The 54,759-nt window shown below is 73.2% G+C and carries 54 protein-coding genes and 2 pseudogenes (2 of these 56 running past the window's edge); 28 read left to right on the top strand and 28 right to left on the bottom strand.

Annotation, left to right across the window (positions count from 1 at the left end):
- A protein-coding gene (locus ABT095_RS01775; protein WP_350527274.1) for a Gfo/Idh/MocA family protein crosses the window boundary here: on the top strand, positions 1–34 show its final stretch. Its footprint begins 866 nt before the window's first position; only the last 34 of its 900 coding nucleotides appear in the window; the start codon falls outside the window, past its left edge; its stop codon occupies positions 32–34.
- Positions 35–41: 7 nt separating this feature from the next.
- Here the strand turns inward: ABT095_RS01775 and ABT095_RS01770 are convergent, their stop codons facing one another.
- Complete coding sequence (locus tag ABT095_RS01770) at positions 42–1,037, bottom strand: ArsR/SmtB family transcription factor (protein ID WP_350527239.1); 996 nt, start codon at positions 1,035–1,037, stop codon at positions 42–44.
- Between the two features lie 195 nt (positions 1,038–1,232).
- Between ABT095_RS01770 and ABT095_RS01765 the strand changes: the two genes are divergently transcribed.
- Positions 1,233–2,597, top strand: a complete 1,365-nt coding sequence (locus tag ABT095_RS01765) for an alpha/beta fold hydrolase (protein WP_350527238.1) — start codon at positions 1,233–1,235, stop codon at positions 2,595–2,597.
- A gap of 22 nt (positions 2,598–2,619) precedes the next feature.
- Here the strand turns inward: ABT095_RS01765 and ABT095_RS01760 are convergent, their stop codons facing one another.
- On the bottom strand, positions 2,620–3,564 hold the full coding sequence (locus ABT095_RS01760; RefSeq protein WP_350527237.1) for a phosphatase PAP2 family protein: 945 nt from the start codon (positions 3,562–3,564) through the stop codon (positions 2,620–2,622).
- 279 nt (positions 3,565–3,843) lie between these two features.
- On the bottom strand, positions 3,844–4,095 hold the full coding sequence (locus tag ABT095_RS01755) for a chaplin (protein ID WP_350527236.1): 252 nt from the start codon (positions 4,093–4,095) through the stop codon (positions 3,844–3,846).
- Between the two features lie 298 nt (positions 4,096–4,393).
- On the opposite strand from ABT095_RS01755, the gene ABT095_RS01750 reads away from it, so the two are divergent.
- Positions 4,394–5,956: an APC family permease gene (locus tag ABT095_RS01750; protein WP_350527235.1), complete on the top strand. Its 1,563-nt coding sequence runs from the start codon at positions 4,394–4,396 to the stop codon at positions 5,954–5,956.
- Positions 5,957–5,963: 7 nt separating this feature from the next.
- Here ABT095_RS01750 and ABT095_RS01745 read toward each other — a convergent pair whose 3' ends face one another.
- A complete protein-coding gene (locus ABT095_RS01745) occupies positions 5,964–6,560 on the bottom strand; it encodes a TetR/AcrR family transcriptional regulator (RefSeq protein WP_350527234.1) in 597 nt (198 codons plus the stop codon).
- 82 nt (positions 6,561–6,642) lie between these two features.
- Here ABT095_RS01745 and ABT095_RS01740 point away from each other — a divergent pair, with 82 nt between their 5' ends.
- Positions 6,643–7,563, top strand: coding sequence for an oxidoreductase (locus tag ABT095_RS01740; protein WP_350527233.1), 921 nt, complete (start codon positions 6,643–6,645; stop codon positions 7,561–7,563).
- A gap of 181 nt (positions 7,564–7,744) precedes the next feature.
- Positions 7,745–8,524, top strand: a complete 780-nt coding sequence (locus ABT095_RS01735) for a class I SAM-dependent methyltransferase (RefSeq protein WP_350527232.1) — start codon at positions 7,745–7,747, stop codon at positions 8,522–8,524.
- 32 nt (positions 8,525–8,556) lie between these two features.
- On the opposite strand, the gene ABT095_RS01730 is transcribed toward ABT095_RS01735, so the two are convergent.
- On the bottom strand, positions 8,557–9,231 hold the full coding sequence (locus tag ABT095_RS01730) for a Type 1 glutamine amidotransferase-like domain-containing protein (protein WP_350527231.1): 675 nt from the start codon (positions 9,229–9,231) through the stop codon (positions 8,557–8,559).
- A 219-nt stretch (positions 9,232–9,450) separates the two neighbouring features.
- On the opposite strand from ABT095_RS01730, the gene ABT095_RS01725 reads away from it, so the two are divergent.
- Positions 9,451–9,678 carry a hypothetical protein gene (locus ABT095_RS01725; RefSeq protein ID WP_350527230.1) on the top strand — a complete coding sequence of 76 codons (228 nt, stop codon included), beginning with the start codon at positions 9,451–9,453 and terminating at the stop codon, positions 9,676–9,678.
- A 2-nt stretch (positions 9,679–9,680) separates the two neighbouring features.
- On the top strand, positions 9,681–9,956 hold the full coding sequence (locus ABT095_RS01720) for a hypothetical protein (RefSeq protein ID WP_350527229.1): 276 nt from the start codon (positions 9,681–9,683) through the stop codon (positions 9,954–9,956).
- Between the two features lie 138 nt (positions 9,957–10,094).
- Here ABT095_RS01720 and ABT095_RS01715 read toward each other — a convergent pair whose 3' ends face one another.
- The gene (locus ABT095_RS01715; protein WP_350527228.1) at positions 10,095–10,940 is read right to left on the bottom strand and encodes an SDR family NAD(P)-dependent oxidoreductase; all 846 of its coding nucleotides are present in this window, start codon (positions 10,938–10,940) and stop codon (positions 10,095–10,097) included.
- A 103-nt stretch (positions 10,941–11,043) separates the two neighbouring features.
- On the opposite strand from ABT095_RS01715, the gene ABT095_RS01710 reads away from it, so the two are divergent.
- The 8 genes from ABT095_RS01710 (at position 11,044) to ABT095_RS01675 (ending at position 23,153) form a co-directional block, all read left to right on the top strand.
- The gene (locus ABT095_RS01710; protein ID WP_350527227.1) at positions 11,044–11,643 is read left to right on the top strand and encodes a CGNR zinc finger domain-containing protein; all 600 of its coding nucleotides are present in this window, start codon (positions 11,044–11,046) and stop codon (positions 11,641–11,643) included.
- A gap of 82 nt (positions 11,644–11,725) precedes the next feature.
- A complete protein-coding gene (locus ABT095_RS01705; protein WP_502884789.1) occupies positions 11,726–13,495 on the top strand; it encodes an acyclic terpene utilization AtuA family protein in 1,770 nt (589 codons plus the stop codon).
- A complete protein-coding gene (locus ABT095_RS01700) occupies positions 13,492–15,087 on the top strand; it encodes an acyl-CoA carboxylase subunit beta (RefSeq protein WP_350527225.1) in 1,596 nt (531 codons plus the stop codon). Before ABT095_RS01705 ends, ABT095_RS01700 begins: the two co-directional genes overlap by 4 nt.
- Positions 15,088–15,104: 17 nt before the next feature.
- Positions 15,105–17,021: an acetyl/propionyl/methylcrotonyl-CoA carboxylase subunit alpha gene (locus tag ABT095_RS01695; RefSeq protein ID WP_350527224.1), complete on the top strand. Its 1,917-nt coding sequence runs from the start codon at positions 15,105–15,107 to the stop codon at positions 17,019–17,021.
- A gap of 40 nt (positions 17,022–17,061) precedes the next feature.
- Positions 17,062–18,228, top strand: a complete 1,167-nt coding sequence (locus ABT095_RS01690; RefSeq protein WP_350527223.1) for an acyl-CoA dehydrogenase family protein — start codon at positions 17,062–17,064, stop codon at positions 18,226–18,228.
- Between the two features lie 84 nt (positions 18,229–18,312).
- Entirely contained in the window at positions 18,313–19,917 is a 1,605-nt protein-coding gene (locus ABT095_RS01685; RefSeq protein WP_350527222.1) for an AMP-binding protein, read from the top strand.
- A 28-nt stretch (positions 19,918–19,945) separates the two neighbouring features.
- Positions 19,946–20,572: a TetR/AcrR family transcriptional regulator gene (locus ABT095_RS01680; RefSeq protein WP_350527221.1), complete on the top strand. Its 627-nt coding sequence runs from the start codon at positions 19,946–19,948 to the stop codon at positions 20,570–20,572.
- A 115-nt stretch (positions 20,573–20,687) separates the two neighbouring features.
- On the top strand, positions 20,688–23,153 hold the full coding sequence (locus tag ABT095_RS01675; protein ID WP_350527220.1) for a SpoIIE family protein phosphatase: 2,466 nt from the start codon (positions 20,688–20,690) through the stop codon (positions 23,151–23,153).
- Positions 23,154–23,305: 152 nt separating this feature from the next.
- Here ABT095_RS01675 and ABT095_RS01670 read toward each other — a convergent pair whose 3' ends face one another.
- The 6 genes from ABT095_RS01670 to ABT095_RS01645 all read right to left on the bottom strand — a co-directional run bounded on the left by ABT095_RS01670 (position 23,306) and on the right by ABT095_RS01645 (position 28,618).
- Positions 23,306–24,823, bottom strand: coding sequence for an MFS transporter (locus tag ABT095_RS01670; protein WP_350527219.1), 1,518 nt, complete (start codon positions 24,821–24,823; stop codon positions 23,306–23,308).
- Positions 24,820–25,371 (bottom strand): TetR/AcrR family transcriptional regulator, encoded by a 552-nt coding sequence (locus ABT095_RS01665; protein WP_350527218.1) that lies wholly within the window; start codon positions 25,369–25,371, stop codon positions 24,820–24,822. Before ABT095_RS01665 ends, ABT095_RS01670 begins: the two co-directional genes overlap by 4 nt.
- A gap of 139 nt (positions 25,372–25,510) precedes the next feature.
- Entirely contained in the window at positions 25,511–25,912 is a 402-nt protein-coding gene (locus ABT095_RS01660; protein ID WP_350527217.1) for a cell division protein SepF, read from the bottom strand.
- A 294-nt stretch (positions 25,913–26,206) separates the two neighbouring features.
- Positions 26,207–26,719, bottom strand: a complete 513-nt coding sequence (locus ABT095_RS01655; RefSeq protein WP_350527216.1) for a DinB family protein — start codon at positions 26,717–26,719, stop codon at positions 26,207–26,209.
- Positions 26,720–26,771: 52 nt separating this feature from the next.
- The gene (locus ABT095_RS01650; protein ID WP_350527215.1) at positions 26,772–28,049 is read right to left on the bottom strand and encodes an ABC transporter substrate-binding protein; all 1,278 of its coding nucleotides are present in this window, start codon (positions 28,047–28,049) and stop codon (positions 26,772–26,774) included.
- A gap of 8 nt (positions 28,050–28,057) precedes the next feature.
- Positions 28,058–28,618 carry an MTB12 C-terminal domain-containing protein gene (locus tag ABT095_RS01645; protein WP_350527214.1) on the bottom strand — a complete coding sequence of 187 codons (561 nt, stop codon included), beginning with the start codon at positions 28,616–28,618 and terminating at the stop codon, positions 28,058–28,060.
- 147 nt (positions 28,619–28,765) lie between these two features.
- On the opposite strand from ABT095_RS01645, the gene ABT095_RS01640 reads away from it, so the two are divergent.
- The 4 genes from ABT095_RS01640 (at position 28,766) to ABT095_RS01625 (ending at position 32,700) form a co-directional block, all read left to right on the top strand.
- On the top strand, positions 28,766–29,281 hold the full coding sequence (locus ABT095_RS01640; RefSeq protein WP_350527213.1) for a hypothetical protein: 516 nt from the start codon (positions 28,766–28,768) through the stop codon (positions 29,279–29,281).
- On the top strand, positions 29,278–31,179 hold the full coding sequence (locus tag ABT095_RS01635; RefSeq protein WP_350527212.1) for an ABC transporter permease subunit: 1,902 nt from the start codon (positions 29,278–29,280) through the stop codon (positions 31,177–31,179). Before ABT095_RS01640 ends, ABT095_RS01635 begins: the two co-directional genes overlap by 4 nt.
- Positions 31,176–31,892 (top strand): ABC transporter ATP-binding protein, encoded by a 717-nt coding sequence (locus ABT095_RS01630; RefSeq protein ID WP_350527211.1) that lies wholly within the window; start codon positions 31,176–31,178, stop codon positions 31,890–31,892. Before ABT095_RS01635 ends, ABT095_RS01630 begins: the two co-directional genes overlap by 4 nt.
- A gap of 142 nt (positions 31,893–32,034) precedes the next feature.
- A complete protein-coding gene (locus tag ABT095_RS01625) occupies positions 32,035–32,700 on the top strand; it encodes an ABC transporter ATP-binding protein (protein ID WP_350527210.1) in 666 nt (221 codons plus the stop codon).
- A gap of 28 nt (positions 32,701–32,728) precedes the next feature.
- Here ABT095_RS01625 and ABT095_RS01620 read toward each other — a convergent pair whose 3' ends face one another.
- A complete protein-coding gene (locus tag ABT095_RS01620; RefSeq protein ID WP_350527209.1) occupies positions 32,729–33,178 on the bottom strand; it encodes an SSI family serine proteinase inhibitor in 450 nt (149 codons plus the stop codon).
- Positions 33,179–33,672: 494 nt separating this feature from the next.
- Between ABT095_RS01620 and ABT095_RS01615 the strand changes: the two genes are divergently transcribed.
- The 3 genes from ABT095_RS01615 (at position 33,673) to trpS (ending at position 36,359) form a co-directional block, all read left to right on the top strand.
- Positions 33,673–34,209, top strand: coding sequence for a hypothetical protein (locus ABT095_RS01615; protein WP_350527208.1), 537 nt, complete (start codon positions 33,673–33,675; stop codon positions 34,207–34,209).
- Positions 34,210–34,572: 363 nt separating this feature from the next.
- Positions 34,573–35,004 (top strand): VOC family protein, encoded by a 432-nt coding sequence (locus ABT095_RS01610; protein WP_350527207.1) that lies wholly within the window; start codon positions 34,573–34,575, stop codon positions 35,002–35,004.
- Between the two features lie 236 nt (positions 35,005–35,240).
- Positions 35,241–36,359: a tryptophan--tRNA ligase gene (trpS, locus tag ABT095_RS01605; RefSeq protein WP_350527206.1), complete on the top strand. Its 1,119-nt coding sequence runs from the start codon at positions 35,241–35,243 to the stop codon at positions 36,357–36,359.
- Here the strand turns inward: trpS and ABT095_RS01600 are convergent.
- Together ABT095_RS01600 and ABT095_RS01595 are read right to left on the bottom strand one after the other, a co-directional pair.
- Positions 36,350–37,021, bottom strand: a complete 672-nt coding sequence (locus ABT095_RS01600; protein WP_350527205.1) for a TVP38/TMEM64 family protein — start codon at positions 37,019–37,021, stop codon at positions 36,350–36,352. The genes trpS and ABT095_RS01600 overlap by 10 nt on opposite strands.
- Positions 36,952–37,848 carry a transposase family protein gene (locus tag ABT095_RS01595; RefSeq protein WP_350527204.1) on the bottom strand — a complete coding sequence of 299 codons (897 nt, stop codon included), beginning with the start codon at positions 37,846–37,848 and terminating at the stop codon, positions 36,952–36,954. The genes ABT095_RS01600 and ABT095_RS01595 overlap by 70 nt, the downstream gene beginning before the upstream one ends.
- Before the next feature lie 118 nt (positions 37,849–37,966).
- Here ABT095_RS01595 and ABT095_RS01590 point away from each other — a divergent pair, with 118 nt between their 5' ends.
- A complete protein-coding gene (locus ABT095_RS01590; protein WP_350527203.1) occupies positions 37,967–38,686 on the top strand; it encodes a DinB family protein in 720 nt (239 codons plus the stop codon).
- On the opposite strand, the pseudogene ABT095_RS01585 reads toward ABT095_RS01590, so the two are convergent.
- From ABT095_RS01585 to ABT095_RS01555, 7 genes and pseudogenes are all read right to left on the bottom strand, one after another.
- A pseudogene (locus ABT095_RS01585) lies at positions 38,613–38,825 on the bottom strand (hypothetical protein); the annotation flags it as partial. The gene ABT095_RS01590 and the pseudogene ABT095_RS01585 sit on opposite strands and share 74 nt — an antisense overlap.
- A 305-nt stretch (positions 38,826–39,130) precedes the next feature.
- A complete protein-coding gene (locus ABT095_RS01580) occupies positions 39,131–40,378 on the bottom strand; it encodes a glycosyltransferase (RefSeq protein ID WP_350527202.1) in 1,248 nt (415 codons plus the stop codon).
- Between the two features lie 88 nt (positions 40,379–40,466).
- Positions 40,467–40,637, bottom strand: a complete 171-nt coding sequence (locus tag ABT095_RS01575; RefSeq protein ID WP_350527201.1) for a hypothetical protein — start codon at positions 40,635–40,637, stop codon at positions 40,467–40,469.
- Positions 40,638–40,673: 36 nt separating this feature from the next.
- Positions 40,674–41,417, bottom strand: coding sequence for a hypothetical protein (locus ABT095_RS01570; protein ID WP_350527200.1), 744 nt, complete (start codon positions 41,415–41,417; stop codon positions 40,674–40,676).
- 76 nt (positions 41,418–41,493) lie between these two features.
- A complete protein-coding gene (locus tag ABT095_RS01565) occupies positions 41,494–42,444 on the bottom strand; it encodes a deoxyribonuclease IV (RefSeq protein ID WP_350527199.1) in 951 nt (316 codons plus the stop codon).
- 152 nt (positions 42,445–42,596) lie between these two features.
- On the bottom strand, positions 42,597–44,981 hold the full coding sequence (locus tag ABT095_RS01560) for a hypothetical protein (RefSeq protein ID WP_350527198.1): 2,385 nt from the start codon (positions 44,979–44,981) through the stop codon (positions 42,597–42,599).
- 67 nt (positions 44,982–45,048) lie between these two features.
- Entirely contained in the window at positions 45,049–46,221 is a 1,173-nt protein-coding gene (locus ABT095_RS01555) for an MFS transporter (RefSeq protein WP_350527197.1), read from the bottom strand.
- Positions 46,222–46,326: 105 nt separating this feature from the next.
- Here ABT095_RS01555 and ABT095_RS01550 point away from each other — a divergent pair, with 105 nt between their 5' ends.
- Entirely contained in the window at positions 46,327–47,580 is a 1,254-nt protein-coding gene (locus tag ABT095_RS01550; RefSeq protein ID WP_350527196.1) for an ROK family transcriptional regulator, read from the top strand.
- A 66-nt stretch (positions 47,581–47,646) separates the two neighbouring features.
- Here ABT095_RS01550 and ABT095_RS01545 read toward each other — a convergent pair whose 3' ends face one another.
- Complete coding sequence (locus ABT095_RS01545; protein WP_502884780.1) at positions 47,647–47,850, bottom strand: hypothetical protein; 204 nt, start codon at positions 47,848–47,850, stop codon at positions 47,647–47,649.
- A 30-nt stretch (positions 47,851–47,880) separates the two neighbouring features.
- Between ABT095_RS01545 and ABT095_RS01540 the strand changes: the two genes are divergently transcribed.
- Entirely contained in the window at positions 47,881–50,610 is a 2,730-nt protein-coding gene (locus ABT095_RS01540; protein WP_502884779.1) for a Hint domain-containing protein, read from the top strand.
- Between the two features lie 3 nt (positions 50,611–50,613).
- A complete protein-coding gene (locus ABT095_RS01535; protein WP_350527195.1) occupies positions 50,614–50,850 on the top strand; it encodes a hypothetical protein in 237 nt (78 codons plus the stop codon).
- Between the two features lie 132 nt (positions 50,851–50,982).
- Here the strand turns inward: ABT095_RS01535 and tpx are convergent, their stop codons facing one another.
- The 4 genes from tpx to ABT095_RS01515 all read right to left on the bottom strand — a co-directional run bounded on the left by tpx (position 50,983) and on the right by ABT095_RS01515 (position 53,429).
- Positions 50,983–51,483, bottom strand: coding sequence for a thiol peroxidase (gene tpx, locus ABT095_RS01530; protein ID WP_350527194.1), 501 nt, complete (start codon positions 51,481–51,483; stop codon positions 50,983–50,985).
- Positions 51,484–51,627: 144 nt separating this feature from the next.
- On the bottom strand, positions 51,628–51,987 hold the full coding sequence (locus tag ABT095_RS01525) for a winged helix-turn-helix domain-containing protein (protein WP_350527193.1): 360 nt from the start codon (positions 51,985–51,987) through the stop codon (positions 51,628–51,630).
- Positions 51,984–52,715 (bottom strand): hypothetical protein, encoded by a 732-nt coding sequence (locus ABT095_RS01520; RefSeq protein ID WP_350527192.1) that lies wholly within the window; start codon positions 52,713–52,715, stop codon positions 51,984–51,986. Before ABT095_RS01520 ends, ABT095_RS01525 begins: the two co-directional genes overlap by 4 nt.
- A 108-nt stretch (positions 52,716–52,823) precedes the next feature.
- Positions 52,824–53,429: an SGNH/GDSL hydrolase family protein gene (locus ABT095_RS01515; protein ID WP_350527191.1), complete on the bottom strand. Its 606-nt coding sequence runs from the start codon at positions 53,427–53,429 to the stop codon at positions 52,824–52,826.
- A 62-nt stretch (positions 53,430–53,491) separates the two neighbouring features.
- On the opposite strand from ABT095_RS01515, the pseudogene ABT095_RS01510 reads away from it, so the two are divergent.
- Positions 53,492–54,073, top strand: a pseudogene (locus ABT095_RS01510) (zinc-binding dehydrogenase); the annotation flags it as partial.
- On the opposite strand, the gene ABT095_RS01505 reads toward ABT095_RS01510, so the two are convergent.
- Positions 54,021–54,332, bottom strand: coding sequence for a hypothetical protein (locus ABT095_RS01505; protein ID WP_350527190.1), 312 nt, complete (start codon positions 54,330–54,332; stop codon positions 54,021–54,023). The pseudogene ABT095_RS01510 and the gene ABT095_RS01505 sit on opposite strands and share 53 nt — an antisense overlap.
- Positions 54,333–54,439: 107 nt before the next feature.
- Between ABT095_RS01505 and ABT095_RS01500 the strand changes: the two genes are divergently transcribed.
- A protein-coding gene (locus ABT095_RS01500) for an NAD(P)/FAD-dependent oxidoreductase (protein ID WP_350527189.1) crosses the window boundary here: on the top strand, positions 54,440–54,759 show its beginning. 862 nt of this gene lie beyond the right edge of the window; 320 of the gene's 1,182 nt are visible here — the first part of the coding sequence; the start codon lies at positions 54,440–54,442; its stop codon lies beyond the right edge, outside the window.

Genomic DNA, 54,759 nt, shown 5'->3' with positions numbered 1-54,759 from the left:
CGTGGTCGAGCAGCTGGAGCTGCAGGGGAGTTGAGGGTCGGTCAGGCCTGCCGACCGGTGAGCTCCGTGCCGCGGACCGTGCGCTGGTAGAGCACCTCGCGACCGCTGCGGCTGCGGCTGACCAAGCCGGAGCGGTGCAGCACACCGAGGTGGTAGGAGGTGGTGCTCTCGCTGAGGAAGTGCCGGGCGGCCAGCGCGGTGGTGGTGGCCGGGCGGGCCAGGGCGGCGAGCAGGGCGGCCCTGGTCGGCCCGAGCAGGCGGGCGACCGCGGGGTCGGGCAACTCCGGTGCGGTAGGCGGGCGTTCGACTGGGTAGAGCAGGGTCGGCTGCCGCTCCAGCCCGTCGACCGGGTCGAGCACGACGACCACCCGGCGGGCCACCAGTGAGGGCATCAGCAGCAGTTCGGGGGCGGGCAGGTGCACCTCGAAGCGGCTCTCCAGCTCGATCCGGCCGTCCGCCCAACGCAGCTCCGGCACCAGGGAGTTGAACATCGCGGCGGCGCCGTGCCGGGCCAGGATGCGGCCGCGCCGGTCCACCTCGGCGTCCAGCGCCGCCCGGGCCTCCGACCAGTACGGGCCGACGGCCGCCTCCCAGTACCGGCCCAGCTCCTCGGCCGCCTGCCGGGCCAGCGCGGCCGGCCCCTGCTCCTCCAGCACCCGCCGGACGGCCTCCGGCAGTGCGCGGCCCTCCAACCGGGCCTCCGGGCGGCCGAGTTCGACCGCCCGCAGCTCGGCGAGGACGCGGTCGGGCCGGGTGCCGCGGACGGCCGCCAGCTGCTCGGCCAGGCTCGGGGCGGGGCCGTTCGGGTGCGGGGTGAGGAAGTCGGGCAGGTAGCCGCCCGCCTGGTCGAGCGCGAAGGCCGAGAGCAGCTCCAGGCCCTCGCGGCGCAGCACCCGGCGGGCCCGGCCCGCCCAGGCGTCCGGGCCGGTGCGGGGTCGCAGCCCGTCGGGCATCAGGGTGTTGACGGCCTCGTGCAGGGGCGAGACCACGAAGCGGGTCCGTGCCAGCCCGGCCGAGTCCACGCAGAGTCGGATCATGCCCCTCGCCCCCAGTTCTGCCTCGAAGCCCCACCCTTCGAAGGTGCTCGAATCCTGCCGTGAAACGTCGCGCCGCGCCAGCGGCCGACGCAGACTGGTCGCCGGAGCCGGTCGACGGCTCGCGCAGCCGGATGCGGCGGTCACGGGGGTGCGGCCGCAGCCGGCGCCACGAACGGGGAATCAGGAGAGAACGAGATGGCAAGGAAGCGTGGCCGCGTCGCGGCGGTGCTCGGTGCGGCGGTGCTGGTGGCCGGCACGGCGATGGGGAGCCCGGCGCTGGCGGCCGGGCACGGCGGGCTCACCGACCAGGCGCCCTGCCCGGGGCTCGACGGATTCACCTGCGGCACGCTGACCGTGCCGCTCGACCACAGCGGACACCGCCCCGGCACGCTGGGCCTGAGGGTCGCGGTCGGCGGCAACACGGACGCCCCCAAGGGCGACATCGTCTTCCTGGCCGGCGGCCCCGGCCAGCCCGGCCTGCCGCTGGTCGGCCGGATCACCCAGCGGATGGCGCCGCTGTTCGCACAGTACCGGCTGGTGATGTTCGACCAGCGCGGCACCGGCGCGAACGCGCTCCAGTGCCCCGAGCTGCAGGACCAGATGGGCTCCTCCGACCTCGCGGTGCCCACCCAGCAGGCCGTCACCGACTGCGCGGCCGCGCTCGGCCCGGACCGGCGTTTCTACAGCTCGGCCGACACCGTAGCTGACATCGACCAGCTGCGGCAGGCGCTCGGTGACCACCGCATCACCGTGGACGGCGTCAGCTACGGCAGCTTCGTCGCCGAGCGGTACGCGCTGGCGCACCCCGGGCACGTGTCCGCGCTGGTGCTGGACTCGGTGGTGCCGCAGCAGAGTTACGACCCGCTGGACCTGGCCGCGCTGCCCGCCAGCGCCAGGGTCCTGCGGCTGGCCTGCCAGGCCACCGGCTGCACCACCGACCCGGGGGCGGACCTCGCGGCGGTGGTGAACAAGTACCACAACGGCCCGGCCGTGCTCGACATGCTGACCACCTACGAGTTCGTGGACCCGGACTTCAAGGGCATCCCCGAGATCCTGCACCAGGCCGCCGAGGGCCACCCGGAGCAGTTGGAGGGCTACATCCAGGGCACCCGCGAGGGCGATGCCGCTCCCGCCGAGCTGCTCAGCCAGGGCCTGCACGCGAGCACCCTGTGCGCCGACGGACGGTTCCCCTGGGGCAGCTCCGACACGCCGGTCGAGGGGCGCGCCGCCGCGGTGGACCGGGCCCGGGCGCAGCTGACGCCGCAGCAGACCTGGCCGTACGACGCCGCCACCGCGACCGGCCTGGGCACCCTGCTCAGCTGCCTGTCCTGGCCCCGCGAGGAGGTGCCGCCCGCCCCGCCCGCCCACCGGAAGCTGCCCCACGTACCGGTCCTGCTGCTCGGCGGAGACCGGGACCTCTCCACCCCCACCGAGTGGCTGCGCCAGGAGGCCGAGCAGGCGCCGCTCGGCAAGGTGGTGATCGTGCCGGGCGCCGCCCACTCCGTCCAGACCCGCTCGGCCCCCGGCCGCCAGGCGGTCTACGACTTCCTGCTCGGCTAGGTGTACTGACTCGTGAGATTGGCTACGCCGCCTGGACCAGCTGCCCGCGCCTGGCCGCGCGGCGGTCCAGGTAGCGGGTCAGCAGGCGGTGGGCCAGGAAGGCGTACAGCCAGCCCATCAGGATGTCGATCACGAAGTGTTCGCCGCCGTAGACCAGGGTGAAGGCCATCGCCAGGGGGTACGCGACCAGCAGGGCCCGCAGGCGCGGGCCCGCGCCGCGCCAGAAGAAGCAGGCGAGCAGCATCGGGTAGGCGGCGTGCAGGGAGGGCATCGCGGCCACGTCGTTGTCGAAGCGGCTGCCGTTCTCGAAGACCGAGCCCGCCCGCGGGACGCCGGTGTACTCGAAGACCTCCTGCACGATCCGGGCCACCGGCGGCATGTGGCCGTCCAGCGCGGTGAGCCACGGCGGATCGGCCGGGTAGAGCACGTAGGTGGCGAAGCCGAGGTAGGTGACGGCCAGGTAGAGCGCGAGCAGGCGGTGGAAGCGGCGGTCCTGGCGCTTCCAGAAGACGGCGAGCAGCACGAAGACCACGAAGAAGTGCGACATGTAGACGGTGGTCGCGGCGTAGTCGTACCAGTGCGGCGAGCCCGGGGTCCAGAGCCAGTGCTGGAGCCGGACGGTCCAGGTCTGCCCGAAGCCGACGACGGTGTCGAAGCTGAGCTGCGGGCGGTACTTCACCGGCCAGGGGGTGTGCGCGCCGTAGCCGCGCAGCAGGGAGTACGTGTACACGGCGCCCATCACCGGCACCCAGTCGCGCAGCACCCGGACCGCGCCACCGCGCTGGCCGCTGTGCACGGCCATGGCGACCAGGGCGCCGATCAGGAAGCAGAACACCACGTCGTTGGCGTAGGGCAGACCGTTGGTCTGCACGTACCAGACCAGGACGCCGGCGTAGGCGGGCCAGGCCAGCAGACGCAGGGCACTGAGGGAGGGTCGGACTTCGGCGGAGGGGAAGTTTCGACTCACGCGGGTGCTTCCTTCGTGGGGCAACGACGCTCGGGTCGGGTCACGGTAGCAACGCCGCAGAAGGAAAAGCTGCTGGTATGACTGGTAAATCGAGCCACTGAACCGCAGCAAAACGGACGAAAGCCCCCATTGGTCGGCTGTTTTCACACAAGCCGCACAGGGGGCGAAGGAAAAACTAAGGAACCGCTTCCGGAACTCTCATCCGGCCAGGGCCGGCGCGCCCGCGACGGGCGGCGCCGACCCCTCTCAGCAGGGTGTTACCCGAGCCTCAACGGTCGGTCACGCGTTGATGCAGGTGTTGCCGGCCGTCGGGTTGAGCGCGGCGAGCACGTTCACGCTGTTCCCGCAGATGTTGATCGGGATGTGGATCGGGATCTGGACGTTGTTACCCGAGAGGACTCCCGGCGAACCGACGACGACCGCCTCCGCGTTGGCGTCGGCGCAGGCCGCGCCCGCCGAGCCGAGGACGAGCGCTCCGGCGGCCACCGCGAGAGCAATGGCCTTGCGGATGTCCTTCATGGTCTTCTCCATTCCTGGGGGGATGGTGCCTGATCACGCAGTGGGTCACCTCCGGCCGAACGGCGGTGCGAGGTGACCAGGACCCCAGTGTTGGGACACCGACGGCGCGCGGGCCGGGCGGCGCACCGAGGTTTCACCCGCCCGGCCGCCCCCGGGCCGGTTCGTTCACCCGTGCGGCGGGTAGGCAGCGCGGTGCCGCGGTGTCGCCACGGGGCGACGGCGCCTGGGCGGGCCTAGGCTGAGATGTGCCCCTGACCTGGGCCTGGTCCGTGAATCGCGCTCGTGAGGCGTCAGAGAGCAGGTGGGTGCTGTGTCCCCTTCCGGGAAGTCCGTACCGGCGGCGCCGACGGTGATCAGTTCGGGCGCGGGCGAGAAGGGCCTCAAGAGCGGCGCGCTCGGCCTGTTCTCCTCGGTGGCCATCGGCCTCGCCTCGACCGCGCCCGCCTACAGCCTGGCCGCCACCCTCGGCCTGATCGTGGCCGGAGTAGGGCTGCAGGCGCCGATCATCACCATCCTGGCGTTCATCCCGATGCTGCTGATCGCCTACGCCTACAAGGAGTTGAACGCCAGCGACCCGGACTGCGGGACGACCTTCGTCTGGGGCGCCCGCGCGTTCGGCCCGCGCACCGGCTGGATGGGCGGCTGGGGCATCATCGTCGCCGACATCATCGTGATGGCCAACCTCGCGCAGATCGCCGGGGTCTACGGATTCCGGCTGTTCGGCCTGGAGTCGCTGGCTGGCAACAGCACCTGGACCACGGTGGCCGGGGTGGCCTGGATCGTGGTCATGACGCTGATCTGCTACATCGGCATCGAGATCTCCGCCGCCCTGCAGCGCTGGCTGCTGTGCATCGAGATCGCGATGCTGGTGCTGCTGTCGGTGACCGCCCTGGTCAAGGTCTACGGCAGCCACCCGCCGACCGGCTCGATCCACCTCGCGGCCTCCTGGTTCAACCCGTTCGAGGTCTCCTCCAGCGGCGCTTTCACGGCCGGCATCCTGGCCGCCGTCTTCATCTACTGGGGCTGGGACACCGCCGTCTCCGTCAACGAGGAGACCGAGGACAGCGCGCGCACCCCCGGCCGGGCCGCCGTCATCTCCACCCTGCTGCTCCTGCTGATCTACGCCCTGGTCTCGACCTCGGCCCAGGCCTTCGCGGGCGTCGGCACCGACGGCATCGGCCTGGGCAATCCGGACAACTCGGGTGACGTGCTCTCCGGGCTGGGCGGCGCGGTCTTCGGCAGCACCGGATTCGGCTGGTTCCTCACCAAGCTGATGATCTTCATGGTGCTCACCTCGTCCGCCGCCTCCACCCAGACCACCATCCTCCCCACCGCCCGCACCTCCTTCTCGATGGCCGCCCACCGCGCCCTGCCCGAGCCCTTCGGCCGGGTCCACCCGCGCTTCCGCACCCCGACCTGGTCGACCATCGGCATGGGCCTCGCCTCGATCGCCTTCTACGTGCTGCTCACCGCGATCAGCGGCAACGTGCTGACCGACTCGATCGCCTCGGTCGGCCTCGGCATCGCCTTCTACTACGGGCTGACCGGCTTCGCCTGCGTCTGGTACTACCGCCGGGTGCTCACCCGCAGCGCGCGCGACTTCGTCACCAAGGGCGTGCTGCCGCTGCTCGGCGGCCTGAGCCTGCTCTACTTCTTCTGCTACGCCGCCTTCGACGTCTACGCCAAGCCCGACTACGGCGCGACCTCGATCGATCTGCCGATCTTCGGCAAGACCGGCGGAGTGACGGTGATCGGCATCGGCGCACTGGTGCTCGGCGCCGTCCTGATGCTGATCCAACACGCCGTCCAGGGCTCCTGGTTCAGGAACCCGGACGTCCCTGTCAGCGCGGCCGACCCGGCCGACGCGCCGTAGGGCCTGGTCAGGCCTGGTCCGGGGCGCAGCCGCGGAGGATGTAGGTGATGACGTCGTCCAGGCCGGTGCGGGCCTCTTCGGGGGAGAGGAGGCCGCCGACGGCGAGGTCGGCGAAGCCGTGGACGGTGGCGAGGGCGGGGAGGCAGATCTGTTCGACCGGGCCGGGGCGGACCTCGCCGGTGCGCTGGCCGTCGGCGACGAGGGCGGCGGCCTGCTGGAGGCCCTGGTAGGCGGCGCCGATCAGGGCCTCGGTGGCCTGCGGGTCGTGCTTCACGGTGTACATCAGGTCGAGCAGTTCGGGGTTCGCGGTGGCGAAGCCGACGTAGGCGTGGGCCAGGGCGGCGAGCCGGTCGGCGAACGGGCCGTCGAGTGCGGGGCCTTGGGCCAGGGCCGCGTTGAGGCGCTCGAACCCGGTCAGGGCCAGGGCGTCGAGCAGAGCCTGCTTGTCCTTGAAGTGGCGGCTCGGGGCGGCGTGGCTGACACCGAGGTCGCGAGCCAGCTCGCGCAGTGAGAGAGCGGCCGGCCCCTTCTCCCGGAGGGTCTCCTCGGCGCGCTCGAGGAGGGCGGCGCGGAGGTCTCCGTGGTGGTAGCGACGAGAGTGCATGGAGGTCATCCTACCTGCGATGTGTCCGCTGGCTACATTGTTGGCATTGACAGCATTGTTGTCGGTGCCTACATTCGTGGACATGGCGAACACATCGAAGTGGAACGTGGGCAACATCCCCGACCAGAGCGGCCGCCGCGTGGTGGTGACCGGCGCCAACAGCGGGCTCGGCATCGCGACCGTCGACGCCCTCGCCCGGGCGGGGGCGCACGTCGTCCTCGCGGTGCGCGACGTCGCCCGCGGCGAGGCCGCCGCGGCGACCGTGACGGGTACCAAGGGCAGCGTCGAAGTCCGGCGGCTGGACTTGGCCGATCTCGCCTCGGTGCGCGAGTTCGCCGCCGACTGGGACGGGGAGCTGGACGTCCTGGTCAACAACGCCGGCGTGATGAACGTCCCGGAGGGCACCACCAAGGACGGCTTCGAGACCCAGCTCGGCACCAACCACCTGGGCCACTTCGCGCTCACCAACCTGCTGCTGCCGTACCTCACCGACCGGGTGGTCACCGTCGCCTCCGGGCTGCACAAGTACCCCGGCAACCGGATCCACTTCGAGAACCTGAACCTCAAGGGCGAGTACCACCCGATCCGGGCCTACGCCCAGTCCAAGCTGGCCAACCTGCTGTTCACGCTCGAACTGCAGCGCCGCCTCGCCGCCGCGGGATCGCCGGTCCGGGCCCTCGCCGCGCACCCCGGCTATGCTGCCACCAACCTGCAGAGCAACGACGCCAGCGCGGTGCGCCGCGCGCTGATGGTGGTCGGCAACAAGGTGATCGCCCAGGACAGCCGGGCCGGCGCCCTCCCGACCCTCTTCGCCGCCACCATGGACCTGCCCGGCGCCAGCTACCTCGGCCCCGACGGCTTCGCCGAGAACCGCGGCCACCCCACCCTGGTCGGCCGTACCGCCGCCGCCAGCGACCCGGCGAGCGCCAAGCGCCTGTGGGCCGACTCGGAGCAGCTGACCGGCACCGCCTTCCCGAAGCTTGGCCCGGCCAACGGGCAGTAGCGGCACGGGGGTTGCCGGGAGGGCGCAGGAGGCGGGACGGTCGGGGGAGTCGACCCGGCAGGAGGCGCCGTCCCCACCGCCGGCGCGCTCCTCACGGCCTCTCCCGGTTTCATGATGGACGCGAACGGCCATTCGGGCAGTGCGGCGCTCCGTCCGCCGACCGAATTGGTAGCGTGAACGGATGGATCATGACGAACAGCTGGTTCACGCAAGCTCGTTCGGCGCGGCCGCGGTCGCCTACGCCGAGCACCGGCCGGACTACGCGCGGGAGGCGGTGCGTTGGGCGCTCGAGGCCGCGCCGGGCCCGCGAGTACTCGATCTCGGCGCAGGCACCGGCAAGTTGACCGCCACGCTGGTGGCGCTGGGGGCCGAGGTGGTGGCGGTCGAGCCCGATGCGGCGATGCTGGCCGAGCTGCGCGGTGCGCTGCCGGGCGTGCGGGCGCTGGCGGGCCGGGCGGAGGAGATTCCGCTGGCGGACGGCTCGGTCGACGCGGTGCTCGCGGGCAACGCGATGCACTGGTTCGACATGGTGGTCGCCGGGCCGGAGATCGCCCGGGTGCTCGCGCCCGGCGGCGTACTGGCCGGCCTGTGGAATCTGATGGACGATCAGGTCGGCTGGGTGGCCGGGCTCGCGCAGGTCAGCGGGCCCGAGGCGATCGGCCCGCGGGACACGCCCGCCGGCTGGCGCACCGAGACGGCCCGGGCCCACCTGCCCCGGAGCGCGGCGCCCGCGTTCTTCGGCTCGCCGGAGCAGGCCGAGTTCCCGCACGGCCAGCTCCGCACCGCCGACTCCCTGACCGCCACCCTCGGGACGAGGGCGGGCATGCTGGTCATGCCGGGGCCCGAGCGCGAGGCCCGGCTGGCCGCCATCCGCAGCTACCTCGCGGAGCAGCCGGAGACGGCGCAGGGCGAGTTCACGCTGCCGCTGCGGACGGGGGTGCTGCGGACCCGACGGCGGTGAGCCCGGTGGGCGCCCGGGGCGCCCGTCCGTACTTACGGCGCCGAGTTGAACAGCTTCCAGTGGCCCTCGGAGATGATCTCGACCTGGCCGTCGGTCACCTTGATGGCGGTCCGGTGGTCGGTGGCGTAGGCCGGCGCCCCGATCCGGGCGGCCCACCGTTCGGCGTCGGCCGTGGTGTTCTCCGGACAGTCCGGGTGGTCGAGGTGCGGGAAGATGCAGAAGTCTACGAGGCCGAGCGTGCTGTCCCCGCCGGTGGGCGGTTGCCAGCCGACGAACTCCTCGCCGATACGTGGGGTCAGCACCATGCTCCCGGCGCTGAAGCCGACGTAGACGGTGTCGGGCAGGGAGGGCAGCAGGTCGGCCAGGCCGGACTCCCGCATCCAGTGGGCCAGGTAGAGTGCGTCGCCGCCGTTCACCAGCAGGACGTCGGCCTCCCGGACCCAGGAAGTCCAGAGCTCCTTGTCGATGCCGGGCAGTGCGGTGAGCTCCAGGACGCCGACCGACTTCCACCCCAGGCCGGTCATGGGGCAGTGGGAGTTGCCGCTGACGAAACGCCACGGCCCGAACGGACCGCCGTTCGGGCCGCCGTACCCGGCGGTGGGGATGCAGAGGGCGGTGGCCTCGGCGATCGGCTTGCCCAGGAGATCGACCAGGGCGGCCAGGATGCTGTCGTTGTTGACACCGGAATCGGTAAGGAGCAGCTTCATCACGCCTCAGCGTCGGTCTCGGTCGAAGCAGGCGGGCAAGGTTGACCCGGCTGCGCGAGTCCGATGATGCCAGGCGGGTACGACAACGCCGGGCGCGGAAGCGGGAGGCCGCCGAGGCCGGGCTCCCGCGAGCCCCGGCGGGCGCCGTTACAGCGCCGGTGGGAGGGGAGAGATGACCGTTTGGATGCGAAGCACAGGCATCCGAACGGAGGAAGTTCCGTGAGTCAAGATCCCCGGACCGGTGACGAGCACCGTCCCCACCTCACCGCCATCCCGCAGCGGTCGCCCGCAGCGCCGCACCCCGAATCCCTCGCCCTCCCGGGCAACCGTCAGCTGCCCGGCGCCGTGACCTCCGTCGTCACGGTGCCGTCGGCCGAAAGCGTGGCGCCCCAGGCGCGTCAGCAGATCAGCGCAGTTCCGCAGTCCAGCACGGCCGGCGAGGAGTAGTCATGAGCACCTGGACCGTCGACGCCCGAGGCAACGGCACCTTCACCTTCGACGTCGGCCCCTTCCCCGCCGGGGTGATCAACCGGCACAGCAACGTCTTCGCCAGCATCTGCGAGCTCTCCCAGCCCTCCGGTGAGCCGCTCGACTTCCCCTTCCTCGGCGCCGCCACCATGACCGTCGACAACATCGCCCCCCAGGACAGCGGCCACGTGCTCCTCTACGTCTCGGTCAACTGGGGCAGCCCGCTGAACTTCCGCATCCACCTCGCGGTCCTCTGACCCGCACGGAACCCGGCCCTCCCGCCCCTCGGCCGGTCACCCGGCCGAGGGCAACTGGGGGACCGGGCTCCCGTGGAGGTTCCCGTCACCGCGGGGCACAAGTGGGCAGTGTCGCGCCGGTGTAGGGGGCCTCGCGGCTCACGGCCGGTCGACGGCGTCGGTGACACCCTGCCAGTTGTCCAGGTCCGCGATCCGGGCCTCGAGGGCGGGGCGCAGGCCCGCCGCGCTGGAGGTGCCGAGGGCCAGGCGCAGGGGAGGGTTGGGGCTGTCGACCGCCGTCCGGATGCCTTCGGCGACCCGCGCGGCGGCTGAGAAGGCGGACAGCGGCAGCTCTCCGATGGCCTTCCGGACCTCGCGGACGGTCGGGTCGTAGTCGTCCAGGGCGGCCGCGAGGTCGAGGTTGGCGAGGAAGGGGGTCGCGGTCATCCCGGGCTGGATGAGCGTGACCTTGATGCCGAGCGGAGCGACCTCGGCCGCGAGCGCGTCCGACAGCCCCTCGACCGCGTACTTGGTGGCGGCCAGCAGGCCCACCCCGGGGTGCGCGGACTGCCCGTAGACCGAGGAGCCCTGGAGGATGTGCCCGGACCGCTGGGCGCGGAGCACCGGCAGGGTGGCACGGAGCACGTTGAGCACGCCGAAGACATTGGTGTCGAACACGGCCCGGGCCTGCGCGTCGGAGGCCTCCTCGACGGCTCCGAACAGCCCGTACCCGGCGTTGTTGGCCACGACGTCGATCCGGCCGAACCGGGCGAGCGTGCTCTCCACCGCCACCCGGACGGCCTGCTCGTCGCGTACGTCCGCCTGGACGGCCAGCAGGTGCTCGCCGTGTGCCTGCGCCAGTTCGTCCAGGGGAGTGGTGTCGCGGGCGAGGGCCGCGACGGTCTCGCCGTTCTCCAGTGCCTGGCGGGTCAGTTCGCGGCCGATGCCGGTGGTCGCGCCGGTGATCAGCCAGGTGCGGGGACGGGTCTGCTGAGTGAGTGTCATGTTGCGACCGTAAGCGGTTAGCTCGCAACGAGTCAACCGTGATCGGCCGGTGCGTTGGTGACTAGCCGGCTTAGTACAGATCGCGCTGCGGTACGGTGAGGGGATGAGCACCTCGGCAGCCGGACCCCCAAAGCCCAGCCCGCGCACCGTCACGCCGACGGTGGAGACCGTTCTCGCGTTCGTGAACACGCGCGCGGACGGATCGGGCCGCCGAGAGCTGTTCGGGGACGGTGAATCGTTCGCGGCCTGGCTGACGGAGCATCAGGAGTTCGGCGGCGAAACCGTGGTGACCGACGCCGACGCGGCGGTCGCGCGCGAGCTGCGGGACGCCCTGGTGACGGTGCTGCTCGCGCACTCGGGCGACGAGGAGAGTCTCGGCGCGCCGCTGGAGCAGGCCGAGCGACACCTGCGCCGGGTGGGTTCGCTCTACCCGCTGGCCACGGTGGTGACGGCCGGCGGCGTGGAGCTGGCCTCGCCGCAGGCGGGCGTGCCCCGAGTGTTCGGGACGGTCCTGGCCGCGGTGACGACGTTCGCGCAGAGCGGCGACTGGGGGCGCATCAAGGCCTGCCGCAACCCCCCGTGCCACTTCGGCTTCCTCGACCGCACCCGGAACGGAGCCGGGCTGTACTGCAGCACTGGCTGTGGCTCCCAGGTCTCCATGCGCAAGCACCGCCGGCGGCAGCGCGACACCGCCGGGGCGTAGGGGCCGGCCGGGTCGGCCGGCTCCCGTCCGCGAATAAAACAAGCATGCGTGCTTGCTTTATTCGGTGGGCGCTGCCAGGCTGCTGCCTCGTAGGCGGGGCTGGTGTGTCGGGGAGGCTGGCGTGCTGCGGGTCGGGAATGCTTCGGGGTTCTACGGGGATCGGCAGGCGGCCTTCCGGGAGATGGTGGCCGGGGGGCCGTTGGATGTCCTCACCGGGGACTACCTGGCCGAGTTGACGATGTTGATCCTGGCCCGGGACAGGTTGAAGGACCCGGGGCTGGGGTACGCGCGGACGTTCGTGCGGCAGTTGGAGGAGAGCCTCGGGCTGGCGCTCGAGCGCGGGGTGCGGATCGTGGTCAACGCCGGGGGCCTGAACCCCGCGCGGCTGGCCGAGGTCGTCGGCGAGACGGCCGGCAAGCTCGGGCTCGGGGTCAAAGTCGGCCATGTGGTCGGGGACGATCTGCTCGGCAGGGCAGAGGAGTTGGGGCTTCCGCCGGGTTTGCTCGCCGCCAATGCGTACCTCGGGGCGTTCGGGATCGCGGAGTGCCTGCGCGGTGGGGCGCAGGTGGTGGTGACCGGGCGGGTGACTGACGCCGCGCTGGTGGCCGGGCCCGCGATCGCGCACTTCGACTGGGGGCCCGCGGACTTGGACGCGCTGGCCGGCGCCGTGGTGGCCGGTCACGTGCTGGAGTGCGGGGCGCAGGCGACCGGCGGCAACTTCGCGTTCTTCGCCGAGCATGACGTACGCCGCCCCGGCTTCCCGATCGCCGAGCTGTACGCCGACGGCAGCAGCGTGATCACCAAGCACCCGGGCACCGGCGGAGCCGTGACCGCCGAGACCGTCACCGCCCAACTCCTGTACGAGACAGGCCCGGCGCGATACGCCGGGCCCGATGTGACGGCCCGGCTGGACACGGTGCGGCTGAAGCAGCAGGGCCCGGACCGGGTGCGGATCAGCGGGGTACGGGGCGAGGCCCCGCCGCCGACCCTGAAGGTCGGGCTCAACCGGCTCGGCGGCTGGCGCAACGAAGTCACCTTCGTGCTCACCGGGTTGGAGATCGAGGCCAAGGCCGCCCTGGTCCGCGAGCAGCTGACCGCCGCGCTCGACCCGGCGCCGGCCGAGGTGAAGTGGACCCTGGCCCGGACCGACCATGCCGACGCGGCGACGGAGCAGACCGCCTCCGCGCTGCTCCACCTGGCCGTGCGGGACACCGACCAGCGGCTGGTCGGCAAGGCGTTGAGCGCTGCGGTGGTGGAGCTGGGCCTGGCGAGCTACCCGGGCTTCCACCTGGCCGGGCTGCCCGGCCCCGGCACGCCCTACGGCGTCTTCGAGGCGGCTCACGTGCCGGCCACGGAGGTGGCGCACACGGCGGTGCTGCCGGACGGATCGACGAGGGCGATCGCGCCCGCACCGCAGTGCCGGGAGCCGGCGGAGGCCGAGCAGCCGCCACTGCCCGAGGAGTTGGCGGCCGGCCCAACCAGGCGGGCGCCGCTCGGCCTGGTGGCCGGAGCGCGCAGCGGGGACAAGGGCGGGGATGCCAACCTCGGCGTATGGGCGCGGAGCGAGCCGGGCTGGCGCTGGCTGGCGCACACGCTGACGGTCGAGAGACTGAAGGAACTACTTCCGGAGATCGCCGAGTTGAAGGTCAGCCGCCAGCTGCTGCCGAACCTGCGGGCGGTGAACTTCACCGTCACCGGCCTGCTCGGCCGGGGGGTGGCCGCACAGGAGCGGTTCGACCCGCAGGCGAAGGCGCTGGGGGAGTGGCTGCGGGCCAGGCCGGTCGAGCTGCCGGAGGCCGTGCTGGCCGCTGATCCCGAACCACTGGACGACGAGGAGGAGGCCCGGCCGTGACCGTGCTGCGCACCCAACTGGACCCGGCCGCGCCGGAGTACACCGAGAACCGGGCCGCGATGCGGGCCAAGCTGGCCGAACTGGACACCGAGCACGCCAAGGCGCTGGCCGGTGGCGGCCCCAAGTACGTGGAGCGCCACCGCAAGCGGGGCAAGCTGCTGGCCCGGGAGCGGATCGAGCTGCTGATCGACCAGGACTCGCCGTTCCTGGAGCTCTCCCCGCTGGCCGCCTGGGGCAGCGACTACCCGGTGGGCGCGGCCCTGGTGACCGGGATCGGGGTGATCGAGGGCACCGAGTGCGTGATCACCGCCAACGACCCGACCGTGCGCGGCGGCGCCAGCAACCCGTGGACGCTGCGCAAGGCGCTGCGGGCCAACGAGATCGCGCTGCGCAACCGGCTGCCGCTGGTCAACCTGGTGGAGTCCGGCGGGGCCGACCTGCCGAGCCAGAAGGAGATCTTCATCCCCGGCGGCGCGCTGTTCCGGGACCTGACCAGGCTCTCCGCCGCCGGAATCCCCACCGTCGCAGTGGTGTTCGGCAACTCTACGGCCGGTGGCGCCTACGTGCCGGGCATGTCGGACCACACGGTGCTGGTGAAGGACCGGGCCAAGGTCTTCCTCGGCGGCCCGCCGCTGGTGAAGATGGCCACCGGTGAGGAGGCGGACGACGAGTCGCTGGGCGGGGCCGAGATGCACGCCCGCGTCTCCGGCCTGGCGGACCACTTCGCCGAGGACGAGCCGGACGCGCTGCGGATCGCCCGCCGGGTGGTGCACCGGTTGAACTGGCAGAAGGCGGGCCCGCAGCCCTGGAGTTCCGAGCCGCCGAAGTACGGCGAGGAGGAGCTGCTCGGCATCGTGCCGGGCGACCTCAAGGTGCCGTTCGACCCGCGCGAGGTGATCGCGCGGCTGGTGGACGGCTCCGACTTCGACGAGTTCAAGCCCCGGTACGGCGCGAGCCTGGTCACCGGCTGGGCCCGGCTGCACGGGTACCCCGTCGGCATCCTGGCGAACGCGCAGGGGGTGCTGTTCAGCGCGGAGTCGCAGAAGGCCGCCCAGTTCATCCAGTTGGCGAACCAGCGGGACATCCCGCTGGTCTTCCTGCACAACACCACCGGGTACATGGTCGGCCAGGCCTACGAGCAGGGCGGCATCATCAAGCACGGCGCGATGATGATCAACGCCGTCGCCAACTCGACCGTGCCGCACCTGTCGGTGCTGATGGGCGCCTCCTACGGGGCCGGGCACTACGGCATGTGCGGCCGGGCCTACGACCCGCGGTTCCTGTTCGCCTGGCCGAGCGCCAAGTCGGCCGTGATGGGCCCGCAGCAGTTGGCCGGGGTGCTGTCGATCGTGGCCCGGCAGTCGGCGGCGGCCAAGGGGCAGCCGTACGACGAGGACGCGGACGCCGCGATCCGGGCGATGGTGGAGCAGCAGATCGAGGCCGAGTCGCTGCCGGTGTTCCTCTCGGGGCGGCTCTACGACGATGGCGTGATCGACCCGCGGGACACCCGTACGGTCCTGGGCCTGTGCCTGTCCGCGATCCACAGCGCCCCGGTCGAGGGTGCGCGTGGCTACGGCGTCTTCCGGATGTAGGGGAAAGAAGCTCACAGATGATCACATCACTGCTGGTCGCCAACCGGGGCGAGATCGCCCGCCGGGTGTTCCGGACCTGCCGCGAACTCGGCATCGCCACCGTGGCGGTGTACTCCGACCCGGACGCGGAGGCGCCGTACGTCCGGGAGGCCGACACCGCCGTCCACCTGCCCGGGGCCGCGCCCGCCGAGACCTACCTGCGGGCGGAGGCGATCGTCCGGGCCGCGCTCGCGGCGGGGGCGGACGCCGTGCACCCGGGGTACGGATTCCTTTCCGAGAACGCCGAGTTCGCCGAGGCGGTGCTGGCCGCCGGGCTGACCTGGGTCGGTCCGCCGCCGGCCGCGATCGCCTCGATGGGCTCCAAGACCGAGGCCAAGCGGCTGATGGCGGCCGCCGGGGTGCCGGTGCTGAGCGCGCCCGCCGAGCCGACCGAGGCGGACCTGCCCCTGCTGGTCAAGGCGGCGGCCGGCGGCGGCGGGCGCGGGATGCGGGTGGTGCGGGAACTCGTCGAGCTGGACGGCGCGTTGGCGGCGGCCCGGGCGGAGGCGGCGAAGGCCTTCGGCTCGGCCGAGGTGTTCTGCGAGCCGTACCTGGAGACCGGGCGGCATGTGGAGGTGCAGCTGCTCGCCGACGGGCACGGCGAGGTCTGGGCACTCGGCGAGCGGGACTGCTCGCTGCAGCGGCGGCACCAGAAGGTGATCGAGGAGGCCCCCGCGCCCGGGCTGGACCAGGCGGTGCGGGCCGAGCTGCACGCGGCGGCGGTGGCGGCGGCCCGGGCGATCGGCTATGCCGGCGCCGGGACGGCCGAGTTCCTGCTCGGCGAGGGCGGGAGGTTCTACTTCCTGGAGATGAACACCCGCCTGCAGGTCGAGCACCCGGTGACCGAGGCCGTCACCGGCCTGGACCTGGTCGCCTGGCAGCTGCGGATCGCCGAGGGGGCCGGACTCCCGGCGCGGCAGCCGGAGATCAACGGCCATGCGATCGAGGCCCGGCTGTACGCCGAGGACGAGCACTGGCAGCCGCAGACGGGCACCCTGCACCACTTCGAAGTGCCGGGAGCGGAGCTGAGGTTCACGAGCCGCGCGGGCAGCGAGCCGGTGCTGCGGCTGGACTCCGGGGTGGAGTCGGGCAGCACGGTCGGCATCCACTACGACGCGATGCTCGCCAAGGTGATCGTCTGGGCGCCCACCCGGGCCGAGGCCGCCCGCCGGCTGGCCGACGCGCTCGACCGGGCCCGGATCCACGGACTCACCACCAACCGGGCCCAGTTGGTGGCCGCGCTGCGGCACCCCGCCTTCCTGGCCGGGCAGGTGCACACCGCCCTGCTGCCCGAGATCACGGCCGTCGAGGCGCCTGGCCACACCGAACTGGCGGCCCTGGCAGCGGCCTTGGGCGACGCGGCCACCCGGCGTACCGCGCTTCCCTCCGGCTGGCGCAACCTGCCCTCGCAGGCGCAGCTGAAGAGCTACCGTGCGGCGGACGGCACCGAGCACCAGGTGCGCTACCGGCTCACCCGCGACGGGCTGCTGGCCGAGGGGCACCCCGGGGTCGAGCTGGTCGCGGCCGGCCCCGAGCTGGTCACCCTGCGGGCCGGCGGTCTGACCCGCACCTTCCGACTCGCCGTCTACGGCGCCCTGGTGCACGTGGACTCGCCGCTCGGTGCCGTCGCACTCACCGCCCTCGACCGCTTCCCCGACCGCAGCAGCGAGGCCGCGCCCGGCGCGCTGCTCGCACCGATGCCCGGCACCGTCGTCCGCACGGCCGTCGCGCCGGGCGAGAGTGTCACGGCCGGCCAGCCGCTGCTCTGGCTGGAGGCGATGAAGATGGAGCACAAGGTCTGCGCCCCCGCCGACGGTGTGCTCACCGACCTGCACGTCAAGCCCGGCCAACAGGTCGACCTCGGTGCCCTGTTGGCCGTGGTCGAACCCGCGTAGGCCGCACCCGACCCATTTCGCCCCGGAGAGGACCACGTCCATGTCCGCAGCACTGATCGAGTCCCCGGAACACCAGGCCCTGCGGCGCGCCGTCGCGGACCTCGGCCGCAAGTTCGGGCCCGCGTACTTCCAGGCCAAGGCCCGTGCGGGCGAGGCCACCGAGGAACTCTGGGCGGAGGCCGGAAAGTTGGGCTACCTCGGAGTCAACCTGCCGGTCGAGTACGGCGGTGGCGGCGCCGGGATGGCCGAGCTGGCCATCGTGCTCGAGGAACTCGGCACGGCGGGCTGCCCGTTGCTCATGATGATCGTCTCGCCTGCGATCTGCGGCACCGTGATAGCCCGCTTCGGCACCGAGGAGCAGAAGCGCCGCTGGCTGCCCGGACTGGCCGACGGGACCCGCCGGATGGCCTTCGGCATCACCGAGCCGGACGCCGGCTCCAATTCGCACAAGATCACCACGGTCGCCCGCCGCGAGGGCGAGGAGTGGGTGCTCGCCGGCCGCAAGGTCTTCATCTCGGGCGTGGACCGGGCCGACGCCACGCTCTTCGTGGCCCGCACCCAGGACGCCGCCACCGGCAAGCTCAAGCCCGCGCTGTTCGTGGTGCCCCGGGAGACCCCGGGCTTCGAATACCGGCCGATCCCGATGGAACTGCTCACCGCCGAGCGGCAGTTCCAGGTCTTCCTGGACGACGTGCGGCTGCCCGCCGAAGCGCTGGTCGGTGACGAGAACGCCGGGCTGCTGCAGCTCTTCGCCGGGCTCAACCCCGAGCGGATCATGACCGCCGCCTTCTCGCTCGGCATGGCCCGCCAGGCGCTGGCCACCGCCGTCGAGTACGCCAAGACCCGCACCGTCTGGGGCGATTCCCCGATCGGCGCCCACCAGGGCCTGGCCCACCCGCTGGCCCAGTGCGCGATCGAGGTCGAGCTGGCCCGGCTGATGACGCAGAAGGCCGCGGCGCTCTACGACGCGGGCGACGACATCGGCGCCGGCGAGGCGGCGAACATGGCCAAGTACGCGGCCGGCGAGGCCGCCTGCCGCAGCGTCGACCAGGCCGTCCAGACCCTCGGCGGCAACGGTCTCACCCAGGAGTACGGCCTGGCGGCCCTGCTGACCGCCACCCGAGTGGGCCGGGTCGCCCCGGTCAGCCGGGAGATGGTCCTCAACTACGTGGCACAGCACACCCTCGGCCTGCCGAAGTCGTACTAGCACCGAGCTGGTGCGGCCCTCTGGTCACGGAGGGCCGCACGCAGCAGTCTTGGAGGCTCCACCCCGACCCAGCCGGAGGCGTAGATGGTGTTCCGCAGCGAGTTCCCCGAGATCGAGCTGGTAGACCTGCCGATCCATGAGGAGGTGTTCGGCGGGGCCGGTGACCACGCGGACACGCCGGCGCTGGTCGACGGGATCACCGGGCGGAGCCTGAGCTACCGGGAGCTGGACCAGGCGATCCGGCGGACGGCCGCCGGACTGGCCGAGGCGGGGGTGGTCAAGGGCGACGTGATCGCGCTGCACAGCCCCAACACCATCGCCTACCCGATCGCCTTCTACGCCGCCATCCGGGCAGGCGCGACCGTCACCACCGTCAACTCGCTGGCCACCGCCGGTGAGCTGGCCGGGCAGCTGCGCGACAGCGGCGCCCGCTGGCTGTTCACCATCACCCCCTTCCTGCCGGTCGCCGAGGAGGCCGCGGTCGCGCTGACCGCCGCAGGCCACCCGCTGCGCGAGGTCTTCCTCTGCGAGGACAGCCCGGGCCGCAGCTTCCGCACCCTGGCCGACCTGATGGCGAGCACCGCCCCCGAGCCGCAGGTGAGCTTCGACCCGGCGCAGGACATAGCCGTCCTGCCGTACTCCAGCGGCACCACCGGCCTGCCCAAGGGCGTGATGCTCAGCCACCGCAACATCGCCGCCAACCTGCTGCAGACCGACTCGGTGCGGCGCCCGGGCGTGGGCGAGCGGATTCTGGCCATCCTGCCCTTCTTTCATATCTACGGACAGACCGCCCTGCTCAACCAGCCGCTGCGCTGCGGCGCGACCGTCGTGGTGCTGCCGCGCTTCGATCTGGAGCAGTTCCTGAAGACCATCCAGGAGCAGCGGATCGAAGGCCTGTTCGTCGCCCCGCCCGTCGTGCTCGCGCTGGCCAAGCACCCGATGGTCGACCAGTACGACCTCTCCTCGGTGCGCTACCTGCTCAGCGCCGCCGCCCCGCTGGACGCCGATCTCGCCGAGGTCTGCGCGCGGCGGCTCGGCCTGCCCCGGGTGTTGCAGGGCTACGGCATGACCGAGCTGTCGCCCACCACCCACGTCGTCCCGCTGGAGGACGAGAACCCGCCGCGCGGCACGGTGGGGCGGATGGTCGCCTCCACCGAGCTGCGGGTCACCGCCCTGGACGGGAGCGACGCGGACCTGGGCCCGGGCGAGCGCGGCGAGCTGGTGATCCGGGGCCCGCAGGTGATGCGCGGATACTTCGGGCGGGCCTCGGAGACCGCCGCGATGGTCGACGCGGACGGCTGGCTGCACACCGGGGACGTCGGGTACGTCGACGAGCACGGCTACCTCTTCGTGGTCGACCGGGTGAAGGAGCTGATCAAGTACAAGGGCTACCAGGTGGCCCCCGCCGAACTGGAGGCCCTGCTGCTCGCCCACCCCGAGGTGGCCGACGCCGCCGTGGTCGGCGTCTTCGGGGCGGACGGCGAGGAGCGGCCCAAGGCCTTCGTGGTCCGCACCCCGGGCAGCGCACTGACGGAGGAGCAGGTCAGCGCGTACGTGGCCGAGCGGGTCGCGCCGTACAAGAAGGTGCGCGCGGTGGAGTTCCTGGACGCCGTGCCGAAGTCGCTGAGCGGCAAGATCCTGCGGCGGCAGCTGCGGGAGAGGGACGGCCAGGCGTCTGGGAGGATCTGACCGAAGCCCGCCGACCCGGAAAGCAGCCATGACCAGCCACACCGCCGCCCGTGCCCCCCAGCAGAGCCGAAGCCGAGCCACCCGCCGCCGGCTGCTCGAGGCGGCGGTGGAGTGCCTGGCCGAGCTGGGCTGGCAGGGGAGCACCGTGGCCGTGGTGGCCGAGCGGGCCGGGGTGACCAGGGGCGCGGCCCAGCACCACTTCCCGACCCGGGAGGACCTGTTCACCGCCGCCGTCGAGCACGTGGCCGCCGAGCGGCTGGCGGCGGTGCAGGCGGCGGCCGGCGAGCTGCCGCCGGCCGGGCCCGCCCGGACGGAGGCCGTGGTCGGGCTGATCGTGCGGCTCTACACCGGCCAGCTGTTCCGGGCCGCCCTGCACCTGTGGGTGGCGGCGGCCACCGAGGCGCCGCTGCGGGAGCGGATCGTCGCGCTGGAGAACCACGTCGGCCGCGAGTCGCACCGGGCCGCCGTGGAGTTCCTGGGCGCCGACGAGCGCACCCCGGGCGTCCGGGAGACCGTCCAGGCGACGCTGGACATGGCGCGCGGGCTGGGCCTGGCCAACCTGCTCACCGACGACAGCGCCCGGCGCGCGCATGTCATCCGCCAGTGGGCGAGGGTGCTGGACAGCACCCTCGGCGGACCCGAGGCTGGGCTGTGACCGGAAATTGATCGAATGCAAGGAGTAGCCGTGCAAGGCTGCTCCGTGCAGTCTTGGGGGAGCCGGATTCACCCGGCCATGACCGGGAAGGTACTCGGCAGGTGATGTCCTGACCATGCACGGATTCCAGCGGTCCCACACCGACCGAGCCCGCCAGGGGGCGCCGGGTGACGCACCGCCACGCCTGGAAGGCCACCCGCTCGTGCCGCTGGCCACCGCCCTGGTGGACGGCAGCGGCCGGATCCTGCACTGGAGCGAGGACGCCGAGGCACTGACGGGCTATCCGGCGGACGAGGCCGTCGGCGCCCTCGCGGCGCCGCTGCTGGTGCCCGAGAGCGAGCGGCCCCGGGTGGTCGGCATGTTCGAGAAGATCATGGCCGGCCGGGGCTGGTCCGGGGTCTTCTCGGTGCGTCACCGGGACGGCCGTCTGGTCGAGCTGGAGTTCCGCACCTACCCGATCGCCGGCCCCGGCGGGGTGCCGATGCTGCTGGCCACCGCCTCCTCGGTGCTGGCCGTCCGCCAGGTCGAGGGGGACCTGGCGGTGCTGGACGGGTTCTTCACCCAGTCGCCGATCGGCATGGCCGTGTACGACGCCGACCTGCGGTACGTACGGCTCAACAACGCGCTGGCCCGGATCAACGGGGTGCCGGTGGCCGACCACATCGGCCGGCGGATCAGCGAGGTGCTGCCGGGCATCAACAGCGCCGAGATCGAGGCCGTGATGCGGCAGGTGCTGGCCACCGGCCGCCCGGTGGTGGACGCCCGTTCGCACGGCCGCACCCCCGGCGACCCGCGCCGGGACCGGGCCTGGTCGGCCTCCTACTTCCGGCTCGAGGACGCCGGCGGCCGGGTGCTCGGGGTCAGCTCCTCGATCATCGACGTCTCCGAGCGCTTCCAGGCCGAGGCCCGCGCCTCGCGCGCCCAGGAGCGGCTCGCCCTGCTGGCCGAGGCCACCGCCGGGATCGGCACCACGCTGGACCTGCAGAAGACCGCCGAGGAGCTGATCGCGGCCGTGGTGCCCCGGTTCGCCGACTTCGCCGCGGTGGACCTGCTGGACCCGGTGCTGCGCGGCGAGGAGCCGTCCGAGCTGGCCCCCGACCGGGGCGTGAAGCTGCGGGCCGTGGCCGTCGGCGAGGCGTACGAGTCGGGGCTCACCTCGGCGGCCGACAGCGTGGGGGAGACCACCGAGTACGACTCCAGACGGGTGTACACCGAGTGCCTGCGCAGCGGCAGACCGCTGGTGCGCAGCCACGTGGACGAGCAGATACTGACCGCGCTGGTCTCGGACGAGACCAGGGTCAAGCCCGGCATCGACGCGGGCATCCACTCGTACCTGATGGTGCCGATCATGGCCCGGGGCATGGTGCTCGGCGGCGCCGAGTTCGTCCGGATGCGCAACCCCGAGCCGTTCAGCACGGCGGACGTGGCGCTGGCCGAGGAACTGGTCGCCCGGGCCGCGATCGCGCTGGACAACGCCCGGCTCTACCGCCGCGAGCGCGAGACGGCGCTGACCCTGCAGCGCAGCCTGCTGCCGCAGGAGATCCACCGCACGCTCGGCCTGGAGATCGCCTACCGCTACCTGCCGAGCAGCGTGGTGAGCGAGGTGGGCGGCGACTGGTTCGACGTGGTGCCGCTCTCCTGCGGGCGGGTCGCGCTGGTGGTGGGCGACGTGATGGGCCACGGCATCCGGGCCGCCGCCACGATGGGGCAGCTGCGGACGGTGGCGCGTACCCTGGCGACCCTCGACCTGCCGCCCGAGCAGGTGCTGACCAGGCTGGACGAGACGGCGACCGGCATCGGCGAGGGCCAGTTCGCCACCTGCATCTGCGCCGTCTACGACCCGGTGGACCGCACCTGCACGGTGGCCGCCGCCGGACACCTGCCGCCGATCATCGTCTCGCCGGACGGCACCGCCAAGGTGGTCGAGCTGCCGCCGGGCGTGCCGCTGGGCGTGGGCGGGGTGGCCTTCGAGAGCACCGAGTTCACCCTGCCGGAAGGGGCGCTGGTCGCGCTCTACACCGACGGGCTGGTCGAGCGGCGCGGACAGGACATCGACCACGGGATCGGCCTGCTCTGCCACACCCTGGCCGGGCGGGCCCGGACGCTGGAGGAGAGCTGCGACGCGGCGCTGGCCGCGCTGGTCGCCGACGCCTCGGAGGACGACATCGCGATGATCATGGCGCGGGCCCTCCCGGTGGCAGGGGACCGGATCGCCACCCTCGCGCTGGAGGGCACGGGCTCGGTGCCCGGGATGGCGAGACGTTTCACCAGGTCGACGCTGAGCCACTGGGGCCTCGGCTCGCTGGTGGACATCGCCGAGCTGACGGTCAGTGAGCTGGTGACCAACGCGCTGCTGCACGCGGGCGCGCCGCGGCGGCTGCGGCTGTTCCGGGACCGCACGCTCACCATCGAGGTCTCGGACGCGGGCGGGCAGGCGCCGCGGATCAGGAGCGAGGCGGAGCAGGACGAGGGGGGCCGGGGGATGCACCTGGTGAGTGAGCTGGCGCACCGCTGGGGCACCAGGCCGACCAGGGCCGGCAAGGTGGTCTGGGCCGAGCTGGAGCTGCCGCTCGGGCGCTGACGTCCCGTTCCACCGGCCGGGCCGGCCGCATTCTCGCGGGAGAATCGCCTTCTCGCTGGTGAACGACGACGCCCAGGCCGCGCTGCGGGGCGCGATGGCGAATGCGCTGAAGTGACGGCAGGTGGGGCCCGCGGGAGGCGGGCCCCACCTGGTCAGCGCTTGCGCAGCAGGCGCCAGGCGGCGCCGGCGGCGGCCAGCAGCAGGGCGGCGGCGAGCAGGGCCGCGATGTTCATGCCGTGCACGAAGGCGCTCTCGGCGCTCGCCAGCAGGGGGCGGCCGAGCTCGGCCGGGAGGGTGTGTGCGGCCTCGACGGCGCCGCCGATCGACTCCTTGGCCTGGCCGGCCACGGCCTGGTCCGCCCCGGCCGGGACGGTGAGTGCCCCGGCGTAGATCGAGGTGACCACCGAGCCGACCAGGGCGATGCCCAGCGCCGTGCCCAGCTCGTAGGCCGTCTCGGAGACGGCCGAGGCGGCGCCGGCCTTGTCCGCGGGCGCGGCGGTGAGCACCAGGTCGGCGGCCAGCGTGTAGACCACGCCCTCGGCGGCGCCGACGGCGAGGAAGGCGGTGCCGAGCAGCAGGTACGCGCTGTCCTGGTGCACCCAGCCGAGCACCCCGATGCCCAGGCCCATGGCCAGCAGACCACCCGTCAGCGTGGCGCGGGTGCCGGCCCGTCGGGCCAGCCGGGCGGTGAGCAGGCCGCCGATCACGGCGCCCGCGAAGGCGGGCAGCTCGGCGATGCCGGCGGTCAGCGGCTGGTAGCCGCGGATCAGCTGCAGGTACTGCGACATGAAGAAGATCACGCCGGAGAGCCCGATCAGCGCGCAGAGCGAGCTGAGCGCGGCGGCGGTGAAGCGCCGGTCGCGGAACAGCCGGACGTCGAGCAGCGGGGTCGGCAGCCGGAGCTGGCGGCGGACGAAGAGGGCCAGGGCCGCCGAGCCGAGGACGAAGGCGGTGGGTACGTACCAGTGGGCGAGCGAGCCCGCGGCGGCTTCCTTGATCGCGTAGACCACGGCGATCACACCGGCCATCGAGAGCGCGACGCTCAGCACGTCCCAGCGGCCCGGCTTCGGGTCACGCGACTCGGGCAGCAGCCAGGCGCCGAGCACCAGGAGCAGGGCGAGCACCGGCAGGTTGAGCAGGAAGACCGAGCCCCACCAGAAGTGCTCGAGCAGCGCGCCGCCGACCAGCGGGCCGAGGGCGGCGCCGGCGGTGGCGCCCGCGCCCCAGATGCCGATCGCGGTGGCCCGCTCGCGGTCGTCGGGGAAGAGGCCGCGGATCAGCGAGAGGGTCGAGGGCATGATGGTCGCCCCGGCGACGCCGAGCAGCGCGCGGGCGAGGATCAGCCAGCCGGGGGTCGGCGCGTAGGCGGCGAGGAGCGAGGCCGCGCCGAAGGCGGAGGAGCCGATCAGCAGCAGTTTCTTGCGGCCGATCCGGTCGCTGAGGGCGCCCATCGAGACGAGCAGGCCGGCCAGCACGAAGGAGTAGCTGTCGCCGATCCAGAGCAGCTGGGTGCCCGAGGGGCGCAGCGTCTCGCTGATCGAGGGGATGGCGAGGGAGAGCACGGTCGCGTCGATGGCGACCAGGCTGACGGCCAGGACCAGGACGGCCAGGCCCAGCCAGCGGCGGGGGTGGGCGGTCTGCGGGGCGGTGGTGGTGACGGCGGTGATCATTCGGATTTTCTCCGGAGGGCGCCGCCGAGCAGCAGCTCGGCGAGGGAGAAGGCACTGTCACGGGGGGCGAGGCGGCCGTCCTGGACGGCCCAGCCGACGCCTGCGACGAGGTCGAAGAAGGCCTCGCTGAGCCACCCGGCGGACAGCTCGATCCGGAACACCCCCAGCTGCTGCCCGCGCAGGAAGAGCCCGCGCACGCGGGCGTCCTGCACCTCCCAGAGCTCGTTGATCTCCGGGTCGTCGTAGAGCTGGTTCTCGCCCGCGAGGAAGGCGCAGAGTGCGGCGTCGGGCACGACGGCCTCGATCAGGCGGCGCAGGGCCGCCTCGGGGTCGCCGGTCTCGATCTCGGCCGTGTCCAGTGCGGCGGCGAAGCGCCGCAGGCCGGTGGCGCCGACCTCACGGATCAGGGCCTCGCGGCCCGGGAAGATCCGGTGCAGGGTGGCGCGGCTGATCCCCGCCGCGCGGGCGATCTCGTCCAAGTGTGCGGTCGGGCGGCGGGAGAGCACGCCGACGGCAGCCTCGAGGACGGAGTCGCGGTCAGTAGCCATAGGTCGAGTGTAGATCAGATGAGACGTTGATGTCTCATTCTGGAGGTGAGGTCTTCAGATGAGATATCGCTTCAAGGTCTCCGGGCAGCAAAAAGCCGGGAGCGACGTGTCGCTCCCGGCGGGCCGGCTCAGAGCCTGGTCAGCTCTGGTTGTAGAAGCCGCTGTCGTCCAGTGGGCGGTCGATGACCGTCACCTCGACGTCCGCCGGGGTGAGCAGGAACACCCGACGGGCGATCCGCTCGATCCCGCCGCAGACGCCGAAGATCAGCCCGGAGGCGAAATCGACCATCCGCTTGGCCTCGGCGTCGGTCATCTCGGTGAGGTCCATGACCACCGGGGTGGCCGAGCGGATGTGCTCGCCGACCGCGCGGGCCGCCTCGAAGCCGGTCGGCTTGAGGGAGACGATCCGCGCGGGTGCCGCCGCCGGCTGAACGGCCGGAGCCGTCGCCTGCGTCGCCCACGGGTCGTCGTACACCGCGGCGGGGTAGTTCCCGGAGGGCATAAGCCACCCGTTGTGGTGCTCGTCGCGAAGTGCTCCCATGCCGCGCCTCCCTGCCTCGTCCCGTACTCGTCCCCCCGGGTGTCCGTGTCCTTTTGACACGTCATCCACTCGTCGGAACTGTCCGAGTATCGCATTGATCACCGCTTCGGTGCCCGCTCGCGGCCGCCGTACGAGTTGTGGCGAGCCGCGATCCGGGACAAACCGGATGTCAGCTTTGACGCCGCAGGTCGGTGGGTGGTTCCGCGCGTAGACCCTATCGGCGTACATCAATGATCAGTTGACGATTGGTCAACGGACGTGTAACGGATTCACCCTTCCGGGAAGAGAGTGGCGTCACTCGCCGGTCGCGCCGTCGATCTGCTCGCGGATCAGATCGGCGTGTCCGTTGTGACGGGCGTACTCCTCGATCATGTGCACCATGATCCAACGGAGCGTGACGTCCTCGTCACGGCGCTTGCGGCGGGCGACCTGATCGAGCGACAGCCCGGCGGCCGCGGCGTCGGCCAGCTCGATCTGGCGGCGCCAGGTGGTGAAGGCCTCGGCGGCGTCGGCCTCGTCCACGCCGTTGAAGTCGCCGTCCTGGTCCTCCTTGGTGAAGTACAGGCCGTCCTCGCCGAACTCCTGGCCGTCGAGGATCTCCAGGAACCACCAGCGCTCCACCTCCGCCAGGTGGCGGACCAGCCCGAGCAGGGAGAGCCCGGAGGGCGCGAGCGGGCGCAGCTTGAGCTGCTCGTCGGTGAGGCCCTCGCACTTGGCGGCCAGGGTGGCGCGGTGGTAGTCGAGGTACTGCTTGAGCATGGTGGGCTCGTCGGCGGTGAGGGAAGGGTCGATCCGATTCGTCGTCATGCGGGCCATCCTGGCGCAGCCAGGCCCGACCGGGGAGCGATTTTTCCGGTGGTCACGGCCGGTACGGCAGCTGGGGGACGTCGAAGCAGGTGGTGGTGAGGTCGGGCACCTCGGTCACCCAGCCGCCGCGCCCGCCGGCCGCGCCGTCCTGCCAGCGGGCGGCGTTCAGGCAGGAGCGGGTGAGACCGGCGGGGCGCGGCTGCGGGGTGAAGGAGGCGGGCAGCAGCAGGCCGTGGGCGTCGTACGGGTCCGGCCGGTTCAGGAAGCGCTCGACGCAGGCGCGGGTCGGGTCCTCCGGGCAGCTCGCCAGGGCGTCCGCCAGCCACCGGGCCGCCGCCCAGCCCTCCAGCTCCCAGGCCGAGAGCCGGTTCTCCCGGTCCGGATACCAACGGGCCATCGCCGCCCGGAACTCCCGGACGGCGGGCTGCGCGGTGTCCGCGTAGTTGCGGCTGGCGGAGGTGGCCCAGAGCACCGAACGGCAGCCGGGGGCGGTGCGGTAGTCGTCCCGGACGGTCTCGGACCAGTTCTGCACGTTGGTCACCTTCGCCGTCAGCCGTACCCCGGCGGCGTCCAGCGCCTGACAGAGCGCCACATTGCCCCGGGTGTCCATCGCGTCGAGGACCAGCTCGGTGCCGTCCGCCTTGAGGGCCGCCGCCACGGCCGGGAAGCCCGGCAGCGCGAAGTCCACCGTCTGGGTCAGCACCCGGAAGCCCTCGGCGCGCAGCCCCTGCGCGAGCTGCCCGGCGTAGCGGGCCGAGTCCGCCTGGTTGTAGGCCACCACGGCGGCGCTGGTCGCCTTCAGGCGCTCCCGGAAGAACCGGTACACCTCGGTGCTCTGGTAGAGCGTGCCGTCCCAGCCCACCGAGTGTCCGTCGCGCGGGGCGTGGCTGCCGTAGATCCCGTACAGGTGCGGCCAGCGGTCGTACGCCGTACCGATCGGCTGCCCGCCGACGTCGGGCACGCCCTGGGCGCTCACGTACGGCGCGCCCGCGTAGTCCAGCACGCTGGTGGCGACCAGGGCGAGCACCCGGTCACGGTCGATCAGCTGGTGCACGCACTCCTGGTTGCCCGCGCCGCTGCCGCCGTCGTCGCAGGTGAAGAGCCTGACAGTGCGTCCGTGCAGGCCGCCGTGCTCGTCGAGGGTGCGGAAGAAGGCCTCGGCGCCGTAGTGCGGGCCGCTGAAGGTCTCGCTGCCGACCGGGCTGGTGAGGGAGGTGAGGAGGCCGATCCGCAGCTCGGCGGTGCCGGTGCTGCTCGGCGGGGGCGCCGGGAGGCGGGAGCCGCAGGCCGGCAGCAGGAGGAGGGCGGCCAGCAGGGCCGCCCTCCTCAACCGGGCTCTCAGGAGCACCCGGGCAGGGCGGTCGCGCCGCTGAGGGTGACCAGGCCGCAGAGACTGCTGCGGGAGACCTTCCAGGTGCCGTTGTCGAGCACCGCCGTGCCGCTGGCGTTCGGCTGCACCACGTTGCCCTGCAGGGAGAGCGAGTACGTCACCGTCGCGCTGGTGGGAGAGGTGAAGGTGACGTCCGAGACCTGGGCCTTCACCTGGCCTACCCGGGGATCCTGCGAGAAGCCCTGGAGGAGGGGGAGCAGTTGGTCGCCGTTCTGCAGCAGGGCGGCCTTGCCGGTGAGCGGGGTGGCGGGGTCGAAGAACTTCTCCCAGTCGGCCTTGACCAGGGCCTTGGCGGCGGCGGGGTCGGCAGGCGCGGTGGCGCTCGGGCTTGCGGTGGTGGGGCTGGCACTCGGGCCGGAACTCGAGCCAGCCGATGCGGAGGAGCTGGGGGAGCTCTTGGAACTGCTGCTGCCGCTGCTGCAGGCGGCTGCGCCGGAGGTGAGCAGGACGGCGGCGAGCAGCGCTCCTGCGGCCCGTCGGGTGGATCGGCCGTTCGGGAGGGTGTGCATGGGGTGTACCTCGCTGGGTCGACGGGCGTCGCGGGGCGCTGCGAGCGCTGCACCGGAACGGTGCTGTCGGGGTGTCCGCCGGTGTGTCCGGGGCGCGGGTGGGGCCCGCTCTGGAAACGTCGCAGGTGACACCATGAAGGCGGATCAATGGGCGAATCGCAATCCAAGCGTTCCGGGGGAGCGGGCCGGGCGCCGGCGGCCGGCCCGGTGGTCGGGATCGGCTGGGCGGGGTGGGCCGGGTTCGGGGCGGTGGCGGTGGGCGTGCTGCTGTGCGGGCTGGGCTGGTACGGCGTCTCCGGCGAGGCGCTGGTGTCCCGGCAACTGCCGTACCTGGCCTCGGCTACGGCGCCGGGCGTGGCGCTGATCGTGGCGGGGGCGGTGCTGCTGGGCTCTCCGGGGGCGGGGGCGGGGGTGCGTCGGGCCGCTCGGGGCGGGCCGGCGGTGGCGGACGACACGCCGCCTGCGGGGGCCGAGCCCGGAGCTCCGGTGGGGGTGGACGGGGGCACGCTGTACCACCGGGCCGGGTGCCCGCTGGTGGCGGGGAAGGCCGGCGTACGGGTTCTGGCAGCAGCGGACGGGCGCAGCGCCTGCCCGGTCTGTCTGCCGGGCGGTCCCGACGCCTGGCCCGACGCCTGGCCCGGCGCGCGGGAGGGCGACGGGTGAGCGGCGGCTTCGGACTGGCCGTGGATCTGGCGCTGGCCGGGCTGACGGTCGGTAGCGCGGCGGCGTTGAGCGGGATCGGCCTGGTCGTCACCCACCGGGCGACCGGGGTGCTCAACCTCGCGCAGGGCGCCCAGGCGATGGCCACGGCCTACCTGCTGCGCCACCTGGTGGTGGACCGCCACTGGCCGGTCGGATGGGCCGCCCTCTGCTGTCTGCTGCTGGTCGCGCCCGCCTCCGGGGTGCTGCTCGACCTGCTGGTGTTCCGCCCCTTGCAGTGGCGTGGCGCGGGCCCGGCGGAGACCATGGTGGCGGCCGTCGGCGTGTTCGTGCTGCTGGTCGGCACCGTCGTGCTGCTGGCCGGGCCCACCCCGCACGCCGACGCGCCGTCCCTGGCCCCCACCGGGGTGCTGCACCTGTTCGGCGGTCACCAACTGCGGCTGGACACCGCGCTGCAGCTCGCCGTGGTCGTCCTGCTGGCCCTCGGCGTATCGGCCGTCAGCCGGCTCACCGCCTTCGGGCGGGAGCTGCGGGCCGTGGTCGACAACCGGCGGCTGGCCGAACTGGCCGGGGTCGACGCCGACCGGGTCTCCGCCGTCGGCTGGGCCTTCGGCTCCGCCACCGCCGGGCTGGTCGGCGTGCTGCTCGCGCCGTCCCTGCTGCTCGACCCCTACGGCCTGCCGCTGCTGGTGATGGAGACGATGGCCGTCGCGGTGGCCGCGCGGCTGCGCGGACTGCCGACGGCCGTACTCACCGGCCTGGCGCTCGGCGTGCTGCAGAGCGAACTGACCAGGGTCCGGCCGGACAGCAGCACGCTGCTCCCGCTGGTGCAGTCGGTGCAGGCCAACCTGTTCGTGGTCGCGCTGCTGCTCGCGGCGCTCCGGGGCGGTGGCGGCGGGCAGGCCGAGCCGGCCGAGCGGCCGCCGGTGCGGCCGGTGGTCGCCCTGCCCGCCTCGGTCGGGGCCGCCGGGCAGGTGCTCTGCCTGGCCTCGGCCGCGCTGCCGCTCGCCCTGCGGGCGGACGCGCTGCGGCAGGCGCTGCCGGTACCGGCGCTCGCGTTGGTGCTGCTCTCCGTCGTGGTGGTCACCGGCTACGGCGGTCAGATCTCACTCGGCCAGTCGGGGTACGCGGGGCTCGGGGCCTTCGGCACGGCGCTGCTGATGTCCGGGCGGGTGCCGGGGGTGCCCGTGCTGCCGGCCGGGTGGGCGCTGCTGCTCGTCGTGCTGCTCACGGCGCCGCTCGGGCTGCTCACCGGATGGCCGGCGATCCGCCGCAGCGGGCTCGCGCTCGCGCTGGTCACCTTCGCCGTCGGGGTGGCGGTCAGCCGGTTCGTCTTCCAGCAGCCGTACGCCACGGCCGGGCTGACGCTGGACCGTCCGGCGGGGCTGGCGGGGGACCGGGCCTTCTACGGCTTCGAGCTGGTGCTGCTGGCCCTCGGGCTGCTGGTGGTGCGTGCCGTGCACCGGGGGCGGACGGGCCGGGCGCTCGCCGCCGTTCGGGACCACCCGGCCGGTGCGGAGGCCGCCGGGGTGGCGGTGCCCCGGGTGAAGCTGCTCGCCTTCACCGTCGGCGCCGGGCTGGCCGCGCTCGGCGGCGGCCTGCTGGGCCAGGCGGGGCGGGCCTTCGACGCGGCGGTGTTCGACCCGGTGCAGGGGCTGCTCTGGTTCGCCACGGTGGTGGTGGCCGGGGCCGACAGCGCGGCGGGGGCGGTGCTGGCCGCCGCGCTGCTGGTCGGGCTGGACGCGGGGACGGCGCCGGGGGTGTCGGCGGTGGTGGTCGGGGTGCTCGCGGCGGGGCTCGGGCGGCTGCCGGGGGGAGTGGGCGGGGCGGTTTCGGCGGCGGTGGCGCGGGCGCTGGGTGTCGGGGGCTGGAGCCTGGGGCGGCGTGGGGCGCAGTGGTGAGCCGGGGCGGGCTGCGGCTGACGGCCCGGGGGGTGGTGCGGCGGTTCGGCGGGGTGCGGGCGGTGGACGGGGTCGACCTGGTGGCCGAGCCGGGGCGGATCACGGCGCTGGTGGGGCCGAACGGGGCCGGCAAGAGCACGCTCTTCGCCTGCCTCAGCGGGGCCGAGCGGCCGGACGCCGGGCGGGTGCTGCTCGGCGGACGGGACGTCACCCGGTGGCCGCCGCACCGGCGGGCCCGGCTCGGGCTGGCGCGGACCTTCCAGCAGCTGGCGGTCTTCCCGAGCCTGACGGTGGCCGAGCACCTGCGGCTGGGGGCCGAGCAGGCCGGGCGGGGCGCGGAGTGGGTTCCCCCGGCGGGGGCGCTGCTCGAGCTGCTCGGCCTGTCGGGTGTGCGGGACCGCCGGGCGGCGGAGCTGGGGACCGGCACGCTGCGGATGGTCGAGCTGGGGCGGGCGCTGGCCGGCGGGCCGGAGGTGCTGCTCCTGGACGAGCCCGCGGTGGGGTTGGACGCCGCCGAGGCGGCGCGGCTGGCGACGGTGCTGCGGGCGCTGGCGGCGGAGGGGCTGGCGCTGCTGGTGGTGGAGCACGACACGGAGCTGGTGGGCGCGCTGGCGGACGTGGTGTACCTGCTGGCGGCGGGGCGGGTGGCGGCGCGGGGGCCGGCCGCGGTGGTGCTGGGTACAGGCGAGGGGGTGCAGCCAGGTGGAGGGTGAAGAGTGGTGCTGGCAGGCTGTTGTGGGTCTTGGCGGGGGCCGAGGATGGTGACGCAAGGTCGGGTACGGCCGATCTGCGGGTTCCGTTCCTGAAAGGACTATCGCTGATGACTGCTGTGACACCCCGACGGCGGGCCGGGCCGTGACCCTCCAGGCCGAACTGTGCGGAGCCCGCGCCGGGTACGGCCCGGTGGAGGCCCTGCACGGCATCGACCTGCCCGTCCCCGCCGGCTGGACCACCGTCCTGCTGGGGCGCAACGGATCGGGGCGCACCACCACCCTGCACACCATGGCCGGTCTGCTGCCGCTGACTGCCGGTCAACTCCGCTGGGAGGGACGGGACATCGGCGGGTTGCCCACCCACCGTCGGGCCCGGCTCGGTCTCACCCTGGTCCCGTCCGACTCCGCCGTCTTCCCGACTCTCACCGTGGCCGACCACCTCCGGCTCACGCCAGGCCCGTCCGATACCGATCCGACGGAGCTCTTCCCCGAGCTTCGGCCCCTTCTCGACCGAAAGGCAGGTCTCCTCTCCGGTGGCCAGCAGCAGCTCGTCGCCCTGGCCCGCGCCCTGTCCGCAGCCCCCCGCCTGCTCCTGCTGGACGAGCCCGAGCGCGGCCTGTCCGCCGCCAACACCGCACGTCTCCACCGAGCCCTGCGGGCCCGGGCCGCCGAAGGCCGCACCACGGTCCTCACAGCTCGGACCCTGCCGGCCTCCCTGCCACCCCGGTGCCTGGTCCATGTCCTGCGCCGGGGCCGGATCGCCTGGTCCGGCGAGCCCGGGGAGGTGGATCTGCGGGCAGCCGGCTGACATGGCGTCAGCCGGCTGCCCGAGCGAATCAGAAGATGAACACGTCGCCGGTCTTCTTCGTCAGCGCGGAGGTGTTGTTGAAGGTCTCCGAGTAGTTCACCGAGGTGCTGCCCCAGTTACCGGTGGCGGTAGCGGTCACCGGGGCGACCTGGGCGGTCGGCAGCCAGGTGGGGTGGACGTTGAGCAGGGTGAAGTCACCGTTCACCGCGGCAAGCTCCTGACAGGCGGCGGTGGGGTCCGTGACGGTCCCGTTGCCGTTGATGTAGGTCTGGCCGTTGACGTCGATCCCACGGACGCAGTTCAGCGAGGCCGAGGTGGTCACGCCGTTGGCGTCGGTCTTGGCGAGCTGTAGCGAGCCCAGCAGGACGGGCATGCTCACGCGTTCGGTGCTCGCCTGGGCCACCCCGCCCGAGAGGATCAGGGCTGCAGCGGCAGCGAGGACGGTGCCGGCGGTGGTCATGGTCTGACGCATAGTCATGCCTTTCGTCATGTCGCCGTACGTTCGTGACGGGCGACTTGGTGAAATGAAGACGGTGCAGGTGGAGAGCGCAGAGCTCTCCCGGGCGGCAGTTGTGGAGCCCCCTGGGCGCACCAAAACCGCACCCCTGGGCGGTGGTTCAGCCCGGGGCGCGAAGATCAGACTAGGCGGATCATGAGGAGCTTGATCAGCTCCTGACAGGTAATTGATCATTAACTTCTGATGAACCGTCAGTTGACGCGGTCATTTCATGAGCGTCGCGTCGAGCCGCCGCCGGAGCATCGTCGGTCTGTGCTCCCCTGCAGTGCGGAGGGAGGGATCGATGCCATCGCGTTCCGGTGCCGCCGACGGGTGGGTGTTGACGGTGGTGGCCGTGGTCGCCTTCGCCGCGGTGCCGACTCTGGTCTCGGGGTGCAGGTCCAGCCCCCCCGGGTCGGTGGCGAGAGCTCGGCTATCGTGACCTGCTGAGATGTTGATCAGGGGGGAATCAGGGCATGAAGAAGCACGGATGTCTGTCGATCCTGGCGATCGTCGTGGGGCTGCTGGCCGTCCTGGGCTGGTACACGGTGGAGAAGTTCGACGAGTGGGATGAGGAGGACAGGCCGGTCGCGGTATCCGATCCCCGGGTGTGTGCGGGGACCAGAGGCAACAACCTCTCTCTCGCCGACGCGACCATGCACTTCCACCTGGTGCTGCCCGGCACCGTCACCGGCCTGACGTTCACCTCGAACGCGGGCGGGCTGCAGGGGGAGAGCGACCTGACCCTGAGGTTCACCACCACGCCGGACGACCTCAAGATGTTCCTCTCGGCCAGTCGGTTCCCGACGGCCACCACAGCCGGCCCGACGGCGTCCCCCGGCTCCCCGGCACCGCAAGGCCCCGGTACCGGCCCGTGCCATCTGCATGCGCCGTGGGGCCTCGCCAGGATCGAGGACACGGACAAGGTCTCCGCCGCCACCCGCACCGTGACGGTGGACAGCGTGACGGATCCGGCCCACCCCGTGGTCTGGTTCGAGGGCATGGACCTCTGAGCCGCTCCGCTCGGTGCCCGCCCCCGGGACGGTTCTCGGGGAGGTCCTGACGGCGTTCGGGGTGAGACCGGGGCCTTCCCCGAAGAGGTGGGTGACGGTATGACCGGCTGGTCACCCGGCGGCGGTCGGCCGCAGGGGAGTTGAGCGGGAACTCCCTTGCACCCGGAGGCAGAGGGTCGCTAGGGTCGTTCGTGTGACTACCGGGTCGGCCTTGGGCCATGCACGAGTGGGTTGCCCGGTCTCTCCGTGAGGCCGGGGCGGGCGAGAAGCCCGCCGTTGTTCTCCGTGTCCCAGCTCCCGGGGCCCCGCGTGTGGTGCGGCGCTCCGTTCCAGAAGCTCACGAGACCGGAGGTACAGCCACCCTTGTCGTACGATCAGCAGATTTTGAACCAGCCCGAACTGTCCGTCTCCCGCGTGCAGTTGAACCACACCGCCGTCTATGCCCGGGACAGGCAGCGCTCCGCCGAGTTCCTCGCCGGGATCCTGGGGCTGGTGGTCGGAGCCCCGTTCGGGCCCTTCGTGCCCGTCGAGCTGGGCAACGGCGTGACGCTCGACTTCTACGAGAAGCGGGACGAGTCGATCCAGTCGCAGCACTACGCCTTCCTGGTGCCTGACGACCGGTTCGATGCCGCGATAGCGCGCCTGGAGTCGCTCGGGGTCACCTACTGGGCCGACCCGTACCGGCGCGGGCCCGCCGGCCAGGTCAACGACCTGTTCGGCGGCCGCGGGGCCTACTTCGACGACCCCGACGGGCACAACATGGAGATCATGACCAGGCCGTACGTCCGGCCGTAGGGCGGGAGCCGAAAGGCCCTTGCCAGGGGGCGGCGGAGTGACGTTAAGGTAGGTGGCATGTCGCACCTGTCGTGTCAGAGCTGGTGGCGCTCCTCCTAGGAGCGGCCACTCTGCATGCATGACCTCGGGCCGTTCGGACGGACGGCCCGGGTGTGAGGAATTCTCCGATCCCGATCATGCGGGGCCGTGCTGTCCGGTGGCCTTCCTGCCCACCTCGCACGGATCAGGAGATCCTGATGACCACCACCACCGTCACCACCACTGTCACTGCCACCGCGCCCGCCGGACCCGTCGCCCCCGCCGTACCGCTCGCCGCCGAGCAGCAGCGCACCGCCGAGCTGGAGGAGCTGATCCGGCGTCAGCCCGGCCGGTTCCGGGTACTGACCGGGGACCGGCCGACCGGTCGGCTGCATCTGGGGCACTACTTCGGCACCCTGCTGAACCGGGTCCGCCTGCAGGAGCTCGGCGTGGAGACCTTCGTGGTGATCGCCGACTACCAGGTGATCACCGACCGCGACGTGGCCGACCGTCTCGGGGAGCACGTCGAGAACCTGCTGCTCGACTACCTCGCCGTCGGCATCGACCCGGCCCGCAGCACCGTCTTCACGCACAGCGCCATCCCCGCGCTCAATCAGCTGCTGCTGCCCTTCCTCAGCCTGGTCTCGGTGGCCGAGCTCGGCCGCAACCCCACCGTGAAGGACGAGATCGCCCACTCCCGGCAGTCCTCGGTGAGCGGGCTGATGTACACCTACCCCGTGCACCAGGCGGCGGACATCCTGTTCTGCAAGGCCAACCTCGTCCCCGTCGGCCAGGACCAGCTGCCCCACGTGGAGGTCACCCGCACGATCGCCCGCCGCTTCAACGACCGCTACGGGACGACGACTCCGGTCTTCCCGGAGCCGGACGCGCTGCTCTCCGCCGCCCCGTCGCTGCTCGGCACCGACGGCGGCAAGATGAGCAAGAGCCGCGCCAACTCGGTCGCGCTGTCCGCCACCGCCGACGAGACCGCCAGGCTGATCCGGGGCGCCAGGACCGATGTCGAGCGGCACATCACCTACGACCCGGTCGGCCGCCCCGAGGTGGCGAGCCTGGTGCTGCTCGCCGCGCTCTGCCGGGAGGCCGATCCGCACGCGATCGCGGCGGAGATCGGCGACGGCGGAGCGGCGGCGCTCAAGCGGGTGGTGACCGAGGCAGTCAACGAGCGGCTGGCACCGGTGCGGGCCCGGCGGGCGGCGTTCGCGCAGGACAAGGGCGAGCTGCGCCGGATCCTGCGCGAGGGCAACGAGCGGGCGGGGGCGGTCGCCGAGGTGACGCTGCAGGAGGTGCGGGCGGTGATGGGGGCCGTCTACGTCTGAGGGGCGATGCGGTGGCGGGCGGTGCGGCGCAGCGAGAGCAGGCTGAGCAGACCCATCAGGGCGACCACCCCGGTGGAGACCAGGAAGGCGGGTGAGCCCGGCGAGCTCGCGTTGGCGCCCGCGATCACGATCGCGGCGGTGCCCGGCAGCACGCCGAGTGCCGTCGCGATCGTGAACGGCAGCGCCCGCACCCCCGAGAAGGCGGCGCCGTAGTTGGCCGCCTGGAACGGCATGCCCGGGATCAGTCGCAGCAGTAGTACGCTGCGGAAGCCCTGGTCGGTGAGCCGCCGGTCGAGGGCGGCGAGCGCCTTGGCCTTGAGCAGCGGCCGCAGGGCGTCCCGGCCGAGGGCGCGGCCCAGGCCGAAGGCGAGCAGTGCGCCCAGGGTCGTCCCGGCGACGGCCAGCGGCAGGCCCAGCCGGCTGCCGAGGAGCAGTCCGGCGGCGGCGTTGAGCGCGGGCTTGGGCACGAAGGCCAGCGTCCCGAGGGCGTACACCGCGACGAAGACCGGCAGCCGCCAAGGGCCCGTGCCACCGCCGGCCAGCAGCTCGGTCGGCCGCCAGAGCAGCAGCGAGCCCGCCGCGGCGGCGAGGATCAGCACGAGCAGCCCGAGCCGAAGCCACGGCAGACGGGCGGCGGCAGGCTGGTCGAGGTCGGTACGCACCCGGTGAGCATAGGGCCTGTCCGACGGATCAGGTCGAGCCGGCGGCCGCCGGGCCTCCCCGTCCGGCCTGCATACAATGAGAACTTTTCATCCTGAATGCGCGGGTGGGACGGGGTGGCCTGGGGTCGGTCGGGTGTGATCGCGCCGGTCGTGGGCCGTGATCGCGGCGCTTGATCGTCTGTCAGCGGGTGATCTCGGCGCGGGTCAGCACCAGGAGCGCGCAGCAGCGTGGTGGCGTGGGTGGCGTTCATCCGGACCTTGGTGAGGATGCGCCGGTTCTTGAGGCCGGCGAAGCCGTGCTCGTCGTCGGCGCGCCTCCCGGTGATGATCACCGGATTGTTGGGGCCGTCGTCGAGCGCGGTGAAGCCCAGGTCCCCGATCGCGCCGAGGCCGGCGGCGCGCAGCTTCGCGCAGATCTTGTTGTGCCTCGCGGCGGTCAGGTCCGAGGCGCGGCCGGGTCTGGCCGCCGAGATCCACAGCAGGTTCCCGCGCTCGTCGGTGACGGCCAGGAACAGCAGCCCGTGGGCCTTGTGCTTCCCGGAGGAGTCGCGCCGATCCTGTCTACCGGTGCGGCGTCTGGTGCGCACCAGGGTGCCGTCGATCAGTACCACCTCGCCGCCGGATCGGGTTATTGCGTGAAGGGCACGGACCAGTCTCGGGGCACGGGCCGCCAGCAGCCCGATCACCTCCAGGACCCAGCGGCTGCCGATCGCTTCCATCCGGCCCCGGAGCAGGTCGGCGACCATCGTGACGGTGGCGTTGCTCAGGGGCAGTCGCGACTGGTACACCGGGAAGCCGGCGCCCCCGGCGCGGGAGTTCTTGTTCACACCTGAACCTGCTCGCGCAGCAGGCCCCTGCGCTCGACGAGCCGGTCCGACACCGACTTCCGACCCCCTCAGTTGCGGGGAGGCCGGCTTGTCGGTGCTCGGATCTAGTATGCGGGGCATGACGCGATATGTGGACGAGGATCTGCACGGTGTGGAGTTCCGCGAGTGCGATCTGAGCGGGGCACGCCTGATCGGCGTTGTCATGCAGGATGCCGTGATCGACGGGTTCGTCGCCAACCTCGTGGTCAACGGTGTCGAGGTCAGCGAATACGTCGAGGCAGAGCTCGACCGGCGTCATCCGGTGCGGGTGCTGATCCGCTCCGAGGACCCTGGCGATCTTCGCGAGGCATCGCGTCAGCTCCATGCCGGCTGGGCCGCCACGATCGAGCGAATCCGCCGCAGGCCCGGCATCGAGCGTCGCAGCGTGAACGACGAGTGGTCGGCGGTGCAGACGATGCGCCACCTGGTCTTCGTCCACGACTCGTGGTTCCGCCGCTGCTGCCTGGGCTCGACGGAGCTGTTCACACCGATGGGCACCGGGACGACCGTCGAGCCCTACCGTGGAGCGCACGGGCTTGACCTCTCGCTCGATCCGACCCTCGACGAGATCGTGAGCGTGCGTGACGCGCAGGCCGCCGAGCTTGAGGCCTGGCTCGACGAGGTCACCGCCGTGCAGCTCGCAGAGCGAGCGCCGGTGCCTGACGACGATGTCTGGCCGCCGTACGCCCGGGGCCGCTTGGTACGGCAGTGCCTCGCCACGGTGCTCAACGAGACCTTCGAACACCACGGCTTCTGCGTCCGCGACCTCGACCTGATCGAAGCACAGGACGCCGAGTAGGGCCGGCTACGGACTCAGGATCTTTGCGGATGCGGGCATCACCGGCCGTCCGCGCGGTGCCGAGCTGCTGGGCCCAGAGCCGGACGCGGTACGTCTCGAGCATCCGGCGGGCCTGACCTAGGTGCCGGGCAGGGCCGGCGGCCGGCGGGTGTACGGCGAGCTCGGGTGCGCACCAGACGCCGCACCGGTAGACAGGATCGGCGCGACTCCTCCGGGAAGCACAAGGCCCACGGGCTGCTGTTCCTGGCCGTCACCGACGAGCGCGGGAACCTGCTGTGGATCTCGGCGGCCAAACCCGGCCGCGCCTCGGATCACGGCCCACGACCGGCGCGATCACACCCGACCGACCCCAGGCCACCCCGTCCCACCCGCGCATTCAGGATGAAAAGTTCTCAATGGAGTACCGCGGCGGGGGCGACCTGCTCCGCCGGGCCGGGTGCGGGGTCAGCCAGGGAGGCGGTCCAGGGCGGTGAGGACGGGGAGGGCGCCGTCCTCGGCGGCGAGCCGGGCCGCGAGGGTGCGGGCGCGGGTGGTGAAGGCGGGGTCGGTGGTGGCGGCGCGGAGGGCGGCGGCCAGCGAGTCGGCGTCGAGGCGGCGCAGCGGGAGGGCCTGCGGGGAGACGCCGAGGGCGGTCAGCCGGGCGGCCCAGAAGCCGGCGTCGAACTGGACCGGGAGCGGCACGCTCGGGACTCCGGCGCGCAGGCCCGCCGCCGTGGTGCCCGCGCCCGCGTGGTGGACGACGGCGGCCGTGGCGGGGAAGAGCAGGCTGTGCGGCAGGTCGTCGACGGTCAGCAGATCGTCGGCCTCGGCGTGCAGCCCGCTCCAGCCCCGCTGCAGGATGCCGCGCAGCCCCGCCGCCCGCAGGGCGCGGACGAGGGTGCGGCTGACGGCGGCCGGGTCGGGGACGGTGGCGCTGCCGAGCCCCACGAAGACCGGTGGCGGTCCGGCGGCGAGGAAGTCGGCGACCCGCGGCGGGAGTTCCGCGGCGGGCGGGTCGTGCGGCCACCAGTAGCCGGCCAGGCTGAGCCCGGGGCGCCAGTCGTGCGGGCGGGGGACGACCAGTTCGCTGAAGCCGTGCAGGACGGGGGTGTCGCGCCGGTCGCGGGCCCGGCGGGCGCGGCGGAGGCTGGTGGGCGGCAGACCCAGGCGGGTGCGCATGGTGCGGTCGGCCTCGGTGAAGATGCTGTCGACGGCCGCGCTGACGGCCAGCCCGGCCCAGCGGTTGCCCGCCCGCCCCCAGGAGTGCGCGCCGAGCACCGGCGGGGCGAACTCGGCGGTGGCGGTGAGCGGCTGGAGGTAGAGGCCGAGGCCCGGCAGGCGCAGGCCCTCGGCGATGGTGTGGCCGAGCGGGGCGAGGGAGCTGGAGAGGAGCAGCACGTCGTGCCCGGGCGCGGCCGCCAGCAGCGCCTCGGCGAGGTCGCCGACCAGGCTCCGGGCCAGCGCCACGACCCGGGCGAGCTTGCCCACCCCGCCCCGGCTGCGGTGCAGCCCCTGCCCCTGGGCGGAGGCCAGCTGCTCGCGCGGATCGACCGGGAGCGGGTGGAAGGCGAGGCCGGCCGCGGCCGCGAGCGGGCCGAAGCGCTCGTGCGTCACCAGGGTGACCTGATGGCCCGCCAGGGCGAGCCGGTGCCCGAGCCCGGTGTACGGCGCGACGTCGCCGCGCGAACCCGCTGTCATCAACGCGACCCTCATGGCTTCATGATGGCCGGTCGGCTCGTGGCGCGGCAGGGCGACGCGCGGCCGCCGCCCGGGGCCGCGATTCCGCTCCGGGACGGGGCGGTCAGAGCCGGGCGAGGTCGTAGCCGAGGTAGCCCAGGACCGGTAGGGCGCCGAGGTCCGTGATCGCGCCGACGGGGATGGAGTAGCCCTTGTTGACCAGCGGTTCGGCGGTGGCCGGGCCGGCGGTGAGCAGGAGGGCGGTGGCCGCGAGGGCGAGGGCGAGGGTCTTCATGGTCTGGAAACGAGCAGGCCGGGGCGGGGTTTCGGGTCAGGAGCCGGTGCTGCGGCGGCGGTGCTCGCCGCGCAGGACGAGCGCGGGCGCGGAGTCGTCGTAGGCGCCGCAGCCGGTGGTGGACCAGGGGGACCACTGCTGGGGCACGGAGAAGTACGGCACCAGCACGCGCGGGGAGTGGGGGCCGGTGGCCCCGGCGGGCAGGAGGGCGGGGAGGATGTCGGGCTGCTGGCCGGCCAGGATGGCCCGGCGGCAGTCCGGGCAGGCCGGGCGGCGGTCGGCCGCGGCCTCGCGGGCGCCGTGGTGCGGGCGCTGCCGGGCCTTCTTGCCGGGCCGGGTCGCGGTGGTGCGCGGCGGCACCGGCGGGTGGAGGGGGTTGTAGAAGCAGCGGACGGCGGGCGCGGCCGGGCGCGCGCCCGCGTGGCCGGCGTGGGCGGCGGCGAGCCGCTCGACGGCGCGCTCGGCCAGCACGACCGCGGCCGCGAGATCGGGGAGGTCGGCGGCCTCGTCCAGCAGGCGGCCCGCGGCTTCGTAGGCCTCCAGGGCCCAGAGGTAGTCGCGGCGCGGGGCCGCCTCCTCCGGCGGGAGCTGGAGCTCGGCGGCGCGGAAGATCTCGCCCGCGAGGGTGACGCGGTCGGCCGCGTAGGTGGTGAGGCGGTCGCGGATCACCTCCCACTCACGGAGGATCAGCTCCTGCTGCTCACGGGAGGGACCGCTGCGCGCGGGAGGTGACGGCTCGGTCTTGCGCAGCAGCTTGACGAACCACCAGCGGTGGAACACCTGACCTCCCCGTAGACGATCTCTGCGCCGACCATTCTGCGGCGGGGCAGTGACAGGCGGAAGGGCGGGGTGGGGGTCAGGCCGGGGAGCGGAGCGTCTTGAGGAGGGTGAGGTCGGCGGCGTGGCGGGCGCCCTCGACGCGGGCGGGGTCGTGGCGGCCGTCGGGGGTCTCGATGATGAGGGGCACGCCCTCGGTCTCGGGGTGGGTGAAGAGCTCGGCGAAGGCGGCGGAGCCGATGTGGCCCGCACCGATGTTGGCGTGGCGGTCCTTGCGGGCGCCCACCACGTCGAGGGAGTCGTTGGCGTGGATCAAGCGCAGCCGCCCGGGGCCGACGGCGGCGGTGAGCAGGTCGAGGGTGGCCTTGGTGCCGCCCGGCTCGGCGAGGTCGTGGCCGGCCGCGAAGGCGTGGCAGGTGTCGAGGCAGACGCCGACCTTGGGGTGGTGGTCGAGGGCCTGCGCGTACGCCGCGAGGTCCTCCATCCGGGAGCAGAGCGAGCTGCCCTGGCCGGCGGTCGGTTCGAGCAGCAGCCAGGGCGCGGCCTCGCCGAGGGCGTCCAGTTCGTCGAGCAGCGGCCGTACGTCCGCGCGTACCTGGGCCATCGCCTCCGCGTACCGCGAGCCGCCGCCGGGGGCCCGGCCGACGGCCGAGCCGGTGTGCACGACCACGCCGAGGGCGCCGATCGCGTGGGCGCGGTGCAGCGAGTGCCGCAGCGACTCGGCGGAGCGCTCGCGGGTGGCGTCGCTGTCGGAGCCGAAGTTGATCAGGTACGGGGCGTGCACGTAGGCGGGGATGCCGCGCTCGGCGCAGGCCTCGCGGAACTCGGCGTCCCTGGCCGGGTCGCCGGCCGGGGTGGCCCAGCCGCGCGGGTTGGCCACGAAGACCTGGACCGCCTCGGCGCCGACCTTCGCCGCGTACGCCAGCCCGGTGCCGGTGAGGCCGCGCCCGGCGACCGGGACGTGGGCGCCGACGGGGTTGCGGCGGGCGGCGGGGGAGGGACCAGCGGGGGAGGAGGGTGCGGCGGTCATGAGGTCGAGGATGTCACGCTGCCGTGCGCGGCCGGTCACGAGGGCCGGGCTCCCGGTCGTACGGGGCAGGCGGCCGGCCAGGGGCTGGAGGAGGGCGCGGCAGTGGGCGGGGGCTGACGGGACGGGCCTGGCGCCGGGGAGCCTGCGGGGCCTCAGAGCTCCCGGTCGGGAGTGAGCCCCGCGGTCATGCCGACCAGACCGACCAGCGAGACGACGGCGAGGCAGAGGGCCAGGGTGTTCTGGACGGCCGTGTGGCCGTCGAGCCGCGCGAGGAAGGCCTCCGTCCGGTCCGGGTGAGTGCTCGGGTCGAGGGCGCGCGGGTAGCGGCTGACTCGGCTGGGCAGCGCGAGGGCACGCTGCGCCGAGGAAGTCCCGGGAGCCGAGCCGTAGGTGGTCGCTCCGGTGAAGTGGCGGATCCCGGCCTGGCGGTTCACGTGGGTGTCGTTGTTCTCCAGGACCCAGAGGAACGGCGGACCGAACGCGAGCATGAAACTGGCGAGGATGGTGCCGATCGCCGCCCACCGCTCCGGGGCGGAGGCCGGGATGTGAGCGATCACAGTCTGCGGCAGCCAGCCGAGGGCGAGCCAGAGCAGCGACAGCAGGAAGGCGTCCTGGGAGGCGCTCGGGGCCGGCGGGTAGTCCGTCTCGTACTGCCGTCCAGCGGTGGCGAAGACCGCTGCGGTGGTCAGGACGGTCAGGGCGAGCACGAGCGCCGCGGCGAAGCCCCAGGCGAGCAGCGAATGGCTGGGCGCGGCCGTCCGGCCGTCGGGGCGGACCAGGCCGGTGAGGGACCAGTACACGGTCAGGCCGACCGCACCGGCGCCCGTGGTCACGGCGCACCGGGCGGCCGCCGAATCCAGCCGCCGCAGGTGGAGCCAGGCGCCGTTGCCGGCCATTCCCTCGAAGGCGAAGAGCATCAACAACACCGCCTGCACTGCGGCGAGAGGGTTGAAGACGCCGTGCTCGGCGACGGCAGCGCACAGGCAGGACAGCACGACCACCGAGGCGACGGCACACACCCAGGCCGGCCAGGTACTCGGCGGGGGAGGTGGGGCCGGGACCAAGGGCGGGCGGGGCCGGGGTCGGAAGGCCCGGCGGGCGCCGTCGGAGGCGAGGGGCAGGAGGAGGAGCAGGGCGCCCGCCGCCACGCCGCCGAACAGCGGGTTCCACGGGATCCGGACCTGGCCGGGCTGCCACCCCAGGGGGTGCCCGAGCGTGATGGCCAGCACCAGGATCGCGGCGAACGCCGAGACCGTGTACGCGGACAGCCGGATCCAGACTCGCCGTGCGGCCCGCTGCTGCCGTTCGCTCGGCCACCCCTCCGGCGTACGCAGGGCGGGATCGCCCTCGATGGCCTCCAGTTCGGTGAAGTCCTTCTTGAAGTACTGGAAGAACACCCCGCCGATGACCGCACCGACGATGGTGAGGAGGAAGCCGCCGGTGATGTACTCCGTGTCTGTCCGGGCGCCCAGCCAGGTGGCGAAGCCCGCCGAGGAGAGCACACAGGCCGAGATCCCGGCCGAGACGAGGTAGTGGCTGTCGACCTGGGCCTGGGCCTGGATGTTCGTCACGTTCTTCCTGAGCCACCGCAGTACGACGGCGCCGAGGGCGGCGGCAACCGGTGCGGCCAGCACCAGCCAGGTGGGGGCCGAGCGGTCGGTGGAGACCACCAGCGTGACGCAGCCGAACACCGAGCAGACGGCCAGTGCCTCGACTGCGGAGACGGAGGTGGTGGAGGTGACGGTGGCTGCCAGGCCCAGGCCCGCCCCGAAGGCGCACGCCAGCGCCGCGAAGTCCAACGCCCCCATGGACGGGTAGTCGTGGACGAGGACGAGGGTGAAGCAGGTGAGCAGGGCCGAGGTCACGAGCGTGTTCAGGAGCACCGGGCGGGGCCGGCCGGCGACCAGGCCGACCCCGACGACCAGGACGGCCGAGGCGATCGCCAGTTCGGTGAGGGTGGCGGCAGAACTGGTGGTCGTACCCGCGTGGGCGGCGTCGGCGACGGCCAGCCAGCCGTAGCCGGCCGCCGAGGCGAGCGCCACGCAGAACCAGGAGCAGGTGAGGGCCCGCTGCCTGGCCCGGTCCTCGGCGCGCCGTACCGCGACGGCGAAGTCGGTGCCGATCGCGGCGAAGAACGCGCAGGCGAGGCCGAGGAAGCAGGCGTGGTAGATCCCCGCAGCGGTGAACTCGTGCGGCCGGGGCAGCGTCCAGTTCGGTGTGGGGTGCGGGTCGGCGCGCCAGCTGAGGACGAGCGCTGCCCCGGCCGCCGCCCCCAGGGCGGCCGCGACGGCGACCTTCCGCCGGTCGAGCTGTCTGCGCAGCCGGATGGTCATGACCCGCAGGCAGAGCGCGAGCAGCGGGAGCAGCAGGCCGTCTCCCCAGGTGGCACTGCGGTAGGCGAACAGCCCGGGCATCCCGGCCGGTTGGCCGCCCAGGCGCCAGAACAGCAGGAGCGGGACGTACCCGGTCAGCAGCACGGCGAGCGGCCAGACCAGGACGCTGTACCTGACGTGCGACGGCTGCTCGGGCGCGGTCATGTCTTCAAGGTGCGCCGCGGCGGCCCGGGGCGCCAGGGGCTCGGCCGCAGAACGACCCGTTCGGGTGTCAGGCCCTGGGCCGCAGGGCGGTGGCGCCCAGGACCAGGCAGGCGGCGAGGGCGGTGACCACGCAGAAGGAGACGGTGAGCGAGCTGAGCTGGGCGATGCCGCCGATCGCGGCGGGGGCCACCAGGCCGGAGATGTAGGTGATGGTCGCGACCCCGGCGATCGACTGGCTGGGGTTGGGGCCGCTGTGCCCGGCCGCCGCGAAGGCGAGCGGGACGACGGTGGCGATGCCGACGCCGATCAGGGCGAAGCCCGGGATGGCCAGGTAGGGCGTGTCGGCGGCGGCCACCAGGGCACTGCCGAGGGTGGCCACGATGCCGCCGATCCGCAGGGTGGTGACCGGGCCGAAACGGCGGATCACCAGGTCACCGGTGAGGCGGGCGATCGTCATGGTGGCGGCGAAGGCGCTGGAGCAGGCGGCCGCGATCCCGGCGGAGGCACCGGTCACGTCGCGCAGGTAGACACCGCTCCAGTCCAGGCTGGCCCCCTCGGCGAAGACGCCGCAGAAGCCGACCAGCCCGACGGCCAGCGCCGAGCGCGGCGGCAGCGCGAAGCGGGGCGGGGCCTCGGTGCCGGCGGCCGGGCAGATGTCGAGCAGGCCGCCGCAGACCAGCTGGGCGAGGCCGGCCAGCACCAGGGCGGTGAGGCCGAGCTGCAGGCGCGGCTCGAACTGCTGGTTCGCGGCGAGCACGCCGAACCCGGAGGCGACCAGCACGCCGACGCTCCACATGCCGTGCAGTCCGGACATGATCGAGCGGCCGAGCCGCTGCTCGATCTCCACGCCTTGGGCGTTCATCGCCACGTCCGCCATTCCCGCCACCGCGCCGTAGCCGAGCAGCCCCGCCATCAGGGCGGGCAGGTTCGGGGCGAGGGCGGGCAGCGCGAGCGAGAGGCACCAGAGGGTGAGCAGCCCGCGCACGGCCAGCCGGCTGCCGTACCGGTGCACCACCCGGCCGGCCAGCGGCATCGCCACCGAGGCGCCGACGGCCGGGCAGAGCAGGGCGAAGCCGAGCTGGGCCGGGCTGAGGTGCAGGTGGTGCTGGATCCACGGGATGCGGGTGACGAAACTGCCGGTCACCGAGCCGTGCACGGCGAAGACCAGCGAGACCGCGATCCGGGCCCGGCTGACGGGCCCGCGCCGACCGGTCCGCGGCGGGCTGGTGAGTGTGGCCATGGCGATCTCTGTCCCCCTCCTGTGTGTGACAGCACCGTAAATTATCAGGAAGGAACCCTGATAGATAAGGCGGGCGGGGATTTCCGTCCGGAAAGATGTGCTCCCATGACCAGCATCCGCGCCGCCTCCCCGAGTCGGGCCGCCACCCCCAGCACCGCCCGCGCCATCAACGACCGCCTGGCGCTGGACCTGCTGCTCGACCGGGGCCCCCTGACCGCCCCCGAGCTGCGCACCCTCACCGGCCTGTCCCGGCCGACGGTGGCCGACCTGCTCGAGCGGCTGCAGCGCGGCGGCCTGGTCGCCGTCGCGGGGGAGAGCGGCGAGCAGCGGCGCGGGCCGAACGCCCGGCTGTACGGGCTGGTGGCCGACCGGGCGCACCTTGCCGGGATCGACGTGCGGGCCACCGGCGTGCGGCTGGTGGTGGCCGACCTGACCGGTCGCACCCTGGCCGGGGCCGAACTGCCCGCCGAGGGGCCGGAGCTGGTGGAACGGACGGTGCGCAGTCTGGCCGAGGCGGCCCGCACGGCCGGGGCCGAGCGGCTGCACACCGTGGCCGTCGGCGCGCCCGGCATGGTCGACCCGCGGACCGGCGACCAGCACTCCGACGGCCAGCCCGGCTGGCACGCCGAGCTGATCGCCGCGCTGCGGGCCGGTGCCCACGGCGGGCCCGCGCTGGCGGGCACCCGGGTGATCCTGGAGAACGAGGTCAACCTCGCCGGGATCGCCGAGCACCGCCTGGGCGCGGCCCGGGACCGGGACACCTTCGCGCTGCTCTGGCTCGGCCACAGCGTCGGCGGGGCGCTGATGCTGGACGGGCGCCTGCTGCGCGGTGTCTCGGGCGGCACCGGCGAGCTGTGCTACCTGCCGGTGCCCGGCACCGGCGGGCTGCCCACGGCCACCGCCAGCGACGGCGGCTTCCACTCCCTGGTGGGCAGCGAGGCGGTCTGCGCGCTGGCCCGGGAGTACGGCCGCCCGGTGCCGGAGGCCGGGCTCGGGGCGGGTCTGACCGGCCGTGGGCAGAGCGGGGTGGGGCTGGGCCCGGTGGCGCGGGCCGAGGTGGTGGTGCGGGCGGCGCTGGCGGCCGGGCCCGAGGGGCTGCCGTTCCTGGACGAGCTGGCCGGGCGGATCGCGGTCGGGGTGGCGGCGGTGTGCGTGGTGGTCGACCCGGGCTGCGTGGTGCTCGGCGGCGAACTCGGCCGGGCGGGCGGGGAGTTGCTGGCCACCCTGGTGGCCGGGCGGCTGGCTCGCCTGTCGCCGCTGCGGACGGAGGTCCGGGCCGGGACGGCCGGAGGCGGGGCGGTGCTGGCGGGGGCGGTGCTCACGGCCGGGGACGCGGCCCGGCGGGAGATCTTCGGCTGACGTCCGGTCAGGCGGCTGCCGGGGTCAGGGAATCGGTCCGGCGGGAGATCTTCGGCTGACGGCTGGTCAGGCGGCGACCGGGGCCGGGTAGTCGGGCAGGTCGATGGCTCCGGCCTTGGCGAACTGGGCTGCGAGGATGGTGCGCATCGGCCAGTGCGTCATGGTGCGCATCGAGAGTGCGCGCAGGTGGATGGCGAGCGCGCTGTGCGGGGCGTACCCGCCCGCGCCGCCGGGCGGGAGCTCCTGGGCCTGGGCCACGTAGGGGCGCATGAGCTCGTCGTAGCGGCGGAAGGCCCGGCGGTGGTCGCCGCCCGCGGCGGCCAGCTCGCCGGCCAGGACGTACGCGCCGACAAGGACGCGGCGGCGGCCAAGGACCGCGCGGCCGCGGCCCAGAAGGCGCTGAACGCCGCGATGGCGAAGTCGGCCGCCGCGGACGCCGCGGCCGATGCCGCCACCGGTACGAGCGCGGCGGAGAGCGCGAAGGCGGCGGCCCAGGCGGCCGCCGGCGAGGCGGTGGCGGCCGGCCAGGCCGCCGACCAGGCGGAGATCGACGCGGACAACGCCGAGAACGCCGCCGTGTCGGCCCGGGCCGCTGCCACCACCAGCACGGCGGCGGCCAACAAGTCCTCGGCGGCGGCCAGGGTCGCCGACGCGGCGGCCGCCACCACGCGGGCCAACGCCGCCCAGGGCGACGCCCTGGCGGCCGAGGCGATCAACCAGGCCCAGGTCGCCAAGCAGAACTCGGACGCGGCGAACGCCCTGGCCAAGCAGGCGGCCAAGGACTCGGCCGACGCCAAGGCGGCGGCCGACGGGGCCAAGAAGGAGGCCGACGGCGCCGTCTCCGACGCCGCCACCGCCTCCGGCCAGGCCTACGCGGCCTCGCAGCAGGCGGAGATCGCCCGGGACACCGCGAACGCGGTGACCGCCCCGGCGGACCAGGCGATCGAGCTCGGTATCACCTTCGCGGCCACCGACGCCACGGCCGGTCTCTCGGTCGCGGTGGCGGACACCGCGAAGACGCTCGCGGAGCAGGAGGCGGCGGTCGCCGACTTCCGGGCCGCCGAGGCGGCGGCCTTCGCGGCGGCGGCCCAGGACGCGGCCAACCGGGCCACCGGTGACGCCAAGCTGGCGGCCCAGGCGGCGGCGGACGCGGCGGCCTCGGCCGCCAAGGCCTCCCGCGCGGCGGCCAACGCCCTCAAGTCGGCGGCCCAGGCGGCGGCCGACGCGAAGGACACCAAGGCGGTCTCGGAGCGGCTCGACGCGATCAACCTCCAGACCGAGGGCGACGCGTGGAAGGCCGACCAGTCGGCCGCCTCGGCGCAGAACGAGGCGGCGGCCGCCCGCGCGGCGGCCACCGACAGCGAGAAGGACGCGGGCGCGGCCCGGACGGCGGCGACCAACGCGCGGGACTCGGCCGACGACGCCGCGTCCTCCGCCGCCGACGCCCAGAAGTCGGCCGACTCCGCCCAGCAGGCGGCCAACTCGGCCCAGGCCGACGCCAAGGACTCGGCGCAGCTCGCCGAGGGTGCGGCCCAGTTCGACCGGAACCCGCCGTCGGCCGGGGACCACACGCCGGACAACGAGTTCCCGGGGCTGACCCTGGAACCGATCGACATGAAGCAGGAGGCCCACGCCACCGACCAGTGCAAGTGGAACCCGGAGCATCCGATCCACTGCAGCCTGCCGGGCGATGTGCACATCTGGGGCAAGGCGATGGCCTTCATCGTCACCTGCGACATCCCGAACGCCACGGCCGAGGCCTGTGTCGCCACCGGCAAGTACACCAAGGACTCCCTGGGCCCCATCGACGTCGACGTGACGACCCACCAGGTCTTCGACGTCAACATGTGGGAGCAGGACGTCACGTTCGTCAAGACGCTGGCCTACGGGATGGTCAGCGACTTCGTCGGGTGCGTGAAGCACTTCGACATCACCAGCAGCGACTGCCTCTGGGCGATCGGGAGCATCGTGATCCCGGCCGCACTGAAGGTGGCGCTGCGGGCGGCGCTCACCATCCGCGCCGCGATGGTGATCGGCGACATGGTGGGCGCGGAGGCCGCGTACAACGTCCTGGTCCAGTCGGCCAAGGCCGCCGCGATCAGCATGACCACGCTGTCGAAGTTCACCGACGTGCTGAAGGCCGTCCGGATCCGCGGACTGCTCAAGGCGCTGCTGCCCTGCAACCCGACGCACAGTTTCGCGGCGGGCACCGGGGTCCTGATGGCGGACGGCAGCGTCAGGCCGATCCAGGACGTCCGGGGTGGTGACGAGGTCGAGAACGCCCGGCCCGGTGGCGGCACCGAGCGGCACCGGGTGGAGAACGTCTTCACCACCCGGACCGACACCGACTTCACCGATCTGACGATCGGTGGGCCGGACGGCCGGCAGAAGATCACCGGTACCCAGAACCACCCGTACTACGACCTGACCCGCCAGGCCTTCGTGGAGGCCTCCCGCCTCACCGTGGGCGACCGGCTGCAGACCGTCGACGGCTCGGTGGCGACGGTGCTGGCGGTGCGCAGCTACGTGGCCGCGATGGTCACGTACGCCCTGGGTATCAGCGACCTCCACACCTACTTCGTCGTCGCGGGCCGCACGCCGGTCCTGGTGCACAACTTCGACTGCCCGGTCGGGGTCACCGTCGAGGCGACGGCGGAGGGGATCACCATCGCGCACCCCGCGAGCGGGTCGATGACCATCGGTCTGCTCGACGCGCGGACCGGTACGCTGACCCTCGGGATGGACCGCCTGGAGGGGTCCACCATCTCGGGCAAGCAGATGTTCCAGATGGTGATGGACCACTTCGGGGACAAGGTCGAGATCATCCAGGGCAACTGGTCCTACGGGGACAACCTGGCCGCGTTCAACAAGCTGATCGCGGAGGGGATGCCCGAGAAGACGGCCGCCAGGGCCACGTGGACGGGCCAGCGGGCCGCCGACTACGGGTACACCAGCGTCCGGATCTCGCGGGCGGAGCCCGCCGCCGAGGGCGGTTACGCCCGAGTGTCAGCCGATTTCAGGAAGCCGTGAGACATGAGTGAGTACGACTGGGTGGCGGAGCTGCGCCGGCTGCGCGACCAGGGGCTGGACATCGTCCAGGTCGCCGAACACATGCGGGACAACCATGAGGCGTTCGCGAAGCGGTCGATCGTGATCCTCAACCAGTACCGGCTGGCGTTCGACCTGTCGATTCCCCAGATGCAGGACATCGGGGGCTGGTACGAGGGCGGCCTGTCCGCCGAGTACCTGAGGCGGGAGATCCGGATCTGACGGACCGGTGACACCACGGGCCGCGCCCTCCCTCCGGGGAGGGCGCGGCCCCGTCCCGCGCGGGCGTCCGCCCGTGGACGCAGCGAGGGGCCGCCCCCGGCCGGGGGCGGCCCGTCCACGTGCTTGGCGGGCTTACTTCAGGGCGCCGAGGGCGGCCTGGTAGTTCGGCTCGTCGGCGATCTCGGAGACGAGCTCGGTGTGCAGGACCTCGTCGTTCTCGCCGAGGACGACGACCGCGCGGGCGGTCAGACCGGCCATCGCGCCGCCCGCGATGTCCACGCCGTAGGCGGCGTGGAAGTCACGGTTGCGGAAGGTGGAGAGGCTCTGGACGTTCTCCAGGCCCTCGGCGCCGCAGAAGCGGGCCTGCGCGAAGGGCAGGTCGGCCGAGATGCACAGCACCACGGTGTTCTCAAGGCTGTTGGCCTCGGCGTTGAACGTGCGGACCGAGGTCGCGCAGGTCGGGGTGTCGACGCTGGGGAAGATGTTCAGGACCTTGCGCTTGCCGGCGAAGTCCGCCAGGGACTTCTCCGCCAGCCCCGCACCGACGAGGGTGAACGCGGGGGCCGTGCTGCCGGACTGCGGCAGCTCGCCGTTGACCTCGACCGGGTTGCCCTTGAGGGTGACCTGAGCCATGAGGGTTTCTCCTCCAGATGGTCGTACTTCTCGGTGTAGCCACACCGCGTGACCGGGACGGCTACGCGGGTAACTGGGAACACGGAGATCCTACTCAGTGCGCGGGCGGAGGCGGGAGTGGATGTCCGACCAGTGATCGGGTGCTCAGGAGGGCACCTGTTCGTGCTGGTGGATGAGGCGCTTGAGGTGGGCGATCTCCCGCTGGAGGGCCTGGGCGCCGGCCGGGGTGAGGGTGATCCAGGTGCGCGGGCGGCGGCCTTCGTACCCCTTCTCGACCTCGATCAGGGCGGCCTTCTCCAGCACGGTGAGGTGCTGGCCCAGGTTGCCGGCGGTCAGGTCGAGGGTGGTGCGCAGGAAGCCGAACTCCACCCGGCGGGCCTGGTGGGTCACGGTGAGGATGCCGAGACGGACGCGCTGGTGGACCACGTCGTCCAGGCCGGTGGCGGGGTGCTGGTCGGGCTCGGGATGCTGCTCGGTGGGTCGCTCGGTGGGCTGCTCGGTCATGATGCGGTGCGCCGCCGGGGGAGCTGGGCACGGGCGAAGCCCAGCGCGCCGAGCAGCAGGAGCAGGCCCGGGACGCCGTAGCGAGGGAGGCCGGACCAGGGGGACGAGTAGGCGATCCCCGACCAGCCGGTGGTGAGGGGAACCAGTTCGACGGCGAGGTAGACCAGGGTCAGCAGGAGCAGGGCCGGGCTGCGCTCGACCCAGGCGAGCACCAGCAGGGGGAGGCCGATGCTGGCGGCGGAGCCGGTGAGCCGCAGGAGGAAGGTGGTCAGGCCCGAGTGCGGGTCCAACCGCGCGCCCAGGAAGTCGACCGGAGCGCCGGGCGTCAGGTGGCTGACGGCCCAGAAGCTGGTGGCCGAGACCAGGAAGACCAGCCCCGGGCCGATCAGGACGTAGGGGCGCACGGGGGTGCCGACGCCTCGGCTGCGCGAGCGGCGCAGGTAGAAGGCGGCCGTCGCGGCGTAGACGAGGACCAGGCCGACCGTCCAGTAGAGCGGTGAGCCCTGCTTCGCGATGGTGCAGCCGGAGCCGCCGTCCGGGCAGGGGACGTCCTGGATGCTGACGGTCAGCCGGGTGACGAGGATCCCGCCGAGGGTGAGCAGGCCGAGCAGGAGCAGGGGGAACCAGGTGCCGCGCTGGACGGCGCGCACCCGGCGGGTCAAGTCGCCCAGACCGTCCAGGACTTCGCGCGGGGAGCCGTTCGACGACGGCAGCGGTATGTCTGTCATGCAGTCAGCTTTGCATTACAGACTGATTGTGGCAAGAGATTTGGGTGAAACGAAGCGGCCCCTCCGGAAGTCCGGAGGGGCCGCTGGGTGAGGCTGGTTGACGCAGCGTCAGAGCTCGGTGAGCTCGCCCAGGCCGAGGGTGCGGAGGGTGTGGTTGGCCATGGCCAGGTGGCCGGCCGCGTTGGGGTGGGCCGGGTCGTCCAGCCAGGCGAGCGGGTCGTGGCTGCCGAAGCGGTCCAGCCAGTGCGCCTCGTGGTCGACCAGCAGGGCGCCGGTGTCGGCGGCGATCTCGCGCACGGCCTGGCAGTAGGCGGGGAGTTCGGCGCGGTAGGGCCGGCCGGCGATGCTGGCCAGGGTCGGGGTGTGCAGCACGATCCGGGCGTCCGGCGTCCGGGCGATGATCTCGCGCATCGCCGCGTGGAAGGCGGGCAGCCCGTCCAGGCCCGCGATCGCGTCGTTGGTGCCGAGCGAGAGGGAGAGGATGTCGGGGGCGAAACGGCCGATCACGTGCTCGTACGCGTCCAGCACGTGGCTCGCGCGCCAGCCGGTCACGCCGGTGTTCAGGACCAGGTCGGTGTGCCGGTCGAGCTGCCAGCGGACGCGCTCGCTGAGGTGCTCGACCCAGCCCCGGGCGCCGTGGGTGTGCAGCACGGCCTGGGTGATGCTGTCACCCGTCATCACCCAGGTCATCGGCTGGTCGGACAGTTCGATCATCTCGGTCGTCTCCCCCGTGGTGGTGGTCGGTCACGGTGATCATAACGGGGGGATGACGGGCGTCAGGCCTGGTGGAGGCGGGTGAGCAGGGCGAGCAGCTGCCGCTGCTCGGCGGGGTCGAGCGGGGCGAGCAGCTCGGCGTTGGCGCGGTCGGCTCGCTCGCCGTGCAGTACTCGAGGGCCCGCGGGGCCGGGCGGGTGGTGGCGGCGGTGGGCAGTGCGGAGAAGGCGGAGTTCGCCCGCGCCCTCGGGGCGGACGACGTGGTGCTGTACTCGGACGCGTCCTGGGGCGAGCCGGTCGACGTGGTGCTGGACGGGGTGGGTGGCGAGCTGCTCGGCCCGGCGGTGCGGGCGCTCGCCCCCGGCGGCCGGCCGGTGGCGTTCAGCTCCGGCGGCGGGGTGGTGGACGCGTACGAGCTGCTGATACGCAGCGCCTCGGTGACGGGGTTCCAGATGGCCGCGATCGCTCGGGGCCAGCCGGAGTTGTACGCCCGCTGGCGGGAGGAGCTGTGGGAGCTGTACCGGCAGGGCGGCCTGCGGGTCCAGGTGGCCGCCGAGCTGCCGCTGGCCGAGGCCGGGGCGGCGCACGCCCTCATCGAGGAGCGGCGGAACCTCGGGAAGGTCGTGCTGCTGCCGGGCCGGTGAGGGCGGCCCCGCGGGCGAGCACCGGGTCGGTGCCGTCCGGGCGGTCGTAGCACTCGAGGAGCAGCCTGCCCCTCAGGTCCTCCAGCTCCTCCACGGCCTCCGCGAGCAGGGCCTCGGCCCAGGCGTCGAGCGAGGTGGTGCTCAGCGCGGCGTTCGGCACCGCCGACGGCGGGCCGAGGGGCACCCAGTCGGGCGTGCGGTCGTCCTGGTGCAGCAGCCGCCACCAGTAGGGCTGCCAGTAGGGCTTCTGCTGCGGCACGGGAGCAGCTCCGGGGCTCGGGGCGGGTGATCCGCCTCACAGGGTGTCACAGCCCGGCGGGCTGCGGTGTCCTGTGTCCGAACCCCTTGGAGAGGCGGGAGAACGGCATGGACGAGCAGGTCGAGGTGGTCGTGGTCGGCGGCGGGTACGCCGGGGTGATGGCGGCGAACCGGTTGACCCAGCGGGAGGGGCTGCGGGTGACCCTGGTCAACCCGCGGGCCGGCTTCGTGGAGCGGATCCGGCTGCACCAGCTGGCGGGCGGCACTCACCCGGCGGTGGCGGCGTACGAGGAGGTGCTGGCGGCCGGGGTGCGCCTGGTGGTCGACAGCGCGAGCCGGATCGACGCCGCGGGGCGCCGGGTGGAGCTGGCCGGTGGCGGAGCGCTCGGGTACGACTACCTGGTCTACGCGGTGGGCAGCGGCAGCGC

Origin of the sequence: Kitasatospora sp. NPDC002227, from assembly GCF_040296285.1 — a bacterium.
GTDB lineage: Bacteria > Actinomycetota > Actinomycetes > Streptomycetales > Streptomycetaceae > Kitasatospora.
This window is presented reverse-complemented; position numbering and strand designations above follow the sequence as displayed.

What these genes read in the sequence shown, in the direction of transcription:
- tpx (WP_350527194.1), bottom strand. Translation starts at nt 51,483, where the DNA reads ATGGCTCAGGTCACCCTCAAGGGCAACCCGGTCGAGGTCAACGGCGAG.
- ABT095_RS01695 (WP_350527224.1), top strand. Translation starts at nt 15,105, where the DNA reads ATGATCACATCACTGCTGGTCGCCAACCGGGGCGAGATCGCCCGCCGG.
- ABT095_RS01615 (WP_350527208.1), top strand. Translation starts at nt 33,673, where the DNA reads ATGAAGAAGCACGGATGTCTGTCGATCCTGGCGATCGTCGTGGGGCTG.
- ABT095_RS01735 (WP_350527232.1), top strand. Translation starts at nt 7,745, where the DNA reads ATGGATCATGACGAACAGCTGGTTCACGCAAGCTCGTTCGGCGCGGCC.
- ABT095_RS01550 (WP_350527196.1), top strand. Translation starts at nt 46,327, where the DNA reads ATGACCAGCATCCGCGCCGCCTCCCCGAGTCGGGCCGCCACCCCCAGC.
- ABT095_RS01645 (WP_350527214.1), bottom strand. Translation starts at nt 28,618, where the DNA reads ATGCACACCCTCCCGAACGGCCGATCCACCCGACGGGCCGCAGGAGCG.
- ABT095_RS01620 (WP_350527209.1), bottom strand. Translation starts at nt 33,178, where the DNA reads ATGACTATGCGTCAGACCATGACCACCGCCGGCACCGTCCTCGCTGCC.
- ABT095_RS01520 (WP_350527192.1), bottom strand. Translation starts at nt 52,715, where the DNA reads ATGACAGACATACCGCTGCCGTCGTCGAACGGCTCCCCGCGCGAAGTC.
- ABT095_RS01740 (WP_350527233.1), top strand. Translation starts at nt 6,643, where the DNA reads ATGGCGAACACATCGAAGTGGAACGTGGGCAACATCCCCGACCAGAGC.
- ABT095_RS01680 (WP_350527221.1), top strand. Translation starts at nt 19,946, where the DNA reads ATGACCAGCCACACCGCCGCCCGTGCCCCCCAGCAGAGCCGAAGCCGA.
- ABT095_RS01580 (WP_350527202.1), bottom strand. Translation starts at nt 40,378, where the DNA reads ATGAGGGTCGCGTTGATGACAGCGGGTTCGCGCGGCGACGTCGCGCCG.
- ABT095_RS01670 (WP_350527219.1), bottom strand. Translation starts at nt 24,823, where the DNA reads ATGATCACCGCCGTCACCACCACCGCCCCGCAGACCGCCCACCCCCGC.
- ABT095_RS01515 (WP_350527191.1), bottom strand. Translation starts at nt 53,429, where the DNA reads ATGATCGAACTGTCCGACCAGCCGATGACCTGGGTGATGACGGGTGAC.
- ABT095_RS01575 (WP_350527201.1), bottom strand. Translation starts at nt 40,637, where the DNA reads ATGAAGACCCTCGCCCTCGCCCTCGCGGCCACCGCCCTCCTGCTCACC.
- ABT095_RS01525 (WP_350527193.1), bottom strand. Translation starts at nt 51,987, where the DNA reads ATGACCGAGCAGCCCACCGAGCGACCCACCGAGCAGCATCCCGAGCCC.
- ABT095_RS01535 (WP_350527195.1), top strand. Translation starts at nt 50,614, where the DNA reads ATGAGTGAGTACGACTGGGTGGCGGAGCTGCGCCGGCTGCGCGACCAG.
- ABT095_RS01765 (WP_350527238.1), top strand. Translation starts at nt 1,233, where the DNA reads ATGGCAAGGAAGCGTGGCCGCGTCGCGGCGGTGCTCGGTGCGGCGGTG.
- ABT095_RS01565 (WP_350527199.1), bottom strand. Translation starts at nt 42,444, where the DNA reads ATGACCGCCGCACCCTCCTCCCCCGCTGGTCCCTCCCCCGCCGCCCGC.
- ABT095_RS01730 (WP_350527231.1), bottom strand. Translation starts at nt 9,231, where the DNA reads ATGAAGCTGCTCCTTACCGATTCCGGTGTCAACAACGACAGCATCCTG.
- ABT095_RS01675 (WP_350527220.1), top strand. Translation starts at nt 20,688, where the DNA reads ATGCACGGATTCCAGCGGTCCCACACCGACCGAGCCCGCCAGGGGGCG.
- ABT095_RS01590 (WP_350527203.1), top strand. Translation starts at nt 37,967, where the DNA reads ATGACGCGATATGTGGACGAGGATCTGCACGGTGTGGAGTTCCGCGAG.
- ABT095_RS01655 (WP_350527216.1), bottom strand. Translation starts at nt 26,719, where the DNA reads ATGACGACGAATCGGATCGACCCTTCCCTCACCGCCGACGAGCCCACC.
- ABT095_RS01555 (WP_350527197.1), bottom strand. Translation starts at nt 46,221, where the DNA reads ATGGCCACACTCACCAGCCCGCCGCGGACCGGTCGGCGCGGGCCCGTC.
- ABT095_RS01745 (WP_350527234.1), bottom strand. Translation starts at nt 6,560, where the DNA reads ATGCACTCTCGTCGCTACCACCACGGAGACCTCCGCGCCGCCCTCCTC.
- ABT095_RS01665 (WP_350527218.1), bottom strand. Translation starts at nt 25,371, where the DNA reads ATGGCTACTGACCGCGACTCCGTCCTCGAGGCTGCCGTCGGCGTGCTC.
- ABT095_RS01640 (WP_350527213.1), top strand. Translation starts at nt 28,766, where the DNA reads ATGGGCGAATCGCAATCCAAGCGTTCCGGGGGAGCGGGCCGGGCGCCG.
- ABT095_RS01710 (WP_350527227.1), top strand. Translation starts at nt 11,044, where the DNA reads ATGAGCACCTCGGCAGCCGGACCCCCAAAGCCCAGCCCGCGCACCGTC.
- ABT095_RS01770 (WP_350527239.1), bottom strand. Translation starts at nt 1,037, where the DNA reads ATGATCCGACTCTGCGTGGACTCGGCCGGGCTGGCACGGACCCGCTTC.
- ABT095_RS01685 (WP_350527222.1), top strand. Translation starts at nt 18,313, where the DNA reads ATGGTGTTCCGCAGCGAGTTCCCCGAGATCGAGCTGGTAGACCTGCCG.
- ABT095_RS01720 (WP_350527229.1), top strand. Translation starts at nt 9,681, where the DNA reads ATGAGCACCTGGACCGTCGACGCCCGAGGCAACGGCACCTTCACCTTC.
- ABT095_RS01715 (WP_350527228.1), bottom strand. Translation starts at nt 10,940, where the DNA reads ATGACACTCACTCAGCAGACCCGTCCCCGCACCTGGCTGATCACCGGC.
- ABT095_RS01660 (WP_350527217.1), bottom strand. Translation starts at nt 25,912, where the DNA reads ATGGGAGCACTTCGCGACGAGCACCACAACGGGTGGCTTATGCCCTCC.
- ABT095_RS01755 (WP_350527236.1), bottom strand. Translation starts at nt 4,095, where the DNA reads ATGGAGAAGACCATGAAGGACATCCGCAAGGCCATTGCTCTCGCGGTG.
- trpS (WP_350527206.1), top strand. Translation starts at nt 35,241, where the DNA reads ATGACCACCACCACCGTCACCACCACTGTCACTGCCACCGCGCCCGCC.
- ABT095_RS01560 (WP_350527198.1), bottom strand. Translation starts at nt 44,981, where the DNA reads ATGACCGCGCCCGAGCAGCCGTCGCACGTCAGGTACAGCGTCCTGGTC.
- ABT095_RS01545 (WP_502884780.1), bottom strand. Translation starts at nt 47,850, where the DNA reads ATGCGCCCCTACGTGGCCCAGGCCCAGGAGCTCCCGCCCGGCGGCGCG.
- ABT095_RS01690 (WP_350527223.1), top strand. Translation starts at nt 17,062, where the DNA reads ATGTCCGCAGCACTGATCGAGTCCCCGGAACACCAGGCCCTGCGGCGC.